The 57,671-nt window shown below is 35.0% G+C and carries 49 protein-coding genes and 2 tRNA genes; 15 read left to right on the top strand and 36 right to left on the bottom strand.

The features are described 5' to 3' along the window. Nucleotides 1-377: 377 nt before the first annotated feature. The 24 genes from KJA15_04355 to uvrA form a co-directional block, all read right to left on the bottom strand. Nucleotides 378-1,628, bottom strand: coding sequence for a sigma-70 family RNA polymerase sigma factor (locus tag KJA15_04355; GenBank protein MBZ9572537.1), 1,251 nt, complete (start codon nt 1,626-1,628; stop codon nt 378-380). 10 nt (nt 1,629-1,638) lie between these two features. Next, entirely contained in the window at nt 1,639-3,384 is a 1,746-nt protein-coding gene (dnaG, locus tag KJA15_04350) for a DNA primase (GenBank protein ID MBZ9572536.1), read from the bottom strand. 23 nt (nt 3,385-3,407) lie between these two features. Further along, complete coding sequence (locus KJA15_04345) at nt 3,408-4,805, bottom strand: glycogen synthase (protein ID MBZ9572535.1); 1,398 nt, start codon at nt 4,803-4,805, stop codon at nt 3,408-3,410. A gap of 6 nt (nt 4,806-4,811) precedes the next feature. After that, nucleotides 4,812-5,846 carry a phosphotransferase gene (locus KJA15_04340; protein ID MBZ9572534.1) on the bottom strand — a complete coding sequence of 345 codons (1,035 nt, stop codon included), beginning with the start codon at nt 5,844-5,846 and terminating at the stop codon, nt 4,812-4,814. A gap of 212 nt (nt 5,847-6,058) precedes the next feature. Further along, complete coding sequence (locus tag KJA15_04335; GenBank protein MBZ9572533.1) at nt 6,059-7,546, bottom strand: hypothetical protein; 1,488 nt, start codon at nt 7,544-7,546, stop codon at nt 6,059-6,061. Beyond that, complete coding sequence (locus KJA15_04330; protein ID MBZ9572532.1) at nt 7,543-9,051, bottom strand: glycogen synthase; 1,509 nt, start codon at nt 9,049-9,051, stop codon at nt 7,543-7,545. The genes KJA15_04335 and KJA15_04330 overlap by 4 nt, the downstream gene beginning before the upstream one ends. Before the next feature lie 70 nt (nt 9,052-9,121). Beyond that, nucleotides 9,122-9,206, bottom strand: a tRNA-Ser gene (locus KJA15_04325). A 70-nt stretch (nt 9,207-9,276) separates the two neighbouring features. Beyond that, on the bottom strand, nt 9,277-9,807 hold the full coding sequence (locus KJA15_04320; GenBank protein ID MBZ9572531.1) for a zf-TFIIB domain-containing protein: 531 nt from the start codon (nt 9,805-9,807) through the stop codon (nt 9,277-9,279). A gap of 4 nt (nt 9,808-9,811) precedes the next feature. Next, nucleotides 9,812-10,708: a M48 family metallopeptidase gene (locus KJA15_04315; GenBank protein MBZ9572530.1), complete on the bottom strand. Its 897-nt coding sequence runs from the start codon at nt 10,706-10,708 to the stop codon at nt 9,812-9,814. A gap of 5 nt (nt 10,709-10,713) precedes the next feature. Beyond that, the gene (locus KJA15_04310; protein MBZ9572529.1) at nt 10,714-11,259 is read right to left on the bottom strand and encodes a LemA family protein; all 546 of its coding nucleotides are present in this window, start codon (nt 11,257-11,259) and stop codon (nt 10,714-10,716) included. Nucleotides 11,260-11,526: 267 nt separating this feature from the next. Further along, complete coding sequence (locus tag KJA15_04305; GenBank protein ID MBZ9572528.1) at nt 11,527-12,030, bottom strand: prepilin-type N-terminal cleavage/methylation domain-containing protein; 504 nt, start codon at nt 12,028-12,030, stop codon at nt 11,527-11,529. 83 nt (nt 12,031-12,113) lie between these two features. Continuing rightward, a complete protein-coding gene (locus KJA15_04300) occupies nt 12,114-12,602 on the bottom strand; it encodes a prepilin-type N-terminal cleavage/methylation domain-containing protein (protein MBZ9572527.1) in 489 nt (162 codons plus the stop codon). An 85-nt stretch (nt 12,603-12,687) separates the two neighbouring features. Further along, nucleotides 12,688-13,761, bottom strand: coding sequence for a type IV pilus assembly protein PilM (gene pilM / locus KJA15_04295; GenBank protein ID MBZ9572526.1), 1,074 nt, complete (start codon nt 13,759-13,761; stop codon nt 12,688-12,690). A 1-nt stretch (nt 13,762) separates the two neighbouring features. Beyond that, nucleotides 13,763-14,191, bottom strand: coding sequence for a hypothetical protein (locus KJA15_04290; GenBank protein MBZ9572525.1), 429 nt, complete (start codon nt 14,189-14,191; stop codon nt 13,763-13,765). Nucleotide 14,192: 1 nt separating this feature from the next. Then, entirely contained in the window at nt 14,193-14,708 is a 516-nt protein-coding gene (locus tag KJA15_04285) for a hypothetical protein (GenBank protein MBZ9572524.1), read from the bottom strand. Nucleotides 14,709-14,711: 3 nt separating this feature from the next. Continuing rightward, nucleotides 14,712-15,590 carry a hypothetical protein gene (locus tag KJA15_04280; GenBank protein ID MBZ9572523.1) on the bottom strand — a complete coding sequence of 293 codons (879 nt, stop codon included), beginning with the start codon at nt 15,588-15,590 and terminating at the stop codon, nt 14,712-14,714. A gap of 6 nt (nt 15,591-15,596) precedes the next feature. Beyond that, the gene (locus KJA15_04275) at nt 15,597-16,220 is read right to left on the bottom strand and encodes a hypothetical protein (protein MBZ9572522.1); all 624 of its coding nucleotides are present in this window, start codon (nt 16,218-16,220) and stop codon (nt 15,597-15,599) included. A gap of 4 nt (nt 16,221-16,224) precedes the next feature. After that, a complete protein-coding gene (locus tag KJA15_04270; protein ID MBZ9572521.1) occupies nt 16,225-17,274 on the bottom strand; it encodes a type II secretion system F family protein in 1,050 nt (349 codons plus the stop codon). Between the two features lie 262 nt (nt 17,275-17,536). Beyond that, entirely contained in the window at nt 17,537-19,222 is a 1,686-nt protein-coding gene (locus KJA15_04265; GenBank protein ID MBZ9572520.1) for a type II/IV secretion system protein, read from the bottom strand. 1 nt (nt 19,223) lies between these two features. After that, nucleotides 19,224-19,613, bottom strand: coding sequence for a response regulator (locus KJA15_04260; GenBank protein MBZ9572519.1), 390 nt, complete (start codon nt 19,611-19,613; stop codon nt 19,224-19,226). 5 nt (nt 19,614-19,618) lie between these two features. Then, entirely contained in the window at nt 19,619-20,356 is a 738-nt protein-coding gene (locus KJA15_04255; protein MBZ9572518.1) for a HAMP domain-containing histidine kinase, read from the bottom strand. 77 nt (nt 20,357-20,433) lie between these two features. Beyond that, complete coding sequence (groL, locus tag KJA15_04250; GenBank protein ID MBZ9572517.1) at nt 20,434-22,047, bottom strand: chaperonin GroEL; 1,614 nt, start codon at nt 22,045-22,047, stop codon at nt 20,434-20,436. A 151-nt stretch (nt 22,048-22,198) separates the two neighbouring features. Next, nucleotides 22,199-22,489 carry a co-chaperone GroES gene (locus KJA15_04245; GenBank protein ID MBZ9572516.1) on the bottom strand — a complete coding sequence of 97 codons (291 nt, stop codon included), beginning with the start codon at nt 22,487-22,489 and terminating at the stop codon, nt 22,199-22,201. A gap of 92 nt (nt 22,490-22,581) precedes the next feature. After that, nucleotides 22,582-25,473 (bottom strand): excinuclease ABC subunit UvrA, encoded by a 2,892-nt coding sequence (gene uvrA, locus KJA15_04240; GenBank protein MBZ9572515.1) that lies wholly within the window; start codon nt 25,471-25,473, stop codon nt 22,582-22,584. A 178-nt stretch (nt 25,474-25,651) separates the two neighbouring features. On the opposite strand from uvrA, the gene KJA15_04235 reads away from it, so the two are divergent. The 10 genes from KJA15_04235 to trpS all read left to right on the top strand — a co-directional run bounded on the left by KJA15_04235 (nt 25,652) and on the right by trpS (nt 35,961). Next, nucleotides 25,652-26,965, top strand: a complete 1,314-nt coding sequence (locus KJA15_04235; protein ID MBZ9572514.1) for a GIY-YIG nuclease family protein — start codon at nt 25,652-25,654, stop codon at nt 26,963-26,965. A gap of 31 nt (nt 26,966-26,996) precedes the next feature. Then, entirely contained in the window at nt 26,997-27,341 is a 345-nt protein-coding gene (locus KJA15_04230; GenBank protein ID MBZ9572513.1) for a phage holin family protein, read from the top strand. Between the two features lie 6 nt (nt 27,342-27,347). Beyond that, nucleotides 27,348-27,563, top strand: a complete 216-nt coding sequence (gene secG, locus KJA15_04225; protein MBZ9572512.1) for a preprotein translocase subunit SecG — start codon at nt 27,348-27,350, stop codon at nt 27,561-27,563. A 93-nt stretch (nt 27,564-27,656) separates the two neighbouring features. Further along, nucleotides 27,657-29,624: a hypothetical protein gene (locus KJA15_04220; protein MBZ9572511.1), complete on the top strand. Its 1,968-nt coding sequence runs from the start codon at nt 27,657-27,659 to the stop codon at nt 29,622-29,624. Between the two features lie 220 nt (nt 29,625-29,844). After that, nucleotides 29,845-30,414 carry a glucose-6-phosphate isomerase gene (locus KJA15_04215; protein MBZ9572510.1) on the top strand — a complete coding sequence of 190 codons (570 nt, stop codon included), beginning with the start codon at nt 29,845-29,847 and terminating at the stop codon, nt 30,412-30,414. Beyond that, nucleotides 30,415-30,498 (top strand) — tRNA-Leu (locus KJA15_04210). A gap of 96 nt (nt 30,499-30,594) precedes the next feature. Beyond that, nucleotides 30,595-32,277, top strand: a complete 1,683-nt coding sequence (locus KJA15_04205) for a ribonuclease J (protein ID MBZ9572509.1) — start codon at nt 30,595-30,597, stop codon at nt 32,275-32,277. Nucleotides 32,278-32,541: 264 nt separating this feature from the next. Next, entirely contained in the window at nt 32,542-33,699 is a 1,158-nt protein-coding gene (locus KJA15_04200) for an L-tyrosine/L-tryptophan isonitrile synthase family protein (protein ID MBZ9572508.1), read from the top strand. Nucleotides 33,700-33,731: 32 nt separating this feature from the next. Next, complete coding sequence (locus tag KJA15_04195; GenBank protein ID MBZ9572507.1) at nt 33,732-34,886, top strand: L-tyrosine/L-tryptophan isonitrile synthase family protein; 1,155 nt, start codon at nt 33,732-33,734, stop codon at nt 34,884-34,886. A gap of 94 nt (nt 34,887-34,980) precedes the next feature. After that, nucleotides 34,981-35,961, top strand: a complete 981-nt coding sequence (gene trpS, locus KJA15_04190; GenBank protein MBZ9572506.1) for a tryptophan--tRNA ligase — start codon at nt 34,981-34,983, stop codon at nt 35,959-35,961. Between the two features lie 32 nt (nt 35,962-35,993). Here the strand turns inward: trpS and KJA15_04185 are convergent, their stop codons facing one another. Beyond that, complete coding sequence (locus KJA15_04185; protein MBZ9572505.1) at nt 35,994-37,403, bottom strand: phosphomannomutase/phosphoglucomutase; 1,410 nt, start codon at nt 37,401-37,403, stop codon at nt 35,994-35,996. Between the two features lie 24 nt (nt 37,404-37,427). Here KJA15_04185 and ychF point away from each other — a divergent pair, with 24 nt between their 5' ends. The 5 genes from ychF to rpsR all read left to right on the top strand — a co-directional run bounded on the left by ychF (nt 37,428) and on the right by rpsR (nt 40,473). Next, nucleotides 37,428-38,471 (top strand): redox-regulated ATPase YchF, encoded by a 1,044-nt coding sequence (gene ychF / locus KJA15_04180; protein ID MBZ9572504.1) that lies wholly within the window; start codon nt 37,428-37,430, stop codon nt 38,469-38,471. 13 nt (nt 38,472-38,484) lie between these two features. After that, nucleotides 38,485-38,925 (top strand): 30S ribosomal protein S6, encoded by a 441-nt coding sequence (gene rpsF / locus KJA15_04175; GenBank protein MBZ9572503.1) that lies wholly within the window; start codon nt 38,485-38,487, stop codon nt 38,923-38,925. Between the two features lie 25 nt (nt 38,926-38,950). Then, nucleotides 38,951-39,391 (top strand): single-stranded DNA-binding protein, encoded by a 441-nt coding sequence (ssb, locus tag KJA15_04170; GenBank protein MBZ9572502.1) that lies wholly within the window; start codon nt 38,951-38,953, stop codon nt 39,389-39,391. Between the two features lie 290 nt (nt 39,392-39,681). Next, the gene (locus KJA15_04165) at nt 39,682-40,254 is read left to right on the top strand and encodes a hypothetical protein (GenBank protein MBZ9572501.1); all 573 of its coding nucleotides are present in this window, start codon (nt 39,682-39,684) and stop codon (nt 40,252-40,254) included. Nucleotides 40,255-40,275: 21 nt separating this feature from the next. Then, nucleotides 40,276-40,473: a 30S ribosomal protein S18 gene (gene rpsR, locus KJA15_04160; protein ID MBZ9572500.1), complete on the top strand. Its 198-nt coding sequence runs from the start codon at nt 40,276-40,278 to the stop codon at nt 40,471-40,473. 46 nt (nt 40,474-40,519) lie between these two features. On the opposite strand, the gene recA is transcribed toward rpsR, so the two are convergent. From recA to KJA15_04105, 11 genes are all read right to left on the bottom strand, one after another. After that, complete coding sequence (gene recA / locus KJA15_04155) at nt 40,520-41,509, bottom strand: recombinase RecA (protein MBZ9572499.1); 990 nt, start codon at nt 41,507-41,509, stop codon at nt 40,520-40,522. 80 nt (nt 41,510-41,589) lie between these two features. Continuing rightward, a complete protein-coding gene (locus KJA15_04150; protein MBZ9572498.1) occupies nt 41,590-43,677 on the bottom strand; it encodes a DNA translocase FtsK 4TM domain-containing protein in 2,088 nt (695 codons plus the stop codon). Further along, nucleotides 43,674-47,228, bottom strand: coding sequence for a DNA-directed RNA polymerase subunit beta' (rpoC, locus tag KJA15_04145; protein ID MBZ9572497.1), 3,555 nt, complete (start codon nt 47,226-47,228; stop codon nt 43,674-43,676). Before rpoC ends, KJA15_04150 begins: the two co-directional genes overlap by 4 nt. Nucleotides 47,229-47,248: 20 nt before the next feature. Beyond that, nucleotides 47,249-50,470 (bottom strand): DNA-directed RNA polymerase subunit beta, encoded by a 3,222-nt coding sequence (locus KJA15_04140; protein MBZ9572496.1) that lies wholly within the window; start codon nt 50,468-50,470, stop codon nt 47,249-47,251. A gap of 327 nt (nt 50,471-50,797) precedes the next feature. Beyond that, nucleotides 50,798-51,889, bottom strand: a complete 1,092-nt coding sequence (rodA, locus tag KJA15_04135) for a rod shape-determining protein RodA (GenBank protein MBZ9572495.1) — start codon at nt 51,887-51,889, stop codon at nt 50,798-50,800. A 51-nt stretch (nt 51,890-51,940) separates the two neighbouring features. Continuing rightward, complete coding sequence (gene ligA / locus KJA15_04130) at nt 51,941-54,004, bottom strand: NAD-dependent DNA ligase LigA (GenBank protein MBZ9572494.1); 2,064 nt, start codon at nt 54,002-54,004, stop codon at nt 51,941-51,943. A gap of 1 nt (nt 54,005) precedes the next feature. Continuing rightward, the gene (locus KJA15_04125; GenBank protein ID MBZ9572493.1) at nt 54,006-54,404 is read right to left on the bottom strand and encodes a hypothetical protein; all 399 of its coding nucleotides are present in this window, start codon (nt 54,402-54,404) and stop codon (nt 54,006-54,008) included. A gap of 1 nt (nt 54,405) precedes the next feature. Next, nucleotides 54,406-54,978, bottom strand: coding sequence for a prepilin-type N-terminal cleavage/methylation domain-containing protein (locus KJA15_04120; protein MBZ9572492.1), 573 nt, complete (start codon nt 54,976-54,978; stop codon nt 54,406-54,408). A gap of 133 nt (nt 54,979-55,111) precedes the next feature. Then, the gene (locus tag KJA15_04115; protein ID MBZ9572491.1) at nt 55,112-55,600 is read right to left on the bottom strand and encodes a prepilin-type N-terminal cleavage/methylation domain-containing protein; all 489 of its coding nucleotides are present in this window, start codon (nt 55,598-55,600) and stop codon (nt 55,112-55,114) included. A 52-nt stretch (nt 55,601-55,652) separates the two neighbouring features. After that, complete coding sequence (locus KJA15_04110) at nt 55,653-56,246, bottom strand: prepilin-type N-terminal cleavage/methylation domain-containing protein (protein ID MBZ9572490.1); 594 nt, start codon at nt 56,244-56,246, stop codon at nt 55,653-55,655. 79 nt (nt 56,247-56,325) lie between these two features. Further along, a partial coding sequence (locus KJA15_04105) for a fibronectin type III domain-containing protein (protein ID MBZ9572489.1) occupies nt 56,326-57,671 on the bottom strand: 1,346 nt, incomplete at its 5' end.

The following is a 57,671-nucleotide window of genomic DNA, read 5'->3' as shown; positions in this document are numbered from 1 at the left end:
CACTAGCCTGCTCCGGCGGTAGGACTCGAACCTACAACCTAGTGCTTACACCTTATCCTAGTGTTTCCACTAAGGGTGGACTATCTCATCTCCCAAAAATTGTGGGAGCGAGGCGCTTCCCCATTCAGAATTTACTCTCTGAATGGGTACTCCCTTTCGGGATAGTCTCTGAACCTTCCCTATGAGATGTGAAATTATCTCACAGGGCTTGGCTGCGGATTACCATTCCGCCTAAGGCGGATTAGGCTTCCCGCAATTCACCTCGTTTTTCAACCTCGATTTCTCGAGGAAGCTGCGTATAAGTTCACAGGCACCCGCGCTACCATTGCGCTACGCCGGAATGTGTCGCGAAGCGACACTTATATTATAAAATATTTTTAGTATCCTTTCAACTTTTTAAGCTTTCTATGTTCTCTTATCCTCTCTAGGGCTTTGGCTTCAATTTGCCTAATTCTTTCTCTAGTTACTCCAAATACTCTTCCTACTTCTTCTAATGTATGGGTGATTCCATCGTCTAAACCAAATCTCATTCTTAATATCTTTTGTTCTCTAGGAGTCAAGTCAACTAAAATTTCTTTTAATCTTTCTTTTAAAAGAGTTCTAGCGGCAGATAAAGATGGTAAAATTGTCTTTTCATCCTCGATAAATTCAACTAAAGTACTATCTTCTTCTTCCCCAACCGGAGTTTCTAGAGAGACAGTTTTCTGAGAAACCCTCTTGATATGATGGACTTTGTTAACATTAATTCCCATCTCAGCAGCAATCTCCTCTGGTAAAGGTTCTCGACCTAAATCCTGTAAAAGTTTTCTTTTAACCTTAACGTATTTTGAAATTGTTTCAACCATATGGACTGGAACTCTGATAGTTCTGGACTGATCAGCCAAAGCCCTAGTAATCGCCTGCCTTATCCACCAGGTAGCATAGGTAGAAAACTTATATCCTCTTCTCCAATCAAATTTTACCACTGCCCGGAAAAGGCCACGATTTCCTTCTTGAATTAAATCAAGTAAAGTTAAATTTGGGGATCTTCTTATATACCTTTTGGCAATAGAAACTACCAATCTTAAATTTGCCCTGGCTAATTTTTTCTTTGCCGCCTCATCTCCTTTCTCGATTCTTTTAGATAATTCCTTTTCTTCATCAGCAGTCAAAAAAGATACTTTTCCAATTTCTTTTAAATACATCTGGACTGGGTCGATTTTTAATTTTCTAGATTTTTTAAGAACCTTTTTTTTCTCAGGAATCTCTTTTACTTCCAAAAGTTCTTTAGCCTCTTTAACCTGAATCTCTTCTTTTTCCAATTCTCCATAAAGTTCCTCTAAACCTTGAATATCTTTTTCTATTTTTGGGAAAAAATATAAAATCTCAGCCAAGGTAACAAAGCCTCGCTCTTTCCCCCTTTTTTTTAAAGCCTGAATTTTTTCTGGGGTAATAATCTCTTTTCTCTTTTTGGGCACTCTTGCCTTTTTCTTAGGCCTTCTTTTTTTAATCTTTTTTCGTTTTTTGATCTTTTTTCTTTTTTTGACAGGTAAGGGTCTCTTTTTTGTTCTTTTTGCTCTTTTTTTTCTTTTCGTCTTTTTCGCTTTCTTTGTTTTCTTTATTCTCTTTATTTTTTTTGTTTTTTTCATAGATTCGGGGCTATTGAATTGAGGTCTCCAAATCGCGGAGCGATTTTGAGTAAAGATTGAATTCCTCCAAAAGTTTCTGAATTTTTGTTAAATCTTTTTCTTCTTCAGCCTTTTTAATCTCCCGAGAAATTTTATCTAATTTATTTTTAATTTCTAAAGTTTTAATTTCCTTTAGACAGTTTTTAAATTCCTCTTTTGAATCTCCTTCTTCAATTTCAATTTCTGATTTCAAATAAATATAATTTAAAAAATCCGTTGATTCAGAATCTAATTTTTTCTCTGGAATTTCTTTTTTAAAATAAGCAAAGATCTGGGAAGTTTTGGGAGAAAAAAAATGAAAATCTTCTTTGAAAACTTTTTTAAGATTTTCTGGAGATTTCAAGGCTAAGATTAAGAACCTCTCTTCTAAAAGTTCTTTTCTTGATTTTGGAGGCAGAGAGGTAATTTCAGTTTCGATTTCTTGGGGCTCTATTTTTGTTTTCCTCAATTCAACTGCCACATCTTCTTCTTTAACCTCAAGGGCCTTTGCCAACTGCTGAACCCAGTGGGCCTGCTCAATCTTATTTGGAATCCTTTTTATAACCGGTAATATAATTCTTGAAATTTCTTTTTTCCCTTGTGGTGTTTTTTTATCAAATCTTGAAAAAGTGTTTTCAAAATAAAAATCGAGGATTGATTTGGCCTGATTAATTTCTTTTTCCCAGTCTTTTGGGTTTTTGGAAATAATATCAGCCGGATCTAAATCTTCTGGCATAGTAACAATCTTTATATTAAAACCGGTAGACTGGGCTAAATCTATTCCTCTCTTAGTTGCTGAATCTCCGGCAACATCCATATCAAAAGCAGTTAATAAATTCTCTGTGAAACGTCTAAGGATCTTTAATTGATAAGGAGTTAAGGCAGTTCCGGAAGTTGCTACTACATTTCCAAAACCTGCCTGGGAACTCATAATCACGTCAGTATATCCTTCGACCAAGATACAGGAATCTCTTTTTCTAATTTCCATTTTTGCCTTATCTAAGCCATACAAAATCCGACTTTTATCATAAAGTAAGGTGTTAGGGATGTTAATGTATTTCGCTACTTCTTTATCTGTTTTTTTAATTTCTGCAAATATTCGACCACCGAAACCAATAACCTGAGAATTTAAATCAAAAATGGGGAAAATAATTCTTCCCCGAAATCGATCATAGAAATTTTCAGTTTCAGATTTTATAGATAAACCAGCCTTCTCCACCTCCTCTGGTCTGTAACCTTTTGAAACTAAAAAATCGGTCAAACCTCTCCAGGTTTCAGGAGCATAGCCAACTTGCCATTTTTTAATTGATTCTTCATTTATCCCCCTTTGAATGAGATATTTTTTTGCCTCTTGACCTCTTTTACTTCCTTTAAGTTGCTTTTCGAAAAAAAGAGTGGATAATTCATAAACCTCGTAAAGTCTTTGTCTCTCAGTTCTTAATTTTGGATCTTGCCTTTTTAACTCAACCCCAGCTTTTTGGGCTAAAATTCTCAGGGCATCGCCAAATTCAACTCCCTCAACTTGCATTACGAACCTAAAAATGTCCCCCCCTAAATTACACCCAAAGCAATGCCAGATTTGTCTGGCTGGCGAAACAAAAAATGAGGGCCTTTTCTCAGAGTGAAAGGGGCAAAGTGCTCTATAATTCTGTCCGGCTTTTTTTAATTTAATATAACCTTTGATTACCTCAACAATGTCCAATCTATTTTTTATCTCATCGATTGGAGAAAAAATCATATCCTAATTTTATCAAATTTTTGCTAAAAATCAAGGGCTAAAATTTTGTATAATTTTAGATATTTTCTGGCTGATTTTTTCCAGGAAAAATCTTTTTCCATTGCTTTTTTAATTAATTTTCTCCATTTTTTCTGATTTTGATAAAATTTTAAAGCTTTTTTAATGATTTTTAAAAAAGCTTGTTTTTTGTATTTTTTAAAAAGAAATCCGGTTTTTTCTTGCTCTATTGTATCAACCAAGCCTCCGGTTTTCCTCGCAATCGGAATAGTCCCGTATCTCTGGGCAATTAACTGACCTAAGCCGCAAGGCTCAAAACGAGAAGGCATTAGAAATAAATCAGAACCAGCATAAATTTTTTGAGCTAAGACTGGATCAAATTTGATTTGAACCGAGACATTTTTTGGATATCTTTTTGCTAATTTTAAGAGCTTTTTTTCATATTTTCGTTCTCCTACCCCCAAAATCACCAATTGGCAACCAGAACTTACTAAGTCAGGAACAATTTGACTAATTAAATCAACTCCTTTTTGAAAAGTTAAACGTCCGATAAAACTGAATAAAGGAGTTTTTTGACTTTGAGGAAGTTTTAAAATTTTTTGAAGATCTGCTTTATTTTCTCTTTTTTTATTCACCGTGGAGAAAGAATAATTTACTTTCAAATTGGGATCAGTGTTTGAGTCAAATTGATCTTGATCGATACCATTCAAAATCCCAAAAAGATCTTTTTTCCTTTTTAAAAGTATTCTATTTAAATTCTCACCATATCTTTTGGTCAAAATTTCTCGGGAATAGGTTGGACTTACAGTATTTAAAAAATCAGCAGTTAAAATTCCCAGTTTTAGGCAATTTACTTTTTTTTTAGAGAAGTTTGTTCCTAAAAATTTATTGACAAGTTTATTAGGATATATACCTTGATATCTTAAGTTATGAATGGTTAAAAGTGTCTTTACTTTAGAATTTTCTTTTTTGACCAAAAAAGGAATTAATGCTATATGCCAGTCATGACAATGCAAAATTTTAGCCTTAATCAGTTTTGCCACTTTTATGGCAGCTACCGACAGAAATAAAAATCTACTGAACTCTTGTTCGCTTCCCCCGGAAGAAGCATCAGCTTCAGGATAAACATATTTTCCAGGAAAGTAGTTTTTATTTTCAATTAAAAAAAGGGGAACACGACTTTTGGGTAAAAAGGTCTGCCAGAGGTTAAAGCTCTCTCTTTTTTGTTTAAATCTAACAAGAATATCTTTCTGAATTAATTTTAAGTCTTTCTTTTTAATCTTTATTACCTCATAAAAAGGTAAAGCTACAGAAACGTTAACCCCCATTTTTTTTAAGGTCTTAGGTAAAGATCCGACTACGTCAGCTAAACCTCCAACCTTAGCAATGGGAGCTACTTCTGAAGCTACAAATAGAACTTTCATATTTTTTTAAAAATTTTTAGAAATTAATTTTTCTTCCCCGATTTTAATTAATTTTTCTAGTAGTTTATTCGGCCCTGTCAGTTTTTTATAACTACCTTCGTTTAGGGCAGCATAACCGATAATTCGAAACAAATTATTAAGGATATAATAATAGATTCTATTTTTTTCTGAATTAGTTGGGGAACGGTTAAAATAATCTTGATAAAACAAACCTCTAACTTCCTTAATCATTTCTTGGTAGTTTTGGTGGAAGTCATACTCAAACATTAATTCAGTATGAATGAAAAAAGAACCTAAGTCGCTAAGAGGGTCATATAATCCAGCATCGGAAAAATCCAAAAATTTTATTCGTTGGTCAGTTATAAAAATATTTCCACTATGAAGATCGCCATGAGTCAAACAATAATTTTCGGAAGAGAAATCATCTTTATGTTTTAGTTTGAAATCTTTACAAGCTTTAATTAATTTTTTAAAACGTTCGAAATTAAAAGGGTAGTATTTTTCTATTAAAAATAAATTATGTTTATATTGTTCGTTTTCCCAGGCTTGATTTTTTAAAATTATTTGGTATTTATTTCTAAACTGATGTATTTTTTTAATAGCCACGGCAACCTTTGGGATAAGTTTCATAAATTCTTCGCTGCGGTGTTCAATGCTTAATTGCTTAAGGCAAAGGCCCTCAATTGGTTCATAAAAAAAAGCCCCTAACGGTTGGTAATATTCTAAGATACGAGGAATAAGATAATTTAATCCTTGAGCTTTTATAAAGAGGTTGGTTAAATAATCTATTTCTATTCCAGAAGTTTTTTTGACGGAACCTGTTTTTTTCTCTGCTTTAACGATTACCGACTTTTTAAAACTTTTACTCTGGGAAGATAAAAGCAGGTTATATCTGATACTTATCCGTTGATAATTTAAAAATATTTTTAAAATCTTTATTCTAAAATCTATTAATTTTTCTGCTTCGGGAAAATATTTAGCAAAACGGCCTTGAAAGAAATTCCCAACCCATTTTTTGTCTAACAAATTTAAAATTGACATTAATATTGTTTACTAATCTAATTTGATAATTAATAAATATTTTTAAAGCGTTATCCATTAAAACCGAACTTTCTTTAATTTCTTGAATTTTTATTTTTTTGACTTTGAAAAAAATATTTTTTAAAAAAAATCTTTAACAAAAGATTTATTAGTCAAAAATTGATACTCTTTGGGTAAGCTAATTTTTTTAATCATAATTTTTAAAATAGAGTTTAAAGCCCCCTTTGTTCGGGCTGTCCAGATGATAAACGCTCATATTTTTTACGATATTTACCGATCATATCCAAAATCTCAGCATTAGTTATCTGTTTTCTTAACAAATCTACTGCGTGAATAGCATCATAAATATCATTTTTAGTTTCTAATTTCCAAATAGCGTCTCTCCATAAAATCGCTTTTTCAAAATTCTCTTTCTTTGCTGCCTCCTTCACGGCTTTTTTCATTAACTCCACAAAAGCATCGTAAACCCAAGGTTCTCCTTTTTCGATAGTCCGAGTTTTAAAAGGAACTCTAGGATGTTCTTTGTATTCTTTATAAATTTTGCGTATGTAGCCTGTGCGTTGCCACTCGAAAATCTTAGCTATAATTTTCTGATAATAGTCTTCTGCTAATCTAATTTGAGCTTCTTCTACGTCTGGAACACTTCTAATTGTATCCAATAATGCCCAAGCTCCTGCCTCCACAACCTCTAACGACCACCATGGCCGAGCTGATGCCCAAAAAAAGTGATCTGAAGCGAGAGCTTGGTCTAATTTATGACGGCTAAGTTGCATTTTAGGATTTTTCTCATCACGGGCCTTAACTACAGAAAGGGCCAATCTCTGCAGTTCCCATTGCCAGGTATGAACCAGGTTTTCTGGATCTTTCCAAGTTAAAAATTGAACCCCATTTTTAATATCCTTTTCGGTAGATGCCCAAGTTGAAGTCACTGGTGAAATTTCTTCTCGAGCTTTGAAAAATTTGGGTAATTCGGAAATAAATGCGTGATCAAAATCTTTCGAAGTTAAAAGCCCAATCAATAGCTTGAGTAATCCTGGGCGATGATGTCCAAAGGTTTCTCCGTCCATACCAGTAACCATATAACCTTCCCTAATATATTCATCTTTCATAATTTCTTGAAAATCTTGCTCCCGTCTAACTAAAGCACTCATAATTAAATTCGAAGGATTGCGTTCTCTAAAGAAAACTTTTAAATCGGTATCAGCAATCTCGTAAATAATTTTTGTGTCTACTTGATTGACCTTTCCATTTAGACCAATTTCATCGATAATTATCCATTTGTAACCTAAATTTTCCAAAATCGCAGGTAAATTTGGAGCGTAAGCCATTTCAGAAGGAAAAAATCCTGCAGGTTTATAAACCGACCCAAAAATCTCTTGATTGGTTTGTCGGTTTAATATGATCTGTCTCCTAATTTCGTCTTCTGGTAAAAGCGGCAATAAGGCATGATACTTGGCACTATCAGTAAATTCTATCTGGCCACGTTCAGCAACAAATCGCAACCCCTCAATCACATCTTCATAACCTCTTTCCAAAAGCTGCTCTGATAGAGAGCCATTAATATTAAGATTAATTTTAATTTCAGGATTCTGTTTAAAACTCTCGATCAGAGGACGATAGCTTTCATTAACTACTCGATCAAAAATTTCTGTAACTTGACGCGGCGGCTGATAAATATGTAAAAAATTTGCCCAGATCATAAAGAGATTGCTCTTTTGTAAAGATTGTAATATTTCTTAGCTGAGGTTCCCCAGGAAAAATCAGCCCTCATTACTCTCTTTTGCAAACTCTGCCAGATTTTTTTGTATTTGTAAGTTTCTAAACCTCGGATAATTGAGGCAAAAAGGGCATAAGAATTAAATTTCTCAAAAACAAAACCGGTTCCCGAATTTTTTTTGGGATCAAAATCTTCAACGGTATCAGCCAAACCACCTGTTTTTCTAACAACTGGTATCGCTCCATATCTCATCGTCTCCATCTGGGTAATGCCACAGGGTTCAAATTTAGATGGCACTAAAAATAAGTCTGAACCAGCAAAAATATGTCTGGCCAAAGTAAAATCAGGCATTAAATGACAACCGACTTTTTTTGGGAATTTTTTATTAATTTCTTCAAAAAAACTTCGATAATTTGCTTTGCCTCCTCCGACAATAACAAATTGGGTCTTAAATTCAGACAGTAAGATTTCCAAAATTGGGAATAAAAGATCAATCCCTTTTTGCTCATCTAGTCTTGTGACCATCCCTAAAACTGGGGTATCCTGAGAAATCTCTAAATTAAATTCTTTTTGAAGATGGATTTTATTTTCAACTCTTTTTTTAAGACTTGAGGTATTAAAATTAAATGATATTAATTTGTCAGTGGCAGGATTTAATTCCCGGTAATCCAAACCATTTAAAATCCCGAAAATCTTTGTCCTAACTTCTTTTAAAAGGTCCTCTAATTTTTCACCATATTCTGGTGTCAAAATTTCTCGAGCATAGGTCTCAGAAACGGTATTTACCAAATCAGAAGAAATAATTCCTCTTTTCATGAAATTTTGTTTTAAAAGTCTTTCTGAAAAAAAGGGGGAAATGGGGGATTTTCCATCATCAAGGTCTAACTCCGAAACAAAGCGGTGATCGAAAACTCCCTGATGAGCAAGATTGTGAATTGAAAAAATTGTCTTAATCTTTGCCAAAACAGAGTCATTACTATAAACAGTTTTTAAATAATTTGGTAAAGCACCAGTGTGCCAGTCAGCACAATTGATGATATCAGGAACCCAGTCTGATTGACGTAAAAATTCTAAGGCCCCCCGGGATAAAAGAGTAAAACGAATCGGATCATCAGAATAGCCATAAACATTAGATCTCTTTTCGTAATATTCCATATTTTCTAAAAAATAAATTGGAACATCAGGTATAGGGGGTGAATATCTTTTGATATTACAAATTAAAAAATTTTTTCCTTCTGCTTCTTCATCAGTTGGAACTTTTAATCCTTTAGAAATCATCTTTAGCTGATATTTTTCTTTATCAATTAAGCCATATTTTGGCATAAAGATTCGGACATCTAATCCCATTTTTTTAAGAGCTCGAGATAAAGAAAAAACTACCATCCCCAATCCCCCAACTGAGGCATAGGGATAAACTTCAGCAACTACAAAAAGGACCTTTAGAGGTTTTTTAAAAAGAGTAATTTTTTCAGCAATTGAATCTGGCATAATTCTATTATTTTAATTTATTTCCTTTTAAAAGCTTATTACCTCACAATTTTTTTAATAACTTCTTTTACGGAGAGGACAGGACTCGAACCTGCAAGGGAATTTCTACCCGCTGGTTCTCCAAACCAGTGCCTTACCATTCGGCGCACCTCTCCTTTTTATTTAGGTAAACCCCGTTAGAGATTTCAATGGGATACTTCTTTTAGTTTATTCTCTCCTAAATTTCTAACGGGGTAAATTAGAAATTATCTTTGTTATTGTTGGATATTGGGTAACAAATTTATAATTTAAAATTTTCAAGATTGCTAGAAAATCTAAAATTTCTTCTCTTAGAGTTTCCGGGCCAATGAGTATTTCCGTTGCTTCTTTCAGTAAATTTTTGGCGTAATGATTTAAGGTCTCATAATCTGCTTTTTCTTTTAAATATTCAATTGTTCTTTTAAATTCTCCCCTATCCAACCAAATTCCATGACACAAATTACAAACATCAACAATGACCCGGGAATCACCATAATATACTTCGTAAAGAGGAAACCTACAGAAAGGACAAAGCCTTATACCTGGATAAATTTTAAATTTTTTACTATTTTTCCAAAGATCAATATCTAACCAAATTAATCCTTCATCTTTTTCATCTTTAACCCACCTTAATTCTTCTTCCTCAAACCAAATACCAAGGCACTTGGGGCAGAAATCTATCTCGATATTATAAAAAATTGCTTTTTCTAAATCTTTTTTACAAATAGGACAGAGCATGGTTTTATATTTTCATACCTCTAAGGGCTCTTATTCTTTCTTCAACTGGGGGATGGGTCATAAACAAACGGTGGAGCCAGGATTTTTGCTCCCTGCCCCGAAAAGGATTAATTATATAAAGATGAGAAGTTGCATCATTGGCCACCCTTAATGGTGTCGGGTCTCTTGAAATTTTCTCTAAAGCCCTGGCCAATCCATCAGGATATCTTGTTAAAAGAGCTCCGGCTGCATCTGCTAAGAATTCCCTTTTTCTGGAAATAGCCAGTTTTATTAAAGTTGCCAAAAGGGGAGCAAAAACAGCTAGAATTAAAGCAATTATCATGATGAGACCTCCTTCTCCTCTTTTTCTTCTATCTCTTGACCTCCCCCAAAAACTTATCCTGAAGAAAAAATCAGTCATTAGAACTACTATTCCAACTAAAATAACAACAATTGTCGCCAATAGCATATCCTTATTACCAATATGAGCTAATTCATGAGAAATCACCCCCTCTAATTCCACCCTCTCAAGTTTATTCAATAATCCCTGGGTTACTACTATGACGGCATGGGCTGGGTTTCTTCCAGTAGTAAAGGCATTTGGCTGTGGTTCATTAATAATATAAATTTCAGGTAAAGGCAAGCCGGCGGTAATACAAAGGTTCTCAACAATTCGATATAGTTCAGGGTTGTCCTTTTTTTCAATCAGTTTGGCCCTAGCCATTGCCAAAACAATCTTGTCAGAGTACCAATAAGAAAAAAGGTTCGTAAAAATGCCGAAAACCAATGCAATCCAAAAAATTACTGGGCTCTGTAAAGAATAGGAAATTAACCAACCAATTCCAATGACCAAAAGACAAAAGAAACTCAAATACAGCCAGGTTTTCTTAATATTTTTTTCAGCCTGAGTATATAAGGTCATTAAAATTAAAACTTCACAGTAACTGGTTCTCTAGGAGCTGCTTCTTCAATTTCGAAAAATTCCTTTCTTTCAAAATTGAAAATTTTAGCAACAATGTTTGAGGGAAAACTTTCTATCTTGATATTTAAATCCCTGACATTTGTATTATAAAATCTCCTGGCAGCCTGAATTTTGTCTTCGGTATCCCGAATTTCTCGTTGTAATTCTAAAAAATTCTCAGAAGCTCTCAATTGAGGATAATTTTCGGCTACAGCAAAAAGGGTTTTTAAGGTCTGGGAAAGGTAATTTTCAGCCTCTCCCTTCTCCTTCATTGCTTTAGCCCCCATTGCCCGAGTTCTGGCTTCGGTTACTTTTTCAAAAACTTCTTTCTCATGAGCGGCATAGCCCTTAACTGTCTCAACTAAATTAGGAATTAAATCGTATCTTCTCCTTAACTGGACATCGATATCTGCCCAGGCCTCTTTGGCCCGATTTCTAAAAGTAATCAAACGATTGTAGGTAGAAATTAACCAGAAAATGATAATGGCTAAAATAATCCAGAAAATAACCATAAGTTAGTGAACAAAAAACATTGAAGAAAACCTTTAATCCTTAAAAGGTTTTCTCTCTAATGCTAATTGTTAATTAGTTATTACTAGTTTGAATTATAATGCAGGTATTGTTATATATCAAGTGGGGTTTGTTATAAGGTAATCTCAAATTCTTCGGTAATAAAAAAACGGTCAAAGGTAAAATTAAATTCATTTTGGTACCTTTTACCGTCAATAGATTAAAACAAGTTAGTCTAAATTCTGAAAATAAGTTTTTTAATTAATTATTTAGCGAGTTACACAGATTGTCTCGCCAAGTTGGGAATCTAAGGCACAAACAGTAATTCTACCAGTAGCTGAGTCACAGGAAATACTGTAGTCAGTATCATAAGGATCAGCACAAGTAGTGCCAAAGCTTCCAAACTGAGGGTCATAAGGCAGGGCTGCTGTATAGGTAGGGGCAAGAGCAGTACAACAATCATATTGACCGCCAGCTGAACCTATGGCTGTTGCAACAGCGGGAACATCATCTCCAGTAGCTGGACAATCAGTTATAGCGAAATTTGGTTCATTGTAAGCAAAGCGTCCTTGATTATCCACCACCCTTTGAGAGACGGCATTCAAAATGGTATTTACTCCACTCCATCTATTTCCATTATTAGCTATGGCAAACTGCCTGAAAGGATTAATTGCTACCAAGGTAGCTGCCATTAAAATCACAATAATTCCAATAACTATTAAAAGTTCAATTAGAGTAAACCCGCCTTTTTTAGTTTTTAGAACCTCCATAATTTTAGATTTTTATATCTTCGATCTTTTATATAAAATTTCTTACCTAATTCTGGAGCAGTAAGTTTTATTTATCTCTCGACTATTTAGCGAGTTATACTGATTGTTTCAAGCTGAGCATCGGGAGCTTCAATGGTAATTCTCCCATTAGCTGTATTACAGGAAATATTATAGTCGGTATCATAAGTTAAACAATCTGTATAGCCTCCATTCTGAGGGTCATAGGGCATAGTTGCTACATAAGTATCAACAATACAGTTACAAATATCATAGCCTGTAGGGTCAGAAGTTGGATCAGCCATATTTGTGGCAGAGGTAGGAATGGTATCGCCGGTCGCAGGACAATCGGTAACAGCTGCACCGGCCGGAGTACAATTAAAAGCCCCGCGTCCATCTACCATCGCCTGAGAAACAGCATTCATAGTGGTAGTTACCCCACTCCACCTATTGGCATCATTAGCCATGGCAAATTGTCTAAAAGGGTTAATTGCTATCAGGGCAGTTGCCATTAAAATCATCACAATTCCAATAACTATTAAAAGTTCAATTAGAGTAAACCCTTTAGTTTTTAACATTTTAAAATTTAAAGTTTAGAGTTTATAAACTCGACCTTTATTATTTTTAATATAACACAAAATAAAATAGAAAACCTGTGGAAAACTACTTACCAATTAGGTTAATTCCAGTTTTTTTGGGATTTTTAGCTAATCCCCGCAAAGCCAAGCCAATAACAGTGGAGTAAAAAATTTGGTTAATCTTTAGGGTTTCTTTAAAATATTTTTTTTTCTTTAAAATATCGATATTTATCTTTACCCAAGGATCAGGAATTATAACTTCTTTTTCTAAATTTTCAGATAGATATTCTAAAATATTTGGTAAAGCGGTTGAACCACCAGCGAGAATTATTTTTTTAATAGTCTTTTTTTCTTTTCTTTGAAAATATTTCTCAATATTTTTTATCTCCTTAATTATTTTTTGAATTTCTTTTTGCAAAATTAAAAAAATTCTTCCCTCTTTAATCTCTGGATTTAAACCAACCTTTCTTTTAAGATCTTCAGCTTCTTTAAGAGGAATTTTTAATTCTTCTGAAATTGCCTGGCTGAATTTATTTCCGGCAACAGGAATAGAAATACTCAATCTCAATCTTTTTTTATCAAAAAGGCTGAAATTTGTCATCCTAGTACCAATATCGGCAATTAGGATTATTTCCTTTTCTTCTTTGATTAAGGCCCGGGCTAAACTCATTGACTCAACCTCCAAGGCTATCGGTCGAAGCTGACAAGATTTAAATACCTCTAAATAATCATTGACAATATTTTTGGGAGCAGCCACTAAGAGAACTTCAAAATTTTTAATCTGAAAATCAAAATAAAGTTCAGTTAGAGAAAAGGGGAGGGTCTGGCTGGCTTGGGATTTTATAAATTTTAAAATTTCTGGTTTTTTTAAATCTTTTGGGAGTTCAAGAATATGAATAAAACTTTTGGATTCAGGTATAGAAAAAATTAATTTTTTTGTTTTTATTTTTCCAAATTGAGGACTGGGGATTAGATTTTTAAGAATTTTTTTTAGATCTTCTTTATTTAAAATTTTTCCATCCTTAAAAATTCCTGGAGTTAAAATTTTTCTTCCCATGGCTTGAAGCTTGGGATTTTTTATTGAACCGCCAAGAGAAATCACCTCTATTGAATAATCAGAGATATCTAAACCAAAGGGTTTTTGAAAAAGATTAAGCATATTAAAAATCTGCTACTTCCTGCCAGGAAGAAATTATCATCTCTGGATTAATTTGAGAAATTTCAATTTTTATCTTTTTTGTTTGATTTTGGAAACTTCCTAAAACCTTTATACTCCAATTCCCTTCAATTGGCAAAATTTGACAATTACCCCCTTCTATGTCAATTGTTTCATTTCCAGAATAATTAATATTTTCTTTTAATTTCACCAGCGCCTGCTCGGCACAAAGATTGGCCAAGAAATAAGCCTGGGAAGACTGAGTTTTTTTAAATCCCATTGTAGCCTCGCTAATACTAAGTAAGCTAACGCTTAAACCAACCAATAGAGCGACAGCAAAAATTATTAAAACTGTCATCAGGGCAATAAAGCCTGATTGCTCTTGTTGCCAGCGACTCTCTGAAAGATTCTTTTTAATAAAATTTAATTTCATATTAAGGGGCAGCTCCACCAGGGACCAAAGAAACTGTTGATTTTAGATTAGTTGAGGCCTGGTATTCGATTAGATTAGCAGGATTTGAATGCTCAATTGTCATTTCTATTCTGATTGTTCCTGGGGTATTTTCGTAAGAGAGATTGGTAAATCGGAGATCAGTTACAATTACCCGATCTGTAGTTAATTCATAAGAATTACCAATCCCTTGAGCGATCCTCAGCTTTCCCTGAAAAAGATCAAATATTGTTGGGTCAAAATTAGAATCGGACATGGCCAAAGAAAGAGAATTAGCTAATTCGCCCGGTAAGGGATTATTAATACCTGTGGCTTTTTTTATTTCCTGGATTATTTTTGTTAAAACAAATCGACCGTTCTGTTGAACTTCCTGATAGGAAGTTTCCTTGATGTTACCAAAAATAATATTCCATAAAAATCCAGTCATTAAAACTAAAATCCCAACAACAATTGAAATATAAATTATAAATTCAATTAAGGTAAATCCTTGATTTCTCATAGATTAATAGATACCCTCAGCCCAGACATCTCTGGTGTAGAGCCTTCTATGGTCAGCCTGTCCGGTTCTTATGGAATAAATTTTTAGACAGAGTTGGGATAAATCCTGGGAAGGAGAGAGATTAACCGAAATGATAGTATCAGAGGCACCGGCCGAGGTTGGAGAAACCAAATCAGTAAAAGTCCCACTACAACCAGTTGTAGAATAGGTAATGGCATACCTGTCATCTCCTGCTGCCTGAGCATGATAGCGATATTTCAAAACCAAAGAGGTATAACTCTGAGTTGCTAATTGCCAGGTATGAAATGTAATTGAGGGATCAGCTGTAGCATCATAGTGAGTAGTAGCATAGGTAGTTCCATCTGGATAGTCATAAGCATTAGAGTCTCTAGTGGTTCTTCCAGCAGAATCAGTATGGGCAGTTGGTTTTCTTATTTCAACTCTGGTAATTTTTTGCCAATTAGTGAAATAAGTAATCAATTGAACTTCTTGAGATTTTCCTTCATTAAATTGCCAATTAACTTTGGAAGTAATTTTTTTTCTATCAGAATCAACGCTTTTAATCGTGATAATCCTTTTCCCTTCTTTTAATTCACTACTTATATCTTCCTGGCTTCCCTGAAAAACCCAATGATTTCCAGAAATCGCTAAGCCATGATTTCCAATTAAAAGATCGTCCCAAGAATTATCTCTGATTGACCTTGCTGCCTCTATTCCTTCCTCGGCCAAAAAATTTGCCATTGTTATTTCCGAAGCCAAAAGGCCAGAGAGATAACTATTAAGTACAAAAAAAGCTAAGCCACTGATCACTGTTATAAAAATTCCTATAGCAATAATAAGTTCAATTAAAGACTGTCCTTTTCCTAAATTAATTGAATTCATAGCCAATTATTCAAGGTTTACCCTTCCTATTTCATTTATATTTATTGTTCTACTATCACCATTGCTACTTAAAATAATGTTTCCGCCCCGACTGGCTGGATACCAAGAACAACCTGATTGATCTTCGCATTCAGCCTGATTTTGGTAGTTATTGCAGGGAGTACAAGGACCAGTACACCGACCTAACAATCGATTCCAACTACAGCCATCTTGTTTTCTACATGGTCTCTGGCTCGTAAATTCATTACATGGAGTACAAATCCCTCCACAATAGGCAGGGCTCTCTTTTGGCAATCCTTCTATTTTTAAAAAAACAATTTCGGAAAGACCACTAATTTTTATAATCTGGGTTAAATTAAAAATTTCATCGTATTGAGCGTCTCTGCCGGTATAAGAGTTTCCTTTAAAAAGAGTATAATTGTCGTCAGTTAAATAAACTCCGAAAGAAGAATCGAGTTCAACTGACATTGCTTTAGCTTGGGTCCTCCTAAGGATCTGCAAAATTTCTTGGCCGTGGGTTTCTAGCTGTTGGTTTTTATAAAAACTAAAGCCCAAGGATAGGGTAAAAGATATTAAGGTTCCAATAATCCCAATCACTAATAAAAATTCAATTAAGGTAAAACTCTTCATTTTTTTACCTGAATCTAAAGGCACCGATAAATCGATAAATTGGGGTAATAATTGCTAAAGCAACAAAGGCAACAAAAGCTCCAACTAAAATTAGTAAAATTGGTTCCAAGATACCGGAAAGATTTTTCAAAATAGAATCTACTTCTCCCTCATGAAACTCGGCCAGATATAAAAAACTTTCTTCTAAGGCGCCTGATCTTTCCCCTACCACTACCATTTGAGAAAAAATTGGGGGGAAGATTTGAGGAAATCTTTTAAATCCTTGACTAATTTTTTCTCCCCGTTCCACGCCAGATCTAACCAAAATTAAACTTCTTTTAAAGACTTCATTTGGGAGAGTATCGGCACAAATTTCTAAGGCCTCAAGAATTGGCATCCTACTCTTTAAAAGAGTATAAAGAGTTCGAGAAAATCGAGCTAAATTAAGACCTTTAAAAATTTGACTAAAAAATGGCAAAGAAAAGCTGATTTTATCAAAATAAAATTTAGTAGATTTAAACCTTTGGAGAATTCTAAAAGCGGAAATTAAAAAAATTATTCCAATTATTATAAAAATCCAGTATTTTTTAAAAAAGAAAGTGCTACCTATTAAAACTCTGGTAGTCAGGGGTAGTTCGACTTCTAAAAACTGAAAAAGATTAGTTATTTTAGGTAAAATGAAAAGGGTTACCACTAAGGCAATTATTAAAGCCATTGTAATGATAATTACCGGATAAATGAGAGCCCCACTTACCTTTTTTTTCATCTCATAATCTGATCGAATCTGGCCGGCTAAATACTTTAGGTTTTCTTCTAATGTTCCGCTTTCTTCTCCTACTTTAACCACATTACAAAAAAATTTATCAAAAATTTTTGGATAACGTCCGAGGCTTTTGTTTAGCCTCTCTCCTTCTAAAATTCTTTTTAAAATATTATTTAAAGTTTTTTTAAAGGTCTTTGATTTAGTCTCATTCTTTAAGGTTTCTAAGGCCTCAGTAAGAGGTATTCCCCCTTTAATCATTAGAGAGAGATGCTCAGCAAAAAACATTTTTTCTTTTTGAGAAACAAAAAACATAGTGCTATTACAAAGGTTAGTCGCTCGCCCTCACCAGAACTCTGTTCTGGCGCTCGCTTTCGCTCGCTTCGGGCTCGCTCTTTAAAAACCCTAGGACGGGAGTTTCCGCAGAGCTAAGAACTCTCGCGTCCCTTCGGTTTTTAATATTTTCCTATACGGGAGAACCGAATGGTTTCCCAGATGGGGCTTTCCGACTCAACCCGCTTCGCAGGTTTCGCGGAGAAGCCTCGCGTCTTGACCGACCCCCTTCCGATATGGAGTGTTATTTTACTGTTCTTAAAACTTCTTCTATAGTGGTAATTCCCATCTCTACCTTCTTTAATCCATCTTCAACCATAGTAGTCATTCCCAGTTTCTTTGCCTCCTCTTTAATTTTTGAGGAAGGGGCTTTTTCTAAAACCAATTTTTTAATTGGTTCTTTCATTTCTAAAATTTCAAAAATCCCTATTCTCCCCAAAAAACCTGTTTTTTGACAAAGGGGGCAGCCTCGGCCTCGAAAAAGTCGAACTTGATTTTTTTTTGTTTTTGGTAGTTTTGAAACAAAATCAGTTCCTAAAAGCCTTTTAATCTCTGAAAAAGGAGTTTCATAGCTTTCAATACATTTTGAGCAAATTTTTCGAACCAATCTTTGGGCTATGACAACATTAACAGTTGAAATAACTAAAAACGGTTCAATTCCCATATCTAAAAGTCTTATCAAAACGGTCGGGGTATCAATGGCATGGAAAGTTGATAAAACTAGGTGGCCAGTCATAGCTGCATTTATTGCCAATTTTGCCGTCTCCTCATCCCTTATCTCCCCTACCATTATAATATTTGGATCTTGTCTAATTATAGCCCTGAGGCCTTGAGAGAAAGCTAATTTAGCCTTGGGATTAACTTGAATTTGATTAATTCCCTCAATATCATATTCAATTGGGTCCTCAATGGTCATAATATTAACTCCTCTAGTATTTAAAATTTTTAACATCCCATACAAAGTTGTGGTTTTCCCACAACCGGTGGGTCCGGTGGCCAAAATCATTCCCCAAGATTTTTTAAGATTTTTTCTAATTATTTTTAGGTCTTTTGAGTCCAATCCTAACTCTTTAAGCTCAAATTTCCTAGCTCTTTCTGCTAATAGTCTCATTACCGCCTTTTCTCCTTCCTCAATTGGTACTATTGAAACTCTGATATCAAATTTCTCTTCGGGAGCCTGAAATGAAAAATGGCCGTCTTGGGCGGCTTCGTGTTCATCGGTTCTCAACTTAGCTAAAATTTTAATTCTGGAGATTAAAAAATCATGAATATTTTTAGGTAAGGTCAAAATGTCATGCAATACTCCATCAATTCGATATCTTAAGATAGTTTGATTAATATAAGGCTCAATATGAATATCAGAAGCTCGATTTTCATAACCATAATTTAGAATTAATTCAACTATTTTTATAATAGGTAAGGACTGGGGAGCTCTGGTTTCAATTTTTTTAAACTCTTCCAGGGTCTTACCAATAATTTCCTCAAATTCTTCTTTTATTTCTTTTTTGTAATATTTTAAGACGGCTGAGATATTTCTTTTGGTAGTAAAATAAGGGATAACCTTCTCCCCTGTTTTTCTTTCAAGAAATTCTCGAAATTCTAAATTTTCTGGGTGGGCCATTGCAACTCTTAACCCTTCTTTAGTTTTATCAAAGACAATAACTTCTTGTTTTCTTGCTACAATCTCTGGAATAGTTTCTAAAACTTCTTTATTTATTTTTACTTTCTTTAAATTTGCGAATAGGAAACCAATCTTATCGGAAATAAGAGAGCCCAATTCTTCCTCAGAGATCAATTTTCTATCAATAATGATCTCCTCAAGAAGTTTTTTTTTATCCTCCGCCTCTGATTTTGCTAAATTAAAATCTTTTGGAGAAATCAATTCTGAATCAACCAAAATCTCTTTTAAAAGTTTTTCAGTGATTTTCATATCATAAACTAGTTTTTACTAAATGCTCTTTTACTTTATTTACTACTTCAGAGAGATTAACTTCTGTTTTTACTAAATACTCTTTTGCTCCCAGAGAAAGACCTTTTTTAACATCTGACTCTTGGCCTAAATTGGAGAGAATAATTACTGGAATTTTTTTAGTAGCGGTTCTTCTTTTTATCTCAATTAAAACGTCAAAACCATTTTTTCTTGGTAAAATTATATCTAGCAAAATTAGGTCTGGTTTTTCAGAAAAAATCTTGTTTAAACCCTCTATCCCATTAATCGCTTCTATAAATTCAAAACCGCTGTCTGATAATTTATTTCTGTAAATCTTTCTTAAAAATCGATCTTCTTCAATCATTAAGATTTTTGGTTTCTTTTTGGGCATAAATTTTATTTGGCAATAGGTAAACTAAAATAAAAGGTCATTCCAAAACCCTTATTTTTAGAAAACCAAATTTCCCCCCCACATAACCCAATAATTGCTTTGTTTATATAAAGACCGAGGCCAGCACCAGAAGGATCTAATTCCATTGCTTTTTCTGAGCGGTAAAATTTGGTAAAAACTTTCTTGAAATCCTTTTTAGGAACACTAACTCCATTATCTTTACAAGCAAAGATGAGTTTTTCATTCTTTGCCTTTAAAGAGATAGAAATTTCCACTTTTCCTCTTCCCCGACTATATTTCATGGCATTGGAAATTAAATTCTCAATCACCTCTCTAATACCCTTAGGATCGCCAAGGACCCGAGGTAGTGCTTTAGGCTTTTTAAATAAAATCTGGCAATTCAAAGCCTTAGCCCAAAGAGAAAAATCGGCTAAAATCTGAAAGACTATTTCCTCTAATGATAGGGGCTTAGTAACTATTTCATATCTTCCTTCCTCAACTCTCTGGACAATTAAAAGATCATCAATATTTTTTTTCATTCTCTCAACATTCTCAAGAGCGTCGGAAAGGTATTCTTTCTGAAAAGAACTTATTCTCCCGCAATCACCAGAAATTAGAGCTTCTAAATATCCTTTAATGACCGAAAGGGGAGACTTCAACTGATGAGCAATAATTGAAACTGTTTCGGTAATTACTGGTTTGCGAGTTCGTCTAGGGATTTTTTTTGGTTTAGTTTTCCCCATATTATTCTATTATAACTAAAAATGAGTCAATACAAAAGCCCCTAGAGGGGCTTTGGAAAAAATTGCTTTTGGGTCATTTAAAATCCTCCGGGAATAGGTGGAGTCTTTTTCTCTTTTTCTTCTTCTTTTTCAGCCACTACTACCTCGGTTGTTAAAAACATACTGGCAGCTGAGGCAGCATTTTCTAGGGCTGACCTAACAACTTTTGTTGGATCAACAATCCCTGATTTCATTAAATCTTCGTAAACTAAGGTCTGAGCATTAAAACCGAAGCTTTCCCTCCCCTTTTTCACTTCTTCAGCAACCACTGCACCATCCATGCCAGCATTTTGGGCAATTTGTCTTATTGGTTCCTCAATTGCTCTTTTTAAAATATCAATTCCGGTTTTTTTGTCGCCTTTCATTTCTAACTCCTCGATATCTTTAATACATCTTAAAAGGGCCACTCCCCCACCGGGAACGATTCCTTCTTCTACTGCTGCCCGAGTGGCTGACAAGGCATCCTCGGTTTTATGCTGACGAGCTTTTTGCTCTACCTCAGTAGCTGCTCCCACTTTAATCACCGCCACCCCTCCAACTAACTTTGCCAATCTTTCCTGTAATTTCTCTTTATCAAATTCAGAAGTTGTTGCCTCAAGTTCTTTTTTAATTTGCTTAATTCTGGCTTCGATGTCTTCTCTGTTACCTCTCCCTTCAACAATGGTAGTACTTTCTTTTGTGGAAACAACTTTCCTTGCTTTTCCTAACATCTTCAATTCAATATTCTCTAATTTTAAACCAACTTCTTCAGAAATTACCGTAGTTCCTGTCACCACGGCAATATCTTGTAGCATTTCTTTTCTTCTCTCTCCAAAGCCAGGAGCTTTTACTGCTAAAGTATTAAATACTCCCCGGAGCTTATTAACAACTAAAGTAGCCAAGGCATCTCCTTCAATATCTTCAGCGATAATTACTAACTCTTTTTTTCCAGTTTGGGCAACTTTTTCCAATACCGGCAGAATTTCAGGTAGAGCGGAAATTTTTTTATCAGTAATTAAAATATAGGGATCTTTGTATTCAGCTTCCATTCGCTCCAAATTGGTAATCATATAGGGAGAGACAAAACCTCTGTCAAATTGAAGTCCCTTGACAATCTCTTTTTCTAATCCGAAGGTTTTTGATTCCTCAACCGTTATTACTCCATCCTTTCCAACTTCTTCCATGACTTCGGCAATCAAATTCCCAACCTCCTGGTCTTCGGCAGAGATAGTAGCTACTTGAGCAATCTCTTCTTTGGCAGTGACTGGCTTTGCCATTTTTTTTAGAACCTCCACCACTACTTTAGTTCCTTTTTCAATTCCTCTTTTGATTGCCAGGGGATTGGCTCCGGCTGCCACATTTTTTAAACCTTCAGAAATTATTGCCTGGGCTAAAACTACGGCTGTGGTGGTGCCGTCTCCGGCCACATCATTAGTTTTTGAAGCTACCTCTTTAACAATTTCTGCTCCCAAGTTCTCAACTTTATCCTCTAACTCAATTTCTTTGGCTATAGTTACCCCATCATTAGTGATAGTAGGGGCTCCGAAACCTTTATCCAAAATCACATTTCGGCCTTTAGGGCCTAAGGTGACTTTTACTGCATTAGCTAATTTATCAACCCCAATTTTTAATTTTTTCCGAGCTGCCTCTTGATATTTAATTTGTTTTGCCATATAGAGCGAGGTAGTAAGATTCAAAGTAGCTTTCGCAGGCCTGTCAGCATGGTCCCCGAGCAAATGCGAGGGGTGACAGGTCGAGAACGCAGGTTGCCGAATCTCGCTGGGATTCGGACAGCCGGTACTTTGAAAATTAACTGCCGAGCGATTATTCAATTATTGCTAAAATATCTTCCTCTTTAGCAATTAAATATTCTTTATTATTAATTTTTATCTCATTTGGCCCATATTTGGTAAAAAGAACAATGTCCCCCTCTTTTACTTCAAGGGGGATAACTTTACCCGAGGAAGTCTTTTTCCCTAGTCCAACGGCGATTACCTTCCCTTGTTCTGGTCTTTCTTTTTCGGCGGTTTCAGGAAGCAAAATCCCGGTCTTAGTTCTCGCCTCCACTTTTAGAGGCTCAATAAGGATATGATCGGATAAAGGTTTAATTCTCATAGTTTTATTTTTTTCATCTTTAAATAATATTTAGCAGTTCCAACCTTTGAGTGCTAATTCTCTTTTTATTATTATTTAGACAAAAAAATATGTCAAGAGTACTTATTAAAATGGGAATTAGCCAAAACTTGTTTTAAATAGTATCCGGTATAACTTTTTTTATTTTTAATAATTTCTCTTGGTGCACCTGTAGCAACAATATAACCCCCTTTCTCCCCTCCCTCTGGTCCTAGGTCAATAATCCAGTCAGCATTTTTTATCACATCTAAGTTATGCTCAATAATTAAAACTGTATTTCCCCGGTTCACTAATTCTCGCAAGACAAAAAGTAATTTTTTAATATCATCGGGGTGGAGACCAGTAGTTGGCTCATCTAAAATGTATAAAGTCTTTCCAGTTGATTTTTTAGAAAGCTCGGTGGCTAACTTTACTCTCTGGGCCTCCCCACCAGACAGAGAAAGAGCTGGTTGACCAATCTGGAGATAACCCAAACCAACATCATTGAGTGTTTTTAATTTTCGAGAAAGGCTGGGGATATTTTTGAAAAAATTTAAAGCCCCTTCAACCGTCATCTCTAAAACTCGGGCAATATTTTCCCCCTTATATTCAATCTTTAAGGTTTCTTTATTAAATCTCTTCCCTTTACATTCCTGGCATTCAATATAGACATCAGGGAGAAAATACATTTCGATTTTAATCTGGCCTTGACCCTGACAGGCCTCACATCTCCCGCCTTTAACATTAAAACTAAAACGGCCGGGTCGATATCCTCTGATTCTGGCTTCTTTAGTCTTTGAGAAAAGATCTCTAATATAAGAAAAGGCACCAGTATAAGTCGCTGGATTTGACCTAGGAGTTCGACCAATGGGAGACTGATCAACTAAAACTACTTTATCCAAAAATTCAGTTCCTAATATCTCTTCAAATTTTCCCGGTTCTTCTTTTGCTCTATAGAATTCTCTCATTAAAACCTTGGCTAAAATATCATTCATTAAAGAACTTTTCCCAGAACCTGAGACTCCAGCAATACAGACAAATTTTTGCAAGGGAATTCTAACATTAATATTCTTCAGATTATGCTCAGCTGCTTTTTTAATAATTAAATGGTTTTGCTTACCTGACGAAGCCAAGACTTTGGTGGGAACTTTGACGAGGAGCCTGCCTTTCTGGCGGAAGGGTGATGGGAGGGTATTTAGTTTTGACTTTGTAATTTCAACTTTCTTTCTTCCGGCCATATAATCTCCAGTCAGAGTCTTTGCTTTTAATAATTGTTTTGGTGTTCCCTGAAAAATAATCCGTCCACCTCGCTTTCCCGCTCCTGGCCCAATATCAATTATCCAATCAGCTGCCATTATTGTCTGGGGATCATGTTCAACAACGACAACAGTATTTTGAAGGTCTCTTAATTTTTTTAGAGTTCCAATAAGTCGGCTTTGATCTCTTGAATGAAGACCAATTGAAGGTTCATCTAAAATATATAAAACACCAGTTAAATGGGAGCCAATTTGAGTAGCTAATCTTATTCTTTGTTCTTCTCCACTAGCTAAGGTCTGAGTTTTTCGATCTAAGGTTAAATAATCCAAACCGACATCAATCAGGAACTGAAGACGGTCAAGGATTTCTTTAATAATAGGTTGGGCAATTTTTTGCTCATTAGGGCTCAGGACAAAGGGTTTTTGGTTTAATAAATTTCTAAAAAACTTTTTTGTGTTTTTAATGCTCACTTCAACAATTTTATCAATTGACTTTCCCGCTACCTTAACTGCCAATACCTCAGATTTTAATCTTTTTCCCTGACATTGTTCACATTTTCTTTTAATCATATACTGCTCAATTTCCTGACGAACATATTCTGAATCAGTCTCATGATATCTTCTTTCCAAATTAGAGACTACTCCTTCAAGTTCTTCATCGCCGTATAAAATTAAATTAACAGCTCTCTTTGACAAATCTTTTATTGGAGTATTTAATGAAAAATTATGTTTATCAGCTAAACCTTGAAGTTTCCACCAATAATAACCCTGTCTGCCAACTTTATGGGAGGCGTGAGCCCAGGGGAAAATTGCTCCCTCAGCAATTGATAAGTTAGGATTAGGAATAACCAATTTTGGGTCAATCTCTAATCTTTCTCCTAAGCCTTGGCAGAGAGAACAGGCCCCATAGGGAGAATTGAAAGAGAAAATACGAGGTTCCAATTCTGGCAAAGAAACTCCACATCTCTCGCAGGCAAAATGTTCGGAAAATAGCAAATCTTTTGATTTTCGATTTATTATTACTATTCCTTTTCCTAATTTTAAGGCTATCTCCAGGGAATCAACTAATCTTGATCTATCTAAATCCTTTTCAATTATTAATCTATCAACAACTACTTCAATATTATGTTTCCGTTTTCGATCTAAGGTTAGAGATAGGGCTTCTTCTACTCGATGCAAAATTCCATCTATTCTTATCCTGACAAATCCTGATCTTTGAATTTCTTCTATTAGGCCCCGGCGTTCTCCTTTTCGGCCGCGAATCACTGGTCCTAAAATTAAAATCTTAGTTCTTTTAGGCAATTTCAAAATTTGTTTAGTTATCTGATCAATAGTTTGACGAGAAATTTCCTTTCCACATTTTGGGCAATGGGGTTTACCAACTCGGGCAAATAATAATCTTAGATAATCATAAATTTCGGTAATTGTTCCAACAGTGGAGCGAGGATTGTGAGCTGCTTTTCTTTGGTCAATTGAGATTGCCGGGGAAATTCCCTCGATTTTATCAACTTCTGGCTTATCCATTACTCCTAAAAACTGACGGGCGTAGGCAGATAAACTCTCAACATATCTTCTCTGTCCTTCGGCATATAAGGTGTCGAAGGCTAAAGAGCTCTTACCAGAACCTGAAATTCCAGTAATAACTACCAGTTTATTTCGGGGAATATCTAAGTTTATATTCTTCAAGTTATGTACTCTCGCTCCTCTGATTTTTATCACATTCTTGGTCATATTTTTAGATTACTTGCCACGTGATGAGCGAAGCGAATTTTACGGGGTGAACTTTAGCTCCCCGAATTTTAATAAAATCTTTGAACATAATTAACTTCCTATTATATCTGAAATTTTAAAAAATTTCAACAATAGGTATCTATTGAAAAATCAAAAATTTTAGATTAAAATCTTTAATATGAAAGGATTTCGATTTATAAAAAAGGGGGAAACTAAAAAACTTCCAAAAGCACCGGGAGTTTATTGCTTTTTGAATAGAAGAAGAAAATTATATATTGGCAAGGCGGCCAATATTCAAGAAAGAATAAAAAATCATTTTCAACAACCTGGGTTTAAAGAAGATCTTTTTTTAAATCAAACAAAAAAAATTGGATTTTTAAAAACTGATTCAGGAATTGAGGCTCTAATTTTAGAGGCAAATTTAATTAAAAAACATCAACCAAAATACAATGTAATTTGGCGAGATGATAAAAACTTCTTTTATACCGGAATAACAAAAGAGGATTTCCCAAGAGTTTTTTGGACCCACCAAATTAAACTACAAACTACAAACTACAAACTACAAACTAAATTCATTGGGCCATTTGTTGAAGGTAGGGCTCTAAAACAAACTCTAAAAATTTTAAGAAAGGTTTTTCCTTATAGGTCCTGTAAAAATTTACCAAAAAGACCTTGCCTTTGGTATCAACTAGATAGATGTCCAGCTCCCTGCCTTTTGAAATCGAAACTTAGCCAACAAATTCCCCAGGTCTTTTATCAAATAAAAAATGAATGTCAGAGAAATGTTAAAAGTTTGAAAAAAATTCTCCAGGGAAAGAAAATTCAGGTATTAAAAGATTTAAAAAAAGAAATGAAAAAGGTAGCAAAAGAAAAAAAATTTGAAAAGGCAGCAAAAATTAGAGATCAAATTAGGGCTTTAAGAAAAATTCTCTCTCATACCCGCCTGCCAGTGTCTGAAGCCGTGGGTTTTGACAGACAGGCAAAAATTTTTGAATGGAGAAATACCGAAAAAAACTTAAAAAAACTTCTTAAAATTAAAAGGGGAATCAAGAGAATTGAAGCCTATGACGTTTCTGGCTTTCAAGGAAATTTAGCTACTGGTTCAATGGTGGTGTTTATAAACGGAGAACCTGATAAAAATTTTTATCGAAAATTTAAAATAAAAATTACTGGGAAATCAAATGATTTAGCAATGATAAGGGAAATTTTATTTCGGAGATTTCAACATCCAGAATGGGGCCGGCCAGACTTAATCTTAATTGATGGAGGAAAAACCCAATTAAAAGCTGCCCGCTCAGAAACAAAAAATATTAAGGTTATTGCTCTTGCTAAGAAAGGAAATAAACTTTATATTGAGAATCAAAAAAAGCCAATTTTATTAAAAAATCTTTCTAGAGAAATTTTTAATTTAATTTTGCAGCTCCGGGATGAAGCTCACCGATTTGCCATTTCTTATCATAGAAAATTGAGAAAAAAGAGGTTTTTGGGTTGACATTAATTAAAAAATCTTTTATTCTCAATAAGTGAGGCATTTAATTTTACAAATCATTGCTGGGGTCTTAGGTCTTTTTTTGGCTACTAAATTTGTCCGAGGAGTAGAATTTACCGGCTCCTTCCAAGTTTTGCTCCTATCTGGTCTGGTTTTAGGCTTAATTAATTTTTTTATTAAGCCAATCTTGAAAAAAATTTTTCTGCCTCTCAGAATTTTAACTTTTGGTTTATTTACTTTAATAATAAACATGGGGATGGTTTGGATTGTTGATTTTATCTTCCCTGAACTAAAAATTTCTGGCATCACATCCTTTTTTTGGACTATAATTATTGTCTGGGGATTAAGCGTTATTGTCTCAATTTTTATTAAAAAATAATCTTTTATGAGTAATTATTTGCCAATTTTTCAAATCACCGTTACAATATTTTTACTTATCTTTATTCTTTTACAGCAAAGAGGGACTGCTTTAGGTTCTGCCTTTGGTGAAACCGGTGGTTTCTATGCTACTCGTCGGGGTATCCAAAAAAAATTTTTGGGGGCTACTATTATCTTAGGGGTTCTTTTTATTATCTTAGCCCTTTTGAATCTAATTCTCTGATTTTAAATGTCAAGTAAATTTAAGATAAAGGTTTTTTTAAACTCTCTCAAAAAATTTTTGTGGTCCCCGATTTCTAAGAAAGTTGGAGGAAGGATGCCTTCTAAGTTACAGTGGAGGCAGTTTTTAAAAGTTTTAAATAAAAAAGAAAAAATTTCTTTTTTTATTTTCTTAATTTTAGCCTTTAGTTCTTTTATTTTTCTTTTAATCAATTTTTATTTCAAAAATACGGAAATAAGGCCTGCTTCGGGTGGAGTTTATATTGAAGGGGTAGTAGGTTTCCCAAGATTTATCAATCCAATTTATGCTCCAACCAAAGATGTCGATCGAGATTTAGTCGAACTCATTTTTTCCGGTTTAATGAAGTATACCCAAGATGGTCAGATTGTTCCCGATTTAGCCCAAAATTATCCTGAAATTAAAGAAGAGGGAAGGGTTTTCGAATTTCATTTAAAAAAGAATGTCTCTTGGCACGATAAATCTCCATTAACAGTCGATGACATAATCTTTACTATAAAAACAATCCAAGACCCTGATTACAAAAGCCCCCTCCGAGCAGCTTGGCTGGGAGTAGAAATTGAAAAAATCTCGGATTTTACTATCCGTTTTAAACTAAAAAATCCTTATTCTGCCTTTCTCGAAAATCTAACCTTAAAAATCTTGCCAAAACATATCTGGCAGGACATTTCTCCCCAAAATTTTCCTTTAGCAATTTATAATTCAAATCCTATTGGTTCTGGGCCTTATAAATTAAAAGAGGTAAAAAAAGACGAGTTAGGCTTTATAAAATCTCTGGCTTTAACCTCAAACTCTAATTATTTTGGTAAAATTCCAAATATTTCTGAAATCTCTTTTCAGTTTTTTGAGAAAGAAGAAGATTTAATTGGGAATATCAAAAAAGGAGAAATTAAAGGATTCTCAATTATTTCACTAAAAAATTACCATCTTTTAAAAAAGAATCAATTTTTAGATTATCATCTCTCTCTACCAAGATATTTTGCCGTATTTTTCAATCCCGAAAAATCAGAGGTTTTGGCTGAAAAAAAAGTAAGAAAGGCCTTAAATTATGGAACCAACAAGACTGAAATCGTAGAAAAAATTCTAATAGGGCAAGGAAAAATTGTCGACTCCCCGATTTTACCAGAAATTTATGGATTTTCACCCCCTTCTAAAACTTATCAATTTAATATTGAAAAGGCTAAAGAAATTTTAGATGAGGCAGGGTTCCTTGAAAATGAAAAAGGTCTAAGAGAAAAAACTATTGAAAAAGAGAAGGCTTTTCAATTTAAAAGCGACTTAAAATCAGGTTCTCGGGGAACAGAAGTTCAAGAACTTCAAAAATGTCTAGCTAAAGATCCCAATGTTTATCCTGAAGGAAAAATTACCGGTCTTTTTGGAGATTTGACCAAAAAGGCAGTAATCAGATTTCAGGAAAAATACAAAGAAGAGATCTTGGAACCTTGGGGGTTTAAAAAAGGTACCGGCCTAGTAAGTAAAACCACTAGGGCAAAATTAAATGAAGTTTGTTTTGAAGCGCCTGAAGAAGTCTTACCGCTCAAATTTTCTTTAGTAACAGTTAATCAGCCATTTTTAATAGAGATTGCCAATCTTTTGGAAAATCAGTGGCGGGCCCTAGGAGTAGAAATTGAAATCAAGACTTCCGATATCTCCGCCCTGAAAAGAGATATTATTAAACCGCGAGATTATGAGGTTTTATTATTTGGTGAAGTTTTGGGTGCTTTTCCCGACCCCTTTCCCTTCTGGCACTCCTCCCAGAAAAAAGACCCGGGATTAAACTTAGCCCTTTATGAAAATGAAATTGTTGACAAATTACTGGAGGAAGGACGCCAGATTCAAAACCAAAAAGAGGGGGCAGAAAAATATCAAGAATTCCAAAAAATTCTAATTAGTGATGCTCCGGTTGTATTTTTGTGCAATCCCGATTATATTTATTTTGTCTCTGAAGAAATAAGGGGAATAAATGTAAAGATAATTACTGACCCTTCAAAAAGATTTTCAGGAATTGAAAATTGGTATATCCGAACACGAAGGGCTTGGAAATAATGGACCAATTTTCACAAAGGGGGTCGGGGAAACTGGGTAGGGGCCCGCGAAGCGGGAGGGTGGTGGGTGGGTGGCGTCCCCATGAAGGAAAACAGCGAGCTGAAAGCGAGCGTTAGAAACCGTGGGTTTCTAAGGAGCGGTGTTAGCGCCGAGCACATAATCTGTGGGCTCGGACGCGTGCCGCGACGAATTGGTACATTAAGACAAAGAGGGCATGGAAATGGTAAAAACCAAACCCAAAATCCGATTCTTAAAAGAAATGGAAAATGTTCTCTATGATCAAAGGTGGGCAAAAACTGCTCAAAATTTTGAACTTTATTATGTCTGGAGAGGAATTAAAGAAAAAAATAGTTTAAGGTATGATATAACCTCTATTCCTTCCAGAATGTTAGGGAGGGAATTTGTTAAAACCAAAGGTCATGAGCATTCTAATAAATACGGAGAAATCTATTTTATTTTAAAGGGGGAAGTAATCTTTTTGATGCAAAAGTGTAAAGGAAATGTTGTAAAAGATGTCTATGTAGTTAAGGCCAAGAGGGGTGATTTCATTGTTGTTTCACCAAATTTCGGCCATTTAGCAATTAATTCTTCAAATTCTGAATTGAAAATGGCTAATTGGATCAACAAAAAATGTAAAAACGATTATCGTTTATTTGAAAAAAAACAGGGAGCCTGCTATTACTATACAAAATCTGGTTGGATAAAAAATAAAAATTATAAAAAAATACCAAAACTTCGCTGGAAAAAACCTTTAAAAAAAATGCCAAAAAATTTAGATTTTTTAAAATGAGCGGGTATGGCGGAATTAGAAGACGCGCAAGTTTCAGGAACTTGTGGGAAAAATCCCATGGAGGTGCAAGTCCTCCTACCCGCATCTTTGCTTCGCTTAAATTTAAAATGCAAAAATCAAAATTTAAAATTTTTGAATTTTAATCTGTATTTTTAATATTTGATTTTTGATTTGATAAACATGACTAAACCAAAGAAACAAAAAAATCTCCGAATAATCCCTCTGGGCGGCCTGGGTGAGATTGGCCGGAATATGATGCTCCTGGAATACAAAAGGAAGATTTTAATTATTGATATGGGATTCAGGTTACCAGAGGAAGATATGCCTGGAATTGATTATATTGTCCCTAATATTTCTTATCTTAAAGGCAAAGAAAAAAATATTTTAGGGATAGTTTTTACCCATGGCCATTACGACCACATCGGGGCAATTCCCTATTTAATTAAAAAAATTGATGGTCTGCCTATGTTTGCCTCTCCTTTAACTCGAGGGATTATCTTAAAAAGGCAGGAGGATTTTCCTCTCCGACCAAAATTGAATATTCGCGAAATTAAAGATAGGTCAAAAATAAAACTTGGTCCCTTTAAAATTGAATTTTTGAGAATGAATCATAATATTCCTGATAATTTAGGGCTGTTTATTGAAACCCCAGTGGGAAATATTTTCCATACCTCTGACTTTAAATTTGATGAAAATCCAATAAATGATTTACCAACCGACTTTTGGAAATTAAAAAAGATTGGTAAAAGAAAAATTTTACTATTGATGTCAGACTCCACCGGAGCTGAAGAAGAAGGTCATTCTTTTTCAGAAAAAGAAATTTTAGAAAATTTAGAGAAAATTTTTAAAAGATCTACCGGCCGAATTATTGCTGCTACTTTTGCTTCTTTAATTAATCGGATTCAACAAATCATTACTTTATCTGAGAAATATGGAAGGAAAGTGGTAATCGAAGGCTATTCAATGAAAACTAATGTTGAGATTTCAAAGATTTTGGGATATGTCAAGATAAAAAAGAAAACAAAAATTCTAACCAAAGAAATTGTAAATTATCCTGACTCAAAAATAACTATTCTTTGCACCGGGGCTCAGGGAGAAAGATCAGCCGCCTTAATGAGAATTGTCAATAAAGAACATCCTTCTCTTAGAATCAAAAGGGGAGATACGGTCATCCTTTCTTCTTCAGTTATCCCGGGTAACGAAAGAACAGTCCAGTTTTTAAAAGATAATATTTTAAGACAAGGAGCTAAGGTTTTCCACTATAGAATGATGGATATTCATGCTGGGGGTCATGCCCAGAAAGAAGAGTTAAAGCAAATGATTAAAATCATTAGACCAAAGTTCTTCTTGCCAATTCATGGACAATATTCAATGCTAGTTAACCATGGCAAATTAGCTAAAGAGATGGGCCTATCAGAAAAAAATATAGTGATAGCTGAAAATGGCCAGGTTGTTAATTTAAATAAAAAAAGAATTTTTATCGAAAAAAGGGCTATTCCTTCAAATTATGTAATGATTGATGGATTAGGAATTGGTGATGTGGGTGAGGTTGTCTTGAGAGACCGCCAAATTTTAGCCAAAGATGGAATGTTTGTCATTGTGGCTGTGGTTGATAAAAAAACTGGTAAAGTTAGGGGTTCTCCTGATATAATATCAAGAGGGTTTGTTTATCTTAGAGAGTCAAAGGAGTTATTACAAAAAACCCGGAAAAAAGTAATAGATATTGTTAACAAAGCCACTGGTTCAGGAGGAGCAGTTAACTGGGCTCATGTTAAAAATGAAATAAGAAAGAAAATCGGTCAATTTTTATATACCAGGACTCAGAGAAGGCCAATGATATTACCAGTGGTAATTGAAATCTAATAATCGTAATTTGGAAAGCTCTTGACAAGTATTCTTGATTAAGATAAGTTATTAAGTAGAAAAACTAAAAAGTATGGGAAACCTTAGAAAGATTATAACTTGGGAAGTTAATTGGTACCCCTTTTTTGGAAGGAGTGGTTTTGGTTTAAGGATCGATCTTATATGTTAAGTTTTTAAAAACAGATTTTGAGCCAAAACCACCCTCTCTAAAAAGAGGGTTTTTTAGTTCCAGAGAAAAAGCACCTTAAAAAGGAGGTAGATAGAATGAGAAAAGGAAAAATAGAAGAATGGGTAAAAGGGTTAGAAATGAAAAACGGAAGACTGTCGGTGGACAGGATACCAAGCAAACACCTTAGATCGATTAGGGAGGCGATAGAAGAAAACCAGCGCTTTTTCTGGGTTCCTAATAAATTAGCAGGAACTAGGAAAGGAGAAATTAGAAGAATCTGGAGACAAATTCAGTTCTTTCAGAAACACGGAGACCGAGACATTGACAAGGCAACAAAAAGAGTTCACTATCTAAATAAGATTGAGGAATTCGTCGGAGAAGGAGAACCAATCAAGATAATTTTTATAGCCTGGCCATTTAAGAACTACAAAAATCCATTAAAAACCAACCGGAGAACGCCTGATCTGGGAGAGCTAATCTTTGTTCAAAGACTTTTACAGATAAACGAAGCTGTCAAAACTGAATATCCACCCGGGATAGAATGGACTGTACTTGCAGAAGGGGAAGCATATCGAGGTTTACTTGGGGCATCAAAAGAAGATGTGGCTTTGTACCTAGAGACAATGAAAAGATTCATTAAACTTCTTGGAGGAGAAAAGATAATAAAGATCAAAGATCTCAAAAAAGCAATAGAAGGACCCGAATTTAATGAGAGATATCAAAAATCTTTAGAAAATCTGAGACGACTAAAGGAAGGAAGAACTGGAGAAGAGTGGTTTAGATACCGATCCCAGATAGACCCCTTTGTGGAGGTAATGTTCTGGTCCCAAGATGTAACCAAGATTCCATTAAAAGATCTTATAGTTATCTATTATGGGGATCATTATATAGATATGACTTCTCGCCATAGAGAACTAAGAGCGTTTTTAAGGGATCGAGCAAAAGAAATAGCATGGAAATATGTAGCATTTAACGAAGCGAAAACCGAAATAATAGCTAAGCGATTTCCTCAGCACTTATATTTCAGCATCACTTATAAACCAGAGAGGTTTTGCTTTAGAATACCAACAGTGCGTCCTCCTCATCATGGGATACCTGTGGTAATACCAAAGGGACCAGTCGAGATTACTCATTTAGCAACGCTATTAATACGAATCCTATTAGGGTATAGAGAAGTCGTAGCAGTCTATGTTGACGATGATCAAGAAGACCAACCCTTTTACTACAAACCCAAGGAGGCTGATGTCAATTAAATATTGGCCTCAGCCTCTCTTTTCTTTCTATTATGAAAATAAACTACTTTAATAAATTACTAGTTCATTCTTTAATTTCTTCAATCCAACCTTTTGAGGTGGGGCTGGAGCAAAAAAAATACAAAACTCTTAAGAAAATTCGAATTTCGGATTTTCAGTTAAAAGAATTTGTCAAGAAGATCCAGAGAATATCTGATGTTGATTTTAGATTTGATAAAAATCTTGATATTGCTTCAAATATTTTAAGAATTTTTCAAAATCCGGAAATAAGAGCGGGGAAAATAAAATATATCAAAAATTTTAGAAAAACTCTTACTGAAAGAATAGATTATTTTATCAAAAAGAGAAAGTCTATAGAATTTACGATTTTGGGATTGCCTTTTAAGTCTCCCAATCTTTTAAAAACTACGCGGAGAAAACCTGATTTAGGAGAATTAGGCTTTATCTTAAGGTTATTTGACATTACTCAATTAATCTATAGTATTTATAAGCCAGGGGCAAAGTTTATTATTTTAACTGAAGGGGTAGTTTTCCATAATTTTTTTGGTATTTCAAAAAGAGAAGCAGTAAACTATTGCAACTATGTCAACGAATTCATTAAAGAACTCGGTATAACTGACACTATAAGACTCCATGATTTAGCTAAAATCACAACTGTACTACCTGAATTTAGAAAAAAGTATAAAGAGAACCTCAGAGAAATATCCAAGAAGTTCAATAAGGGAAACAAAATTATTCGAGAAAAAATAGAAGGACTTTTCCCTACTTTATTTACCAGTATTAATTCTAGAGCCCATTCTCTTGAAGATCTCTTTGATGTTTACAATCTCAACATCAAAGATAAAGAATTACCTGCCAAATTCAGAAAAATCAGAAACGATCTTTATAAGACTGCCATAGAAACGGACTTAAAATATTATGCTTTTCATAAAACTAGATATGATATCAATCTTGAAGAGAAATTTCTCCCTCGGGCAATAAGATGTACTCTTACTCCCAAGCCGGGAAGCTTAGGTATTTTTGCTATTAATAAAGAAACTGAACTTTTACCTCACCATGGAGTAGGAATACTCACAAAGGAAAAAAAGATAACCGTTAAATACGAAGCTGATATAAGAAGAAAGGGGAACTATCGAGCTGTCGACATATTAAATGAAAGAACTCCGTTTTATTACGAAGAAAATTAATTGATCGGAATTAAGAAGACTTTGCTTTCGAAAAATATCAATTTATGTTAAAATTTAAAAACTGATTAACTAAAAAACTGTTAATTCGACTTAAATTATGAGGATTTTTAGTGGCGTCAGGCCAACAGGTGAATTACATATAGGGAATTATTTGGGTGCTATAAAGAATTGGGTTGAGCTCCAAGAGAAAAATGAGTGTGTTTTTTGTATTGTTGATTTACATGCCATAACTACTCCCTACAAAACTGAAGGGCTTCAAGAGAATATTCAGGAGCTAGCTATCTCCTATTTGGCAGCTGGTTTAAATCCAGAAAAGTGCATCTTTTTTGTTCAGTCTCAGGTAAAAGAGCACGCTGAATTGGCTTGGCTACTAGGCACAATAACTCCTTTAGGAGAATTAAAAAGGATGACCCAATTTAAAGAAAAGACAAAAAAACATCCAGAGTACGTTAATGCCGGACTTTTGAATTATCCTTTATTAATGGTTGCTGATATTTTATTGTATCAAACTGATTTAGTTCCAGTTGGTAAAGACCAACAGCAACATGTTGAACTAGCTAGAACTATTGCTAGAAAATTTAATCGGCAATTTGGTAAAACTTTTAAAGTACCTAAGGTTCTTCTTCCTAAAATAGGGGCAAAAATTATGTCTTTGCAGGGTCCAAAAAAGAAAATGTCAAAAACTGACGACCCTAAAGGTTGTATTGGAATTTTTGACAGCCCAGAAAGAATTAAGAGAAAAATAATGGTAGCCATTACTGATCCAAGGAAAAAAATAAAATATAACCCTATCAAAAAACCAGGAATTTCTAATCTCTTAACTATTTATTCCCTCTTTAGCGGAAAGTCAATTAGAGAAATAGAAAGGAATTTTAAAGGCAGGGGTTACGAAGAATTCAAAAAATCTCTAATAAAACTTTTAATAAATTCTTTAGAACCTTTTCGCCAAAAGAAAAAAGGGCTTCTCAAAAGAGAAGTTTATATCAAAAATATCTTGGAAAAAGGAGCAGGGAAGGCTAGAGTTTTAGCCCAATCTACAATGTGCAAAGTTAAAAAGAAAATGGGCCTTATATAACGGTCTGTCCCAAATGAGAACTGTTCTCATTCTCATTCGAAACCTAACTCTTGGTAGGTTTTTTTTGTTACAGGAATTCCAACTTTTTTGAAAATCTCCAAAGCCTTTTTTTCTATCTCAATTAAATGTTCTTTGGTATCGCCTTCAAAGCGGCATTTTATAATTGGAGTGGTATTAGCTGCCCGGGCTAAAGCCCAACCATGAAGGAAATTAATCCGTGCCCCATCAATATCAATAAAATCATAATTATTTCTTCTGAGATATTTCTGTAAATTTTTAATAATTCTGAACTTTTCTTCGTCAGTCGAATCAATAAATACCTCTGGACTTGTATGATAACGGGGCAGACTATCGATATATTTAGCAAAATTTTTATATTCTGAAGAAATTTCAGCTAATTTTAGAGAAGAAAAGATAGCATCGTCACAAAGATAATAGTCGAGCGGAAACAAAAAATGATAAGTAATCTCACCTCCGAAAACAGCTCCTTTTTCGATAATTTTATCAATAACGGCATTGTGATGAGAAATGGAAAAATAAGTTTTTACTCCCCTCTTTTTTATCTCATCTAAAAAGGCTTTGGAAACTCTCATATCGTGAACAATTGGCCCCTTTTTCTTTTTGAGGACCTGCTGGGCTAACATCAAGAGACAAAAATCGCCTCTCACTACCCTCCCCTGATTGTCAATTGGTGCAACCCGATCCCCGTCACCATCGTAAGCAAAACCTAAATCGGTTTTTTCTCTCACAACCATTTTTTTAATATCCTTGATATTTTTTTCTTGATAAGGATCGGGTAAATGATGAGGAAATGCCCCATCGAATTCACCGTAAATTGTTTTAACTTGACAACCAAGTTTTTTAAAAATTTTTTCAGGCAAAAACCCAACAGCCCCATTACCCGAATCAATAATGATTTTTAAGGAACGCTTCAGGTTGATTCTGTCTGTTACGTAATTGATATAGTCTTTCGTAGGATGGAAAGTAGTCACTCTCCCCTGTTTATTCTGTCTCTTTAATTTTTCATTTCTTATAACTAGCTCTTTTATCTTCTCTAAATCTTTTCCAATAGCATCTTCGCTAATTTCTTTATCTGGTTTTCGAATATGTAAGGTAAGCCCGTTATACTCTTTAGGATTATGAGAGCCGCTAACCATAATGCCACCATCGAAACGGTAGTGAAAAACTGAGAAATAAAATAAGGGGTCGGGAGCTATACCAATATCTATTACTTCTTTACCGGTTTCAATTAAGGCCTTAGTAATTTTCGCAGTCAAGGCAGGAGAACTTGTGCGCGGATCATGAGCAACAACTATTCTTTCAGCCCATGGATACAAATAAGTATACGCTAAAGTTATTCGATAGGCTACTTCTTCATTTAAATCACTCGGGAAAACCCCTCGGATATCGTAAGCTCGAAAAATATTAGGGTTGATTTTCATATATTTTTATTATATCATACTAATATGTCTTTTTCAGTTGGCATTGTTGGTTTACCAAATGTTGGAAAATCAACTTTATTTAAGGCTATAACAAAAAAGAAAGTTGATATTGCCCCTTATCCTTTTACCACTATTCATCCAAATTATGGCCTTGTTACTATCCCCGATAAAAGATTGGAAGAAATTGCCAAAGTTATTAAACCGGAAAAAATTACTCCCACTACAATTGAATTTGTTGACATTGCTGGTTTAGTTAAGGGGGCTCATAAAGGGGAGGGGTTGGGAAATCAATTTTTAGGCTATATTAGAAATTGCGATGCCATAGTTGAAGTAGTCCGAGCTTTTGAAAACCCGAAAATTGAGCACGTTGAAGGCGACATCGATCCAAAAAGAGATATTGAAATTATTGAAACTGAGCTTTTAATGAAAGACTTGGAAACCCTAGAAAATCTACTTTTGAAATTAGGAAAAGATATCAAAACAAAAGGCAAAAAGGATTTAAAAAAATGGGAACTTTTAAAAAGGGTTAGAGAGGCGGTAGCTCAAGGAAAATTAATATTGAAACTTAATTTAACTGAAAAAGAAAGATCAGAACTTAACGAATTTCAATTTTTAACCCAAAAACCAATTGTTTATCTCCTAAACCATAGTCAAGAGAAATTTGAATTAAAAAAAGAATTAGGGGTTAGTTCTATCTCTCTTAATTTAAAACTGGAAGAAGAAATCTCAGAACTTTCTCTTAAAGAAAAAGGGGAGCTTAAATTAAAAAGCTCGCTTGACCAGTTAATTTTAAGTTGTTACAATGTTCTTGATTTAATCACCTTTTTCACGGTTGCCGGAGGAAAAGAAACAAAAGCCTGGACCCTAAAAAGAGGTCTAAAATGCCCTCAGGCTGGAGGAAAAGTCCATTCTGATTTTGAAAAAAAATTCATCCGTGCTGAAATAATCTCCTGGCGAAAGCTGGTTGAGGCCGGAATTTGGACAAAAGCCCGGGAATTAGGTTGGATAAAAACAGTTGGAAAAGATTATTTAGTTCAGAATGGAAATGTAATTGAATTTAAAATATAATTTGAAGAAAAAAATGAAGTACTACGAATTAACCTATTTAGTTTCACCAGAACTTTCTGAAGAGAAAATTAAAAATTTTTCTGAAAAGACAAATTCCTTTATTAAAGAAGAAGGAGGGAGTTTAGGTAAAGTAAAAAATCCTCTTAAGAGAGAACTGGGCTATCTAATAAAAAAAAGGGGGACAGCCTATTTAATTAGTGTAGATTTTCATCTTGACTCTAAAAAATTGGAGAATTTGGAGAAAAAACTCAAATCTGAAAGTCAAGTTCTCCGTTATGTAATAACTAAAAAAGAAAAAAAGGTAATTGAAATTCCCGCCAAAATCTTTAGAAAAGAACCAGTCCTTAGAAAAGTCTCTGGAAAAGAGATTCCAGCTCCTGAAAGACCCGGGCGGGCTCCAAAGGTCGAATTGAAAGAAATTGAAAAAAAATTGGAAGAAATTTTGGGTGAATAATTATAATTGAAATAGTAAATAAAATATGAATCTTAATAAAGTTATTTTAGTTGGTCGTCTAGTCAATGATCCGGAATTAAGAAATCTTTCTTCGGGAGAAGCAGTTTGTAGTTTTAGATTAGCAACTAACCGAATCTGGACCGATCCTAAAACCGGCCAAAAACAAAAAAGGGCCGAATACCATAATATAGTTCTATGGCGAAGATTAGCTGAAATCGCTTCTCAATTTTTAACTAAAGGGAGCTTAGCTTTAATTGAAGGAAGGATTCAAACCAGATCCTGGCAAGATTCTTCTGGCAATCAAAGATTTAGAACAGAAATTGTTGCTCAGAGAATGCAGTTAGGGCCTAAGGCAGCGGGAAAAGTTGTGCCTCCTACTCCTCCAGAGGAAGGGACAAAAAAGGAGGAAATTCCCATTATTGAAGAGGGAGAGAAAGAGATTGATGTTTCGCAAATCCCTTTCTAGGTCAATAAAAACTCTTAAAATGCTTATAATAAAGTAATAAATAAGTGAGCGTTTTATTTGTTATTTTTTCAAGTACTCACAATCTATGAGAGTTAATTATAAGAATTATGGCTTACAAAGACAAGGAAAAGGAACGACAAAATAAAAAAGAGTATTATCAGAAGAATAGGGAAAAGATACTCAAAAATAAGAAGGAATATCATCGAAAAAATAAAGAAAAAATACAAAAGATTAAAACCATTTTCAGAACATTTCTTTAACTTTTGGGTTTTATGTGATATAATTAAGTAATGCCTTATAAAGACCCCGAAAAAAGAAAAACATACCATAAAAAATGGCGTGGAAGAAATAGAGAGAAATTAAAAGAATATTGGCGATTGTGGAGAAAGAAAAATCCCGAAAGAGCTAATGCTATTTGTAGAAAATACAGAGCTACCCATAAGAAAGAAAGGTATATTGCTTGCACCAAATGGAAAAAAAATAATCCCGAAAAGGAACGGAAAATACACCGGCATTTTAATAGGAAAAAAAGAAAGACACCAAAAGGAAATTTAGATCACCGGATGGAGGTTTCAATTAGGAATAGTTTAAAAGAAATGAAGAAAGGTAGAAGGTGGGAGGATTTAGTAGGATACACAGTAGAGGAATTAAAAGAGCATTTGGAGAAACAGTTTAAAAATAGGATGAATTGGGAAAGATTTTTGAAAGGAGAAATTGAAATTGATCACATAAAGCCGAAAAGTTTATTTAATTATACTTCTCCCAATGATTTAGAATTTAAACAATGCTGGGCTTTAGAAAACCTGCAGCTGTTAGAGAAAATAAAAAATATTAAAAAAAGTAATCGTTTAATCAATTTCTAATTTTTTACGAAGTAAAAAACTATGGATTGTTATTTTTGTCAAAAAGGAATAAATGAAATTGATTTTAAAGATATAGAACTTTTGCGGAAATTTATCTCAGGCTCAGGAAAAATTAGGGCAAAAAAAAGAACTGGAGTCTGCTCTAAGCACCAACGAAAACTGGCTAAAGCGATTAAGAGAGCGAGGCATTTAGGATTATTGCCCTATACCACCAAGTAATCTAAATAAAAAAACGGCTCAATTATTTTATAAACTTTGGCCGTTTTTATTTGGCTTGGCTTATTATAGCTTTTTCTATTTTCTTTGTGATTTCTGGATTTTCTTTTAAAAATTTTTTTGCTCCCTCAATTCCCTGGCCCAGTTTTATATTTTCATATTGAAACCAACTCCCGGCTTTTTTAACAATATCCACTTTCTCTCCGGTATTTAAAATATCGGCGAGATAAGAAATTCCTTCATTGTAATAAATATCGAATTCAGTGGTTTTAAAAGGAGCGGCTACTTTATTTTTAACTATTTTTGCCTTTATTCTGCTAGCAATAATTTCCTCACCATGTTTTATCTGGGCAATTCTCCTCAAGGCAATTCTCACTGAGGAATAAAATTTTAGGGCTAATCCTCCTGGGGTGGTTTCGGGGTTTCCAAAGCGAATACCAATTTTCATCCTAGTCTGATTCAAGAAAATAACCGATGTCTTTGTTTTTGAAATAATGCTAGACAATTTTCTCAAGGCCTGCGACATTAATCTAGCCTGGAGACCGATTTGAAATTCTCCCATTTCACCAGCAATTTCCGCCCGAGGAGTTAAAGCAGCTACTGAATCAATAACAATGACATCAACTGTTCCTGATCTAACTAAGGTCTCAACGATCTCTAAGGCTTGTTCTCCAGAATCTGGCTGGGAAATTAAAAGATCATCAACATTTACTCCGATTCTTTTTGCCCAATCAGGATCCAAAGCATGCTCAGCATCAATAAAGGCTGCTTGACCTCCTCTTTTTTGAGCCTCAGCTAAAATATGAAGCGCCAAAGTTGTTTTCCCTCCTCCTTCAGGTCCGAAAATTTCAACTACTCTTCCTCTAGGGATACCACTTACTCCCAAGGCTAAATCTAAGGAAATTGAACCGGTAGGAATAACATCAACAGCGACTGGTTTGGCCTCTTTTAATTTCATAATCGCCCCCTCACCAAATCTTTGTTTAATCTCAGCTACCGCCTCTTTCAAATCCTTTTTTTGCTCAGTTTTCTTTTTCATCTTAATTTCGAAGAAGTCAAGGTTCTGCCGAAGGTAGGTTCTTATTTAATAATAATTTATTTCTTTCAAATTAGCAATTTTTATTCTAAATAAACTTTTCTTGGTTTCGCTCCTTCCCCTGGCCCTACCACCCCTTTTTCTTCTAACATATCAATTAGTCTAGCTGCCCGAGCATAACCAATTCTCAATCTTCTTTGTAAAAGAGAAGCTGATGCCTTCCTAGCTTCAACCACTACTCTTTTTGCCTCCTCATATAAGGGATCTTCTAAACCATGTAAAAATTCTCTCCCAGAAGCCTTCAAGTCTTTTTCTAAATCTTGAGTTAGCTCCTCTTTCATTTCTTCTCCAATTTCTAATTTTTCGCTTTCTTTTTTTATCCAATTAACCACTTTTTTAACTTCTTTTTCTGAAACATAGGCTCCCTGGATTCTTCTTGGCTTGACAATCTCGGCTGAAACATAAAGCATATCCCCTAAACCCAAAAGTTTTTCTGCTCCGGCCATATCTAAAACAGTTCTTGAGTCAACTTGGGAGGCTACTTGGAAGGTAGTCCTAGAAGTAATATTGGCCTTGATTAAACCAGTTATTACTTCAACTGATGGCCTCTGAGTAGCCACTACTAAATGAATTCCAACCGCTCTTGACATCTGAGCCAATCTAACAATACCTGCCTCTACTTCCCTGCCTTTAGCCGCCATTAAATCGGCTAACTCATCAATGATTAAAATAATGTAGGGCATTAGTTCGCTCTTTTCTTTAATCATCCGATTATAACTCTCAATATCCCTTGCTTTAAACTCCGATAAAACATCGAATCTTCTTTCCATCTCGCTAGTCAGCCAATGTAGCGCATTGACTGTCCGAGAAGGATCATAGATTACTGGACACAAAAGATGGGGCAACTCGTTGTAAATGGAAAACTCAACTCTCTTGGGGTCAATTAGAATAAGTTTCAAAATTTCTGGAGAACTTCGATAGAGAAGACTTAAAATTAGGGAGTTTAAAAAAATAGTTTTACCAGTACCAGTGGAGCCGGCAACTAAAAGGTGGGGCATTCTAGAAAGATCAGCATAGGCCGGATTACCCGAAACATCTCTTCCTAAAGCAAAAAGGAGGCTAGAAACGGATTTTTGAAAATCAGGATTATCAATCAAATTTCTTAACCTAACCTGAGCCCTAACTTTATTCGGAACTTCTATTCCCACCAAAGACCTTCCAGGAATAGGGGCTTCAATTCTAATTGGATGGGAAGCTAAAGCCAAGGCTAAATTATTAGAAAGATTAGTAATTTTGGATAACTTCACCCCTTCAGCTGGCTTTAAAGTATACTGAGTTACTGTTGGACCAATATTTATTTCTGACATTTCAACTCTAATATTAAAATTTTCTAAAGTCTTTTTGATAATGGCAGAGTTTGTTCTAGTATCACCGCTACTCGGAATCTCCCGATCAGTCTCCAGTAAATCGAAGGGTGGGAATCGATAAGTTCTACTGACAAGAGTAGTTTCTAACGGTCTAGTTTTTAATTCTAAAGAAGGCATTTTAATTTCCTGAGGTTTTAGCTTAACTTCTTGAGGCTTAGGAATGGGCTCAACCCCTTTTACCTTAAACTTAGGGAATCTCTCTATCTTTTGAAATATTCGCGAAACTAAGGGTTTTTTTTCTTCTAAGGGTGGAGGTTGGCGAAAAAATTGCCAGAAAATTAAACCTCCGACAATAATTAGAGTAGTAAATATAATCTGGGTCACCCAAAAACCAAAGAGCTTTTGAAGAAAAGAATTAAAAATATAACCCAACCAGCCCCCTTGTTTTTGATTTAAATTAAAAGCACCAAAAATTCCCGAGATTCCTAAAATCAGAATGAAAATTGCTAAAATGGTTGGGGATAAAAATTTTTTATACTTTGTATTAAAAAATATTAAACCTTCTAAAACAAAGAGTAATGGTATTACAAAAATTGCTTTCCCAATTAAGAAAGTAAAGCCTTTTATTAGATAAGTCCCAATTACTCCTGCTAAATCAAAAAAACTCAAGGCAATAATAATGGTCAACAAGAACATTAAAATTCCCAAAATCAATCTTTTTGTTTTTTCAGATAAACCAAACTTTTCGGATTTTTTCTTTTCAGCCAGGAGTTTATTTAATTTTTTTCGATTTTTCCTTTTCATTTTCTAAGCCCGGTTCCTGCTGGTATTAGTTTACCAATTATTACATTCTCCTTCAATCCCAAAAGTTTATCTTCTTTTCCTTCAATGGCCGCTTTAATCAGAACTCGAGAAGTTTCCTGAAAAGACGCTGCTGATAAAAAGCTATCAGTAGTCAAGGCTACTCGGGAAATTCCAAGCAAAACCAGATCTCCCTGAGCTGGTTTTTTATTTTCTTTTTTTAGTCTAAGATTCTCCTCTAAAAACTTAGGTCGCTCTATAATTTCACCGGGAGTGAAAAAGGAATCCCCGGCATTTTTAATCTTTACTCGAGAAAACATCTGGCGAACTATTACTTCGATATGTTTATCATGGATAGTGGCTCCTTGGGAGACGTAAATGCTCTGAATTTCCTTAACAATATAACGCTGAGTTTCCTCTTTTCCTTTGAGTTTAAAAAAATCTTTTAAATCTAAATTTCCTTCACAAAGTTGTTGACCTTTTTTGATTTCTTGTCCAGGCTCCACCCAGATTGCCATCTTTGCTGGAATTTTATATTCCATTACCACTGTTTTTCCTTTTTTAAGTTTTGGATTTTTGGTTTTAGGTTTAATTTTAATTATTCCTGCTGGGGTAATTTCAATTATCTTTCCCTCAACATGAGAAATTTCTGCCTTTCCTTTTGGTATTCTGGCTTCAAAAATTTCCTCAACCCTAGGAAGGCCAAAGGTAATATCGCCCCCTCCGGCTACTCCTCCTAAATGGAAAGTTCTCATCGTAAGCTGGGTACCCGGTTCTCCTATTGCTTGAGCAGCCACAATTCCTACTGCCTCCCCTAATTTTATAAGTTGGTTTTTCCCTAAATCCCAACCATAACATTTCTGGCAAATTCCTCTAATAGATTTACAACTTAGAGGTGAGCGAATTCGAATCTTTTCAATTTTAGCTTCAATTATTGCTTTTGCCTTCTGCCAATCAATAATTTCTCCTTTTTTAACAATCTTCTTTTTTGATTTTTTCTTTTTGATATCTTCTAATGCTATTCTGCCAACAATCTTCAAAAGAAAATCCTGACCAATTTCCTCAGCATCTTCTCTTAATATTTCGGTTCCTTTTTTATCCCGGCAGTTCTCTTCTGAAATTATTACTTCATGAGAAACATCAATAAGTCTCCTAGTTAAATAACCGGCAGTGGAGGTACGAAGCGCGGTATCTGCTGTCCCTTTTCTGGCCCCATGAGTAGAAATGAAATATTCCAAGACATCTAGTCCTTCTTTGAAAGAACTCTTTACTGGCAACTCAATAATCTGCCCGGCTGGATTAATCACTAAGCCCTTCATTCCGGTCATCTGAACAGGTTGACTCCAGGATCCCCTGGCTCCAGCATCAATCATTTGGAAAACAGAACCGTGTTGAGGTAGAGTTTCGGGAACTAGCCTTTCAATTTTTGACTTAACCTTGGTCCAAACCTCAATAATCTTACTACTTTTCTCTTCTGGAGATAAAAGTCCCTTTTTAAAGTGAGTTTCAATTTGTCCTATTTCTCTTTCTGCTCGTTCTAAAATCTCTTTCTTTTCTGGAGGGACAATTAAATCATCCATCCCCCAGGAAATACCAGAAATAGTAGAGTATTCAAATCCCAAATTTTTAATCTTATCTAAAATTTCTTGATAGATTTCTATTGGATATTTAGCTAAAATCTCCCCCACTATTCTTTCTAACTCCTTTATATTTATTCTAATATTTTGAAAGGGATAATCTTCAGGAAGAGTCCGGTTAAATAAGATTCTTCCTACTGAGGTTTCTAAGACTTGATCTTTAATCTTAACCTTTATCTTTGCTTTAAGATCAACCTGAGAAAATTTAACGGCTATTTTCGCCTCCTCAGGACTAGCAAAAATCTTTCCTTCTCCTTTTACTCCCGGTTTTATCTTGGTTAGCCAATAACAACCCAAAACAATATCTTGATAAATAGTAACAACTGGGGTACCAGTGGCTGGTTTTAAAAGATTTAAGGTTGCCAACATTATTTCACTGGCTTCTTTTTGGGCCTCGGCTGAAAGAGGAAGATGGATTGCCATTTGATCACCATCGAAATCGGCATTAAATGCTCCACAAACCATTGGATGAATTCTAATTACTTCTCCTTCAATTAAAACTGGATAAAAGGCCTGAATTCCTAACCGGTGTAAAGTTGGGGCTCGATTGAGTAAAACTAATTTATCTTTTACTACTTCCTCCAAAATAGCCCAGACCTCATCTGTCTCCCCTTCAATTAATCTTGAGGCTCCCCGGACATTATAGGCTAATTCTTTATCTAAGATTTTCCTAATAACAAAAGGTTTAAAGAGCTCCAAAGCCATCTTTTTTGGAAGTCCACATTGATTAAGTTTTAGCTCTGGACCAACAACAATCACTGATCTTCCAGAATAATCAACCCTTTTCCCCAAAAGATTCTGCCTGAATCTCCCCTGTTTTCCCTCAAGCATATCAGCCAGAGATTTTAAAAGTCTCCTCCCCCCGGTGGTGGCTCGAATCATTGTCCCTTTCCGCATTCCATTATCAATTAGAGCGTCAACTGCTTCCTGTAACATTCTTTTTTCATTTCTAACAATAACTTCTGGAGCATTAATCTCTAAAAGATATTTAAGTCGGTTATTTCGATTAATCGCTCTTCTATAAAGATCATTTAAATCTGAAGAGGCATAACGGCCGCCATCTAGTTGAACCATTGGTCTCAAATCTGGAGGTAAAACTGGTAGAATAGTTAGGAACATCCATTCTGGGCGAATCCCACCCCTAATCATTCCCTGGAGAAGTTTTAACCTCCTAAAAATTTTTCTTTTAGTTATTCCTGAGGCCTTTTCCAATTCTTTTTTCAGGCTCAAAATATTCTTTTTTAAATCAACTTTCTCAAAAATCCTCCTTAAGCTCTCTGCCCCAGTTCCTGCCTCAAAAATCTCTCCGTATTTTAAAGAAAGGTTACGATATTCTATCTCTAATAAGATCTTTAAGGGTTTAATTCCTAAGACTTCCTCTCTTGCTCTATCTCTGGCTTCTTTCAATTTTTGAATTTCTTTCTTTTTATTTTTAATTTTTTTAATTTTTCTTTTATATTCTTTCTCAATTTCTCCTAGGGTTTTTTTCTTTGCCTTTTCATCCACCTTAGTTATGATATAAGCAGCAAAATAAATTACTCTTTCTAATTGGGGAGCGGAGATATTCAAAACCATTCCTATCCGCGAGGGCACTCCTCTTAAGAACCAAATATGGGAGCAGGGTGTGGCTAGTTTTATATGACCCATCCTTTCTCTCCTGACAATTGACTTTGTCACTTCCACCCCACATCTATCACAAATTATTCCTTTATAGCGAATCCTTCTATATCTTCCACAATAGCACTGGTAATCTTTTACTGGTCCAAAGGTTCTTTCGCAAAAAAGACCATCTTTTTCTGGTCTTTGGGTCCGGTAATTAATGGTCTCTGGTTTTATCACTTCACCATGGGACCATGACAAAATCTCCTCCGGCGAGGCTAATCTTATTTTAATTGATTCTAAATCTGCTACACGCATATTTATTTATTAAATTGACCTTAGGTTTTTTCTTCTTTTGGCTTTTCTTTAACTTCAGCATTTAACCCCAAGGCCTTTAATTCATTAATCAATAAGTTAAAAGAGGCTGGCAGATTAGGATTTTTAATTGCCTCTCCTTTTAATATTGCCTCATAAGCTGCCGCTCTTCCCGGAACATCATCAGATTTTATCGTTAACATCTCCTGCAAAGTGTGGGCTGCTCCATATCCCTCTAAGGCCCAGACTTCCATCTCCCCAAATCTTTGACCTCCAAACTGAGCTTTCCCTCCCAGGGGCTGTTGAGTAATCAAAGAATAAGGACCAATGGATCGCATATGAATTTTATCCTCAACCATATGAATCAATTTCATCATGTAGATATAACCTACAGTAATCCTTTCTGGAAAGGGAAGCCCGGTTCTTCCATCGTATAATTTAACCTTTCCATCCTCTGATAAACCAGCTTTTTTCAACTCTTCTTTTATATCTCTTTCAGTTGCTCCAGCTAAAGCTGGCGAAATAGCTATATATTCCAATTTCTTTGCTGCCAAAGAAAGATGAGTTTCTAAAACCTGACCAATATTCATTCTTGAGACTACGCCTAAAGGATTTAAAATAATATCTACCGGAGTTCCATCCTCCAAAAATGGCATATCTTCTACTGGTAAAACTTTAGAAATCACTCCCTTATTTCCATGGCGGCCGGCCAATTTATCGCCTGACTGAATTTTCCGAATCTCGGCTATTTTAACCTCAATCTTTTTTATAACTCGGGGTTCAAGTTTATGACCGAGTTCCCGAGAAAAAACCTTCACCCCAATCACTCGTCCCCGTTTCCCATGTTCTATTCGTAAAGAAGTGTCTTTTACGTCTCTGGCCTTTTCTCCAAAAATTGCACGTAGCAGTCTTTCCTCGGCAGTTAAATCGGCTTCCCCTTTTGGCGAAATTTTCCCAACTAAAATATCATTTGGTCCGACTTCTGCCCCAATTCTGATAATTCCTTCTTCATCTAAATCTTTTAATCTTTCTTCCGAGACATTTGGAATATCAGAGGTAGTAATTTCTGGTCCTAATTTTGTCTCCCTAACATCACAACTAAAGTTTTCAATATGAACTGAAGTATATTTATCATCTCTAACTAATCTTTCTGAAATCAAAATTGCGTCTTCAAAGTTCCCTCCCCTCCAGGGTAAAAAGGCAACCAAAATATTTTGGCCCAAGGCCAAATAGCCTTGGGATATTCCTCCTCCATCAGCCAAAATATTTCCCTTTTTTATTATTTGACCCTTTTTAACTAAAGGTTTCTGATGAGAGCAAGTATATTGATTGGTTCTAATAAAAGTTCTTAAGTTATAAATTTTTTCTTTTTTTGAGATTTGAGATTTCACTTTAATGTGTCTAGCATCAACCTCAGTAACAATTCCATCTTCTTTAGCAATTATCTCCTGCCCAGAATCCTTAGCTACTCTCTCTTCCACTCCAGTTATGACTAAGGGAGCCTCCGGTTTAATAAGGGGGACTGCCTGACGCTGCATGTTTGAACCCATCAAGGCTCTATTGGCATCATTATTTTGCAAAAAGGGAATACAAGCGGAAGCAATGGAAATAGATTGTTCAGAGGAAACATCAAAAAAATCAATTTTCTTTCTGTCAATTAGTCCTGGCTCGCTTTTTATTCTTGCCTCCACTTTTTTGGGAATAATATTTCCTTTTTCATCAATAGGCACCCCAGCATGGGCAATGTTGTATCTTTCTTCTTCATGGGCATTAAGATAGTGAATTTCCTTAGTCACTTTACTATTTTTCACTTTGAAATAGGGAGTTTCAATAAACCCATATGGATTAATTCGAGCGAAGCTAGCTAGATGGCCAACCAATCCAATATTTGGTCCTTCTGGAGTCTGAATAGGACAGATTCTTCCATAGTGAGAAGGCTGAACATCTCTTACCTCAAATCCCGCCCTTTCCCTGGTAAGACCTCCTGGCCCGGTAGCCGATAGTCTTCTTTTATGTTCTAACTCGGCTAGAGGATTTTCATTATCCATAAATTGAGCTATTTGAGAAGAAGTAAAAAATCCTTTAACCACTGCCATAAAGGGTCGAGGATTAATCAATTGAATAGGGGTCAAGGTATAAATATCTAAAGTTGACATTCTATCTTTGATGATTCTTTCCATTCTCATTAACCCTATTCTTAGTCTATTTTGCAAAAGTTCAGATAGGGTTCTTACCCTCCGATTGCCTAAATGATCAATTTGATCGGGTTTTCCTTCGGGATCATTATTAAGGCGAATAATCTCTCTTAAAACAGCCACAATATCCTCTGGATATAGCACCCTATCTGATACAGTAATTTCCTCTGTTGGACTTTTAGCCCGAGCTTTTTTATTAACTTTTGGCTTTAATTCAGGAAGCCTCTGCCACATCCGCCATCTTCCCACTTTTGATAAATCGTATCTGGAGAAATTAAAAAACATATTTTCAAGCAATTCTCGGGCAGTATCAGGAGTAGTTAAATCCCCTGGTCGTAATCTCTGATAAATTTCAACCACTGCCTCGGCTTGATTATGAGTAGGATCTCGAGATAAAGTTTCTTTGATGTACTTTATTTTTCCTTTATCTACTTTTTGGAAAAGTTCTTTTATCTTTTCTTCTTTATCAAGCCCAAAAGCCTTCAATAAAATGGTAGCTGGAACTTTCCTCTTCCGGTCAATTTTTACTCCAATGAAGCCAGAGGGTTCAGTCTCAAATTCAAGCCAAGCCCCTCGGTTAGGAATAATTTTTGCTCCAAAATAATTTTTACCTCTTGTGGTTTTGGTGGTAAAAAAAGCCCCGGGTGAACGAATAAGTTGAGAAATTGCCACTCTCTCCACCCCATTAACAATAAAAGTTCCCCTTTCAGTCATCAAGGGGAAATCAGTTAAAAAAACCTCCTGTTCTTTGATTTCTTTTGTTTTAAGGTTAACTAATTTTATTCTAACCCGTAAGGGGGCTTGATAAGAATCGTTATTTTGTTTTGCCTCTAAATCAGTTTTGTATTTTGGCTCATCTAATTTATAACCCAGAAACCAGAGCTCTAATTCTTCGCCAGTATAATCTCGGATTGGCGATACCTCTTGAAAAAGTTCTTTTAAATCTCTCTCCCAAAATCTCCTCCAACTTTCTTTTTGCAGGGTCAGCAAATAAGGTAAAGATAAAAAAACCTTGGATTTTGAAAAATTCTTAAATCTTATTTTTTTCATAAAAAAAACAGAAAATTACCCTAAATCTTCATTTTAGGGTAAATCAAGGCAGGAAATATTTAAATTAGAAGGGGTGATGAAATTATAAAAATAATAAAGGGTGATATTAATTTTATCCTTCTTTAAAATTTTGTCAAGTCCTTTTTACTCTTTTTCTAATTTTTCTGGTGGTTTTCCTTCAACGGGTGGTTGGGTAACCTAAATTCCCAGATTTTTGCAAATCTCTAAAATCTCCAAGAACTAATTAAAATCATAATGATTTAAGATTCTTGGGTCAAGAGATACTAAATTGTTATATCCCAAACTCAATTTACGACAATAGTTTTCTTAATGAATTTTAATACTTTGTAAAATACCCAAACCAACGAAGGTAATGATTAAACTACTTCCTCCATAACTTATCAGGGGTAAAGGAATGCCAATTATTGGCAAAATCCCCAGATTCATTCCGATGTGAATAAAAATTTGGGAAATCAATAAAATAGCGAAGCCCGAGGCAAAAAGTCGGGGAAAATTACTACTGGAAAACTGGGCAATTTTTATTATTCTAAAAATCAATATCGAAAATAAGAAAAATAAAATAAAAATACCTATCAGGCCCATTTCTTCAGCAATAGCAGAGAAAATGAAATCTGTGTGGGGCTCAGGAAGGAAACCGTATTGAGTTTGAGAGCCTTTGCCAATTCCCTGGCCAAAAACTCCCCCTGACCCTATAGCAATTTTTGCCTGAGCCTGGCTCCAACCCATACCTAAGGGTTCAATCTGAGGGGAAATAAAGCTCAAAATCCTTTGTCTTTGATAATCCTCTAGAAAAAATGACCAACTTAAAATTAAAATCAAAAGAAAAAAAAGACAAAGAGTCAGAAAATGGCTAATTTTTATTTCTGAAATAATCAAGGTTACTACCCATAAAATAACTAAAATCAGAATTGAGCCTAAATCGGGTTGAAAAAAAATTAAAAGACTCGGAATTAAAACATAAAGACCAGAAACTAAAATATGCCTTTTGCGATACATCTCAACGTGACGCATTGAGAAATATTTAGCCAATAAAATTATCAAGATAATTTTAGTAAATTCAATTGGATCAATTGAAACTACATCTAATTTATACCAGGACCTCACTCCCCTGATTTCGGGAGCGAAAAAAAATAAACCGGCTAAAGCAACTAGGCAAATAAGGTACAAAATTAAAATTAAATAAGGGTCATCTTGAAAAATTCGCCAATCAAAAAAACTTAAAGCTATCATCAGAAAAATCCCTATTACCAAAAAAATAATTTGTTTTTTAAAATTGAAAAAATCTCCCCTTGAAAGAGAAGAACTATATATTGATAAAAGACCAATTCCAACAAGTAAAAGAGTGGAGACAATAACAATTAAATCAAGTTTCTTAAAATGGACTAAAAAAGATTTCATTAATTTTTGAGACTATTGTTCGAGGCTTTCGAGGCTTAGCCTCACACAATTTTATTTTAGTAATTTTAGGAATCCTTTTTCCCCGATTACTTTAATACCAAGTTCCTTTGCTCTTTGGTATTTTAAGCCAGGTTTTTTTCCAGCGATAACAAAATCGGTTCTTTTTGAAACTGATTCAGAAATCTCTCCGCCTAAAAGTCTAATTTTTTCTTTCGCCTCATCCCTGGTTATCATTTCCAATCCACCAGTTAAAACAAAAGTTTTTCCCTTCAATGGCTGATATTTAACTTTCTTTTCAATAATAACTTCTACTCCTACTTTTTTTAATTTTTCCAAAAATTCCAAATTTCTTTTTTTAGAAAACCAATCATAAATTGATTCAGCCACTATCGGACCGATATCCCTAATTTTTTCTAACTCCTCGGAGTTGGCCCCTTTAAACCTTTCGAAGCTTTCAAAATATTCTGCTAAATCCTGGGCAGTTTCTTCTCCAACATTTCTAATCCCCAAGGCATAAATAAACCTTGGTAGGGTTATTTTTTTCTTGCCTTGAATTGCCTTTATTAAATTCTTTACTGATTTTTTAGCGAATCTTTCTAAGGGAATTAAATCACCTTCTTTTAACATAAAGAGGTCAGCTGGATCCTGAACTAAGCCTTCTTCAATCAACCTATCGATAATTTTTTGGCCAAGCCCAACAATATCAAGAGCCCCCCTTGAAATGAAATGATAAAAATATCTCCTCTGTTTGGCAAAACATTTTGGATTCTCGCACCTTGAGACAACTTCCCCTTCTGGTTTAATGATCTCAAATCCGCAAACTGGACATTTCTTTGGCATCGTAAACTTTCTTTCCTTTCCGGTTCTTAGCTCTGGCAAGACTCTAATAATATCTGGAATTACGTCGCCGGCTCGACCAACAATAGCCGTATCACCAATTTTTATTCCCAATCTCTTAATTTCATCCTCGTTATGTAAGGTCGCTCTAGAAATTGTTACCCCACCAACCTCAACCGGTTTTAAAATAGCAACTGGAGTCAGGCTTCCTGTTCTGCCAATCTGAATTTTAATATCCTCAATGATGGTTGTGGATTGCTTTAAGGGAAACTTGAAGGCAATAATTCCCCTAGGAGCCTTACCAACTACTCCTAACTTCTTGAAAATTTTATTTGGGTTAATATTAACTACAATCCCATCGATCTCATAAGGCAGTTTTTCTCTTTCTTTCTTCCATAATTTGTGAAATTTAGAAACCTCTTTTAGGGATTTACAATAGATATTGTTAGGATTAATTTTAAAACCAAGAACTTTCAAAATTTTGTGCCCTTCTTCGTGGGTTTTCTGGCCCAAATCAGTAATCAAGTCATAGGCATAAGAGTCTAAATGTCTCTGAGTAGTAATTTTGGGATCTAATTGTCTAATCGAGCCTGCTGCCACATTTCTAGGATTGGCATAGGGAACCAGCCCTCGTTTGACTTGTTCTTTGTTTAATCTTTCAAATTCCTTTTTTGAAATAAAAACTTCTCCCCGAACAACAATTTTTTTAAGTTCTTTCCTTGAAATTTCTTTGGCGATCCTTTCTGAGCCCATCCTTTTTAGATCTCTTATCATCTCTTCTTTTTCTCTTAATCTCAAGGGGATAGCTTCAGTAGTCTTTAAGTTCTGGGTAACATCCTCACCAACAATCCCATCCCCCCTAGTTGATCCAATTTTTAAAATTTCACCTTCATAGATTAACTCAATCGCTAAGCCGTCAATTTTTAGTTCGCAGAAAAAATCAATTTGAGAAACTTCTTCCTCGGTCAAAAGCTTTGAAACTCTCTCTATCCAGTCTTCCGTATCTTTTTGAGAAAAGGCATCATTGATAGATAACATTGGCTGGGAATGCCTAACTTTTTCAAATTTTTCCAAGGGTTTTCCAGCCACTCTCTGGGTTGGGGAGTCAGGAGTAACAAATTCAGGAAATTTTTGCTCTAAATCAAAAAGCTCTTTTTTTAGAGAATCAAGAGCTGCTTCAGAAATTTCTTGTCTATCTAAGACGTGATAAAGATAACGATGGTGATTAATTAATTTTTTGAGCCCTTCAATTCTTTTTCTAGCATGCTGTTTTACCATATTATCTTGTGGCTTCAATTGCTCTTTTGGTTGCCTTATATGCTCCTCTGGATATAATAGTAGTTGCTCCGTCATTAAAATCAACTTGATAATCTATTTCTGTATCTAAACTACCAGAAATACTACCACCTAAGCGCCCATCATCACAGTCTGTAGAGTCTACGCAGGGCCAGGATAAACTGCTGCAGCCAGCTTGACGACACCATTTGTCTTCATATAAAACTCTCTCAATTCCAGTATCAGCGGCATAAAGGGCAACAACCGAATATCCCATTCCTTTTATCATTTTTATTTGACTGACTATGATTAAACTTATTCCCAAACCAATAGATATCAAAATGATCATAACCATTAAAGCAAGGTAGAGAGAAACGCCTTTTTGAGAAGTTATAAATTTCATTTTAATATTGGACATCGAGATTTCTTTGAGAAACTGAGGTCTGAATTAGGATTTTTGGCGGTAACCCAGGTACGGATCTTTTAGTCTCTATTTCTAAAAAAATTGTTACTCTTGGCTGAAGATTATCAGCCGGAGGCTGATCCGCACCTAAAAGGTTAAATTTAAGAGAATTCACCTGAAGATCAGTTGAAGTTAAGGGCAGGGTAACACCCTCTGCTGTTTTTTTTAATAGCCCGGCGTCTAAAAAAAATTCCGTACAAACATCATTGTAGTCGATAAATTTTAACCCGTTAGCTGTGGTTTCGTAATTTAAGCCATACCGAGAAAGACAACTAATGGGGGGGGTATTAAGTTCTTTCTTTGCCATTCTTAAGGCTCTGCCCATATATTCCATTACATAACTTGCCTGATTTAGAATCTCTTGAGTAGCTAAAATCCTTCTTTGGCTTTGGATAGCCGAAACGAAAAGCCCAGAAATTGTCCCAACAATTAAAGCAAAAATAGCCACTGCCACAATTATTTCAATTAGAGTAAAACCCTTCCTTGCTATTTTAACATTTAAGCATTTAAGCATGTTAACCCGTTAGCATATTAATATTTAAACATATAAGCATTTTAATATCTGAGTGCTTGAGTGGTTTCCTGTTTAGTATTTATAGAATGTTTATATGTTAACATGTTCAGATGTTTAGATGTTTAGATGATTTCTATCTCCAATCATATAACTTTTCCTGGACAGTAATTAATAGCTTGTCTTCCCAAAAAACCTCGGCAGTCACTTTTAGAATATCGGCCGCTTCAGGGGAAATTATAATTCTTCTTTTAAATTTTGTTTGAGTGCCGGAGGAATAACCATAAAGGCCATTGTTAGTATCAATATTTAAAAAATCACCATCATAATCATCGTTAAGGTCTTGGGTTGTATAATCAGCCTCCCAACTACCTGCCCCTAAACCACTATTCCAAACTACACCTTCCAACCAATTAGTGTCTCTAATGCTCCTAACTATCTCAATTCCCTCCTGGGCTAAATAAGCAGCAATAAGCCTTTGAGAGGAAATTCTAGCAGAAGAGATTGTTTGACTAATTAAAGCCAAGGCTCCAACAATTCCAACTGTAATTATGAAAATAGCTACAACTACCTCCAAAAGGGTAAAGCCCTTTTTCCCTATTTTAACATTTAAGCATTTTAACATTTTAACAAGGCTTGAATTCACTGTTTATATATTTAAATTTCTAAATGATTTATTACTCTATATTAATTAAGCCGGCTTTATTTACTTTAATGGTTTTAGTTTTTGTGAGATCTTGTTCTAAAGCAAGAATAATCTTACACCAGGAGGGTTCACTCCCGGCAGGAGGAACAATATGGACTTCGGGGTCAGGGGGAACAAAAGTAATATGTATTTTAGCTTTATCACCTACTTCTGTTTGAATAGGATATTTTATTATTACTCCTTTTTCTACTTCGATTTGCTCAACCAAATAATCGTTTCCAGGGTTATATCTATGAGAGGTGGGTTCATATATATCAGCGAATAAAGTGTATTCGCGCTCATAGGGAGGATTAGGAAGGGGTTCTATGTAAACTCCGTATCCCCCTTCTGGAATTTGGCCTAGTTGATATTCTTTTGATGACATTGCCATTTCCTGGGCCCTTCTTATATCTTGAGTTAATTTTGAGGTCGCCCTCTGGAGGGCAAGTTGTTGTTCTCCTGAACGATAATTAGCAAAAATCATTGTTGATAAAATAATAATGATAGCAATAACGACTATAATTTCTACTAAGGTAAAACCGAGAGGTAAATGTTTTTTATTTTTATTTTTCAATTCTTTTCTCATTCTTTTTTAATTATATCATAGATAAAATATGACACCAAAACCCCCTTGAAAAGGGGGTTTTGGTGTTTTCGAGATAATTTTAGAAAGGCGCAATCTCTTTCCATTCGGGAAGAGGGAGAGCAATTGTTATAGGTTGTGTTATAGAACAAGGACCATAATTATCTGCGTCGGTAACGCTCAATCTAACGTCTGAGGAAAGGAATTTAATTCTAGGGTTCAGGGAAACACTTGTTGTGGGTGACACAAAAGTGCCTCCTTCTGGAGGAATTATTTCCCACAAAAATGTGCCCCCTGAACAAGAAATTGGATTTGTGTTACCGATACCAGAATAACAAGTACTTACATCTGCTGGGCAAATTACTTCTATTGGACAAGGAGGTTCTCCACAAGGAATTGTAACTTCTTCATAAACTGAACAAAACTGAACAACTTCTTCTCTGGTAGGATATTGAGGAGACCAATCAAAATCAACCAAGGGGAAGGGATGGGAAATAGTGGTAAATGAAGGACCATTTACCCAACCAGAAGAAACAGGAGTAGTTTTATCATCCCAGACTTCAACTTGCCAGTAATAAGTGGTGGCAAAGGAAAGGGTTGTGGGAGCATATTCAGTAGATGGAGAGCTAACTTGCCCTGAATCTACTTCTGGTGAAAGGAAATTTGGATCATCATCTACCTGAATCTGATAGGCAGATTGGTTGTCTCCATCGGGATCAAAAAATTCCCATCCCAGCCTTACTGGAGGATAACCAGTAACTCCACAACAGAAAACTGGATTGTCAGTATCAGCAAAAAGATTTCTGGCTTCAGGAGGGGTGTTAGCGGCAATATTAACCTGCTGAGATCCTATTGCTTCTTCATTTCCGGCTAGATCTACTGAATAATATCTGACATAATTTGTTCCCAGAGTTGTAAGGGTGAAAGTACCGGTAGAACCGGCGAACCCACCGCTCAATAAGGTGGTTGTAAAGCTCCCCTCACTACCATATCCCCATCCAACAGAGTTGCGGACCTTAGCTCTAAAGTAATAGGTAGTATTTATAGAAAGTCCAGTTATAGTATGGTTAAATGCTCCTGTCCCAAAAGAACCTATTTCTGTCCAAGAATTGGCGTAAGGTTCTCCTGAATCAATATCCCATTCAAATCCTCTTTCATCAACGGTTACACCACCAGTATCAGTGATATTCCCATTTAGAGTAGCCTGAGATGAGGTTACCCCAGTAGCAGCTGAGGTGGTAACAGTGGGAGGATTTATAATATAACTTATCTCTACCCAAACATCTTGATACTCTAACGTGTCTCCCTGAGGATTACAAGCGTCTTCACTATCTCCACAATAAAGATGAGTCACTAGTGTATTTCCAGTTTGGGTAGTAGTATCTATAACAGTTGAGGAAGTAGTGCTGATGGTTTTTTCTCCGGTGC

This window comes from Patescibacteria group bacterium, from assembly GCA_020148145.1.
GTDB lineage: Bacteria > Patescibacteriota > Minisyncoccia > Minisyncoccales > JAHCRE01 > JAHCRE01.
Note: the sequence above shows the minus strand (reverse complement) of the source record. Positions and strands in the feature narration are given on the sequence as shown.

What these genes read in the sequence shown, in the direction of transcription:
- KJA15_04200 (MBZ9572508.1), top strand. Translation starts at nt 32,542, where the DNA reads ATGAGAAAAGGAAAAATAGAAGAATGGGTAAAAGGGTTAGAAATGAAA.
- KJA15_04215 (MBZ9572510.1), top strand. Translation starts at nt 29,845, where the DNA reads ATGGTAAAAACCAAACCCAAAATCCGATTCTTAAAAGAAATGGAAAAT.
- KJA15_04185 (MBZ9572505.1), bottom strand. Translation starts at nt 37,403, where the DNA reads ATGAAAATCAACCCTAATATTTTTCGAGCTTACGATATCCGAGGGGTT.
- KJA15_04335 (MBZ9572533.1), bottom strand. Translation starts at nt 7,546, where the DNA reads ATGATCTGGGCAAATTTTTTACATATTTATCAGCCGCCGCGTCAAGTT.
- dnaG (MBZ9572536.1), bottom strand. Translation starts at nt 3,384, where the DNA reads ATGATTTTTTCTCCAATCGATGAGATAAAAAATAGATTGGACATTGTT.
- KJA15_04165 (MBZ9572501.1), top strand. Translation starts at nt 39,682, where the DNA reads ATGCCTTATAAAGACCCCGAAAAAAGAAAAACATACCATAAAAAATGG.
- secG (MBZ9572512.1), top strand. Translation starts at nt 27,348, where the DNA reads ATGAGTAATTATTTGCCAATTTTTCAAATCACCGTTACAATATTTTTA.
- KJA15_04220 (MBZ9572511.1), top strand. Translation starts at nt 27,657, where the DNA reads ATGCCTTCTAAGTTACAGTGGAGGCAGTTTTTAAAAGTTTTAAATAAA.
- KJA15_04120 (MBZ9572492.1), bottom strand. Translation starts at nt 54,978, where the DNA reads ATGCTTAAATGCTTAAATGTTAAAATAGCAAGGAAGGGTTTTACTCTA.
- pilM (MBZ9572526.1), bottom strand. Translation starts at nt 13,761, where the DNA reads ATGCTTAATCTTTTTCAAAAACCCTTTGGTTTAGATATCTCTGATTAT.
- KJA15_04195 (MBZ9572507.1), top strand. Translation starts at nt 33,732, where the DNA reads ATGAAAATAAACTACTTTAATAAATTACTAGTTCATTCTTTAATTTCT.
- rpoC (MBZ9572497.1), bottom strand. Translation starts at nt 47,228, where the DNA reads ATGCGTGTAGCAGATTTAGAATCAATTAAAATAAGATTAGCCTCGCCG.
- KJA15_04125 (MBZ9572493.1), bottom strand. Translation starts at nt 54,404, where the DNA reads ATGAAATTTATAACTTCTCAAAAAGGCGTTTCTCTCTACCTTGCTTTA.
- KJA15_04345 (MBZ9572535.1), bottom strand. Translation starts at nt 4,805, where the DNA reads ATGAAAGTTCTATTTGTAGCTTCAGAAGTAGCTCCCATTGCTAAGGTT.
- KJA15_04275 (MBZ9572522.1), bottom strand. Translation starts at nt 16,220, where the DNA reads ATGAAGAGTTTTACCTTAATTGAATTTTTATTAGTGATTGGGATTATT.
- KJA15_04235 (MBZ9572514.1), top strand. Translation starts at nt 25,652, where the DNA reads ATGAAAGGATTTCGATTTATAAAAAAGGGGGAAACTAAAAAACTTCCA.
- ychF (MBZ9572504.1), top strand. Translation starts at nt 37,428, where the DNA reads ATGTCTTTTTCAGTTGGCATTGTTGGTTTACCAAATGTTGGAAAATCA.
- KJA15_04310 (MBZ9572529.1), bottom strand. Translation starts at nt 11,259, where the DNA reads ATGGTTATTTTCTGGATTATTTTAGCCATTATCATTTTCTGGTTAATT.
- KJA15_04320 (MBZ9572531.1), bottom strand. Translation starts at nt 9,807, where the DNA reads ATGCTCTGTCCTATTTGTAAAAAAGATTTAGAAAAAGCAATTTTTTAT.
- rodA (MBZ9572495.1), bottom strand. Translation starts at nt 51,889, where the DNA reads ATGAAATCTTTTTTAGTCCATTTTAAGAAACTTGATTTAATTGTTATT.
- KJA15_04270 (MBZ9572521.1), bottom strand. Translation starts at nt 17,274, where the DNA reads ATGTTTTTTGTTTCTCAAAAAGAAAAAATGTTTTTTGCTGAGCATCTC.
- KJA15_04300 (MBZ9572527.1), bottom strand. Translation starts at nt 12,602, where the DNA reads ATGTTAAAAACTAAAGGGTTTACTCTAATTGAACTTTTAATAGTTATT.
- KJA15_04340 (MBZ9572534.1), bottom strand. Translation starts at nt 5,846, where the DNA reads ATGTCAATTTTAAATTTGTTAGACAAAAAATGGGTTGGGAATTTCTTT.
- KJA15_04330 (MBZ9572532.1), bottom strand. Translation starts at nt 9,051, where the DNA reads ATGCCAGATTCAATTGCTGAAAAAATTACTCTTTTTAAAAAACCTCTA.
- KJA15_04255 (MBZ9572518.1), bottom strand. Translation starts at nt 20,356, where the DNA reads ATGGGGAAAACTAAACCAAAAAAAATCCCTAGACGAACTCGCAAACCA.
- rpsF (MBZ9572503.1), top strand. Translation starts at nt 38,485, where the DNA reads ATGAAGTACTACGAATTAACCTATTTAGTTTCACCAGAACTTTCTGAA.
- rpsR (MBZ9572500.1), top strand. Translation starts at nt 40,276, where the DNA reads ATGGATTGTTATTTTTGTCAAAAAGGAATAAATGAAATTGATTTTAAA.
- KJA15_04265 (MBZ9572520.1), bottom strand. Translation starts at nt 19,222, where the DNA reads ATGAAAATCACTGAAAAACTTTTAAAAGAGATTTTGGTTGATTCAGAA.
- KJA15_04140 (MBZ9572496.1), bottom strand. Translation starts at nt 50,470, where the DNA reads ATGAAAAAAATAAGATTTAAGAATTTTTCAAAATCCAAGGTTTTTTTA.
- recA (MBZ9572499.1), bottom strand. Translation starts at nt 41,509, where the DNA reads ATGAAAAAGAAAACTGAGCAAAAAAAGGATTTGAAAGAGGCGGTAGCT.
- KJA15_04280 (MBZ9572523.1), bottom strand. Translation starts at nt 15,590, where the DNA reads ATGAATTCAATTAATTTAGGAAAAGGACAGTCTTTAATTGAACTTATT.
- ligA (MBZ9572494.1), bottom strand. Translation starts at nt 54,004, where the DNA reads ATGGTAAAACAGCATGCTAGAAAAAGAATTGAAGGGCTCAAAAAATTA.
- KJA15_04205 (MBZ9572509.1), top strand. Translation starts at nt 30,595, where the DNA reads ATGACTAAACCAAAGAAACAAAAAAATCTCCGAATAATCCCTCTGGGC.
- KJA15_04290 (MBZ9572525.1), bottom strand. Translation starts at nt 14,191, where the DNA reads ATGAAATTAAATTTTATTAAAAAGAATCTTTCAGAGAGTCGCTGGCAA.
- KJA15_04110 (MBZ9572490.1), bottom strand. Translation starts at nt 56,246, where the DNA reads ATGAGAAAAGAATTGAAAAATAAAAATAAAAAACATTTACCTCTCGGT.
- KJA15_04355 (MBZ9572537.1), bottom strand. Translation starts at nt 1,628, where the DNA reads ATGAAAAAAACAAAAAAAATAAAGAGAATAAAGAAAACAAAGAAAGCG.
- uvrA (MBZ9572515.1), bottom strand. Translation starts at nt 25,473, where the DNA reads ATGACCAAGAATGTGATAAAAATCAGAGGAGCGAGAGTACATAACTTG.
- KJA15_04150 (MBZ9572498.1), bottom strand. Translation starts at nt 43,677, where the DNA reads ATGAAAAGGAAAAATCGAAAAAAATTAAATAAACTCCTGGCTGAAAAG.
- KJA15_04285 (MBZ9572524.1), bottom strand. Translation starts at nt 14,708, where the DNA reads ATGAGAAATCAAGGATTTACCTTAATTGAATTTATAATTTATATTTCA.
- groL (MBZ9572517.1), bottom strand. Translation starts at nt 22,047, where the DNA reads ATGGCAAAACAAATTAAATATCAAGAGGCAGCTCGGAAAAAATTAAAA.
- KJA15_04315 (MBZ9572530.1), bottom strand. Translation starts at nt 10,708, where the DNA reads ATGACCTTATATACTCAGGCTGAAAAAAATATTAAGAAAACCTGGCTG.
- KJA15_04260 (MBZ9572519.1), bottom strand. Translation starts at nt 19,613, where the DNA reads ATGCCCAAAAAGAAACCAAAAATCTTAATGATTGAAGAAGATCGATTT.
- ssb (MBZ9572502.1), top strand. Translation starts at nt 38,951, where the DNA reads ATGAATCTTAATAAAGTTATTTTAGTTGGTCGTCTAGTCAATGATCCG.
- KJA15_04245 (MBZ9572516.1), bottom strand. Translation starts at nt 22,489, where the DNA reads ATGAGAATTAAACCTTTATCCGATCATATCCTTATTGAGCCTCTAAAA.
- KJA15_04115 (MBZ9572491.1), bottom strand. Translation starts at nt 55,600, where the DNA reads ATGTTAAAATGCTTAAATGTTAAAATAGGGAAAAAGGGCTTTACCCTT.